The sequence below is a fragment of the Acidobacteriota bacterium genome (genome assembly GCA_016196035.1).
Lineage (GTDB): Bacteria > Acidobacteriota > Blastocatellia > RBC074 > RBC074 > JACPYM01.
Map to the genome: position 1 here is coordinate 115343 of JACPYM010000031.1, position 51332 is coordinate 166674.

40 protein-coding genes (1 of these 40 cut by a window edge) are annotated in these 51332 nt (G+C 58.6%); 31 read left to right on the plus strand and 9 right to left on the minus strand.

Annotation, left to right across the window (positions count from 1 at the left end; genetic code table 11):
* From HY011_11005 to HY011_11060, 12 genes are all read left to right on the plus strand, one after another.
* Nucleotides 1-814 carry the 3' portion of an SDR family oxidoreductase gene (locus HY011_11005; protein ID MBI3423455.1) on the plus strand. Its footprint begins 44 nt before the window's first position, so 814 of the gene's 858 nt are visible here — the last part of the coding sequence; the start codon falls outside the window, past its left edge; it ends in the stop codon at nucleotides 812-814.
* A gap of 67 nt (nucleotides 815-881) precedes the next feature.
* Complete coding sequence (locus HY011_11010; protein ID MBI3423456.1) at nucleotides 882-1481, plus strand: hypothetical protein; 600 nt, start codon at nucleotides 882-884, stop codon at nucleotides 1479-1481.
* Nucleotides 1482-1673: 192 nt separating this feature from the next.
* Nucleotides 1674-2240: a GNAT family N-acetyltransferase gene (locus tag HY011_11015; GenBank protein MBI3423457.1), complete on the plus strand. Its 567-nt coding sequence runs from the start codon at nucleotides 1674-1676 to the stop codon at nucleotides 2238-2240.
* A 96-nt stretch (nucleotides 2241-2336) separates the two neighbouring features.
* On the plus strand, nucleotides 2337-5537 hold the full coding sequence (locus tag HY011_11020; GenBank protein MBI3423458.1) for a cytochrome P450: 3201 nt from the start codon (nucleotides 2337-2339) through the stop codon (nucleotides 5535-5537).
* A gap of 12 nt (nucleotides 5538-5549) precedes the next feature.
* Nucleotides 5550-5822 carry a DUF3303 family protein gene (locus HY011_11025; GenBank protein MBI3423459.1) on the plus strand — a complete coding sequence of 91 codons (273 nt, stop codon included), beginning with the start codon at nucleotides 5550-5552 and terminating at the stop codon, nucleotides 5820-5822.
* Between the two features lie 24 nt (nucleotides 5823-5846).
* Nucleotides 5847-6092: a hypothetical protein gene (locus HY011_11030; protein MBI3423460.1), complete on the plus strand. Its 246-nt coding sequence runs from the start codon at nucleotides 5847-5849 to the stop codon at nucleotides 6090-6092.
* Between the two features lie 2 nt (nucleotides 6093-6094).
* Nucleotides 6095-6592, plus strand: a complete 498-nt coding sequence (locus tag HY011_11035; GenBank protein MBI3423461.1) for a tyrosine protein phosphatase — start codon at nucleotides 6095-6097, stop codon at nucleotides 6590-6592.
* A gap of 21 nt (nucleotides 6593-6613) precedes the next feature.
* Complete coding sequence (locus tag HY011_11040) at nucleotides 6614-8089, plus strand: wax ester/triacylglycerol synthase family O-acyltransferase (protein MBI3423462.1); 1476 nt, start codon at nucleotides 6614-6616, stop codon at nucleotides 8087-8089.
* A 150-nt stretch (nucleotides 8090-8239) separates the two neighbouring features.
* Nucleotides 8240-9007: a hypothetical protein gene (locus tag HY011_11045; GenBank protein ID MBI3423463.1), complete on the plus strand. Its 768-nt coding sequence runs from the start codon at nucleotides 8240-8242 to the stop codon at nucleotides 9005-9007.
* A 175-nt stretch (nucleotides 9008-9182) separates the two neighbouring features.
* Nucleotides 9183-9848, plus strand: coding sequence for an ABC transporter ATP-binding protein (locus tag HY011_11050; protein MBI3423464.1), 666 nt, complete (start codon nucleotides 9183-9185; stop codon nucleotides 9846-9848).
* A gap of 11 nt (nucleotides 9849-9859) precedes the next feature.
* Nucleotides 9860-11224, plus strand: a complete 1365-nt coding sequence (locus tag HY011_11055; protein MBI3423465.1) for a sigma-54-dependent Fis family transcriptional regulator — start codon at nucleotides 9860-9862, stop codon at nucleotides 11222-11224.
* 68 nt (nucleotides 11225-11292) lie between these two features.
* Nucleotides 11293-12723 carry a PAS domain-containing sensor histidine kinase gene (locus HY011_11060; GenBank protein MBI3423466.1) on the plus strand — a complete coding sequence of 477 codons (1431 nt, stop codon included), beginning with the start codon at nucleotides 11293-11295 and terminating at the stop codon, nucleotides 12721-12723.
* 204 nt (nucleotides 12724-12927) lie between these two features.
* Here the strand turns inward: HY011_11060 and HY011_11065 are convergent, their stop codons facing one another.
* From HY011_11065 to HY011_11075, 3 genes are all read right to left on the minus strand, one after another.
* Nucleotides 12928-14787, minus strand: coding sequence for a protein kinase (locus tag HY011_11065; GenBank protein MBI3423467.1), 1860 nt, complete (start codon nucleotides 14785-14787; stop codon nucleotides 12928-12930).
* On the minus strand, nucleotides 14741-15598 hold the full coding sequence (locus HY011_11070) for a serine/threonine protein kinase (GenBank protein ID MBI3423468.1): 858 nt from the start codon (nucleotides 15596-15598) through the stop codon (nucleotides 14741-14743). Before HY011_11070 ends, HY011_11065 begins: the two co-directional genes overlap by 47 nt.
* A 249-nt stretch (nucleotides 15599-15847) precedes the next feature.
* Complete coding sequence (locus tag HY011_11075; protein MBI3423469.1) at nucleotides 15848-16429, minus strand: sigma-70 family RNA polymerase sigma factor; 582 nt, start codon at nucleotides 16427-16429, stop codon at nucleotides 15848-15850.
* A gap of 461 nt (nucleotides 16430-16890) precedes the next feature.
* Here HY011_11075 and HY011_11080 point away from each other — a divergent pair, with 461 nt between their 5' ends.
* The 14 genes from HY011_11080 (at nucleotide 16891) to HY011_11145 (ending at nucleotide 35793) form a co-directional block, all read left to right on the plus strand.
* Nucleotides 16891-17262, plus strand: a complete 372-nt coding sequence (locus tag HY011_11080; GenBank protein ID MBI3423470.1) for a hypothetical protein — start codon at nucleotides 16891-16893, stop codon at nucleotides 17260-17262.
* Nucleotides 17259-18461, plus strand: coding sequence for a hypothetical protein (locus HY011_11085; GenBank protein MBI3423471.1), 1203 nt, complete (start codon nucleotides 17259-17261; stop codon nucleotides 18459-18461). Before HY011_11080 ends, HY011_11085 begins: the two co-directional genes overlap by 4 nt.
* Nucleotides 18462-18590: 129 nt before the next feature.
* The gene (locus tag HY011_11090) at nucleotides 18591-21569 is read left to right on the plus strand and encodes a putative Ig domain-containing protein (GenBank protein MBI3423472.1); all 2979 of its coding nucleotides are present in this window, start codon (nucleotides 18591-18593) and stop codon (nucleotides 21567-21569) included.
* 94 nt (nucleotides 21570-21663) lie between these two features.
* Complete coding sequence (locus HY011_11095) at nucleotides 21664-23232, plus strand: hypothetical protein (GenBank protein MBI3423473.1); 1569 nt, start codon at nucleotides 21664-21666, stop codon at nucleotides 23230-23232.
* Nucleotides 23233-24058: 826 nt separating this feature from the next.
* Nucleotides 24059-26299, plus strand: coding sequence for an acylase (locus HY011_11100; protein MBI3423474.1), 2241 nt, complete (start codon nucleotides 24059-24061; stop codon nucleotides 26297-26299).
* Between the two features lie 552 nt (nucleotides 26300-26851).
* Nucleotides 26852-27559 carry a hypothetical protein gene (locus tag HY011_11105; GenBank protein ID MBI3423475.1) on the plus strand — a complete coding sequence of 236 codons (708 nt, stop codon included), beginning with the start codon at nucleotides 26852-26854 and terminating at the stop codon, nucleotides 27557-27559.
* Nucleotides 27560-27583: 24 nt separating this feature from the next.
* A complete protein-coding gene (locus HY011_11110) occupies nucleotides 27584-28633 on the plus strand; it encodes a Gfo/Idh/MocA family oxidoreductase (GenBank protein MBI3423476.1) in 1050 nt (349 codons plus the stop codon).
* Nucleotides 28634-28736: 103 nt separating this feature from the next.
* A complete protein-coding gene (locus HY011_11115; protein ID MBI3423477.1) occupies nucleotides 28737-30215 on the plus strand; it encodes a sugar ABC transporter ATP-binding protein in 1479 nt (492 codons plus the stop codon).
* Between the two features lie 131 nt (nucleotides 30216-30346).
* A complete protein-coding gene (locus HY011_11120) occupies nucleotides 30347-31312 on the plus strand; it encodes an ABC transporter permease (GenBank protein MBI3423478.1) in 966 nt (321 codons plus the stop codon).
* A complete protein-coding gene (locus HY011_11125) occupies nucleotides 31284-33383 on the plus strand; it encodes a substrate-binding domain-containing protein (GenBank protein MBI3423479.1) in 2100 nt (699 codons plus the stop codon). The genes HY011_11120 and HY011_11125 overlap by 29 nt, the downstream gene beginning before the upstream one ends.
* A 124-nt stretch (nucleotides 33384-33507) precedes the next feature.
* A complete protein-coding gene (locus HY011_11130) occupies nucleotides 33508-34254 on the plus strand; it encodes an SDR family oxidoreductase (GenBank protein MBI3423480.1) in 747 nt (248 codons plus the stop codon).
* Nucleotides 34255-34387: 133 nt separating this feature from the next.
* Complete coding sequence (locus HY011_11135) at nucleotides 34388-34552, plus strand: hypothetical protein (GenBank protein ID MBI3423481.1); 165 nt, start codon at nucleotides 34388-34390, stop codon at nucleotides 34550-34552.
* Entirely contained in the window at nucleotides 34549-34863 is a 315-nt protein-coding gene (rhaM, locus tag HY011_11140; protein ID MBI3423482.1) for an L-rhamnose mutarotase, read from the plus strand. Before HY011_11135 ends, rhaM begins: the two co-directional genes overlap by 4 nt.
* Before the next feature lie 150 nt (nucleotides 34864-35013).
* Nucleotides 35014-35793 (plus strand): glucose 1-dehydrogenase, encoded by a 780-nt coding sequence (locus HY011_11145; protein ID MBI3423483.1) that lies wholly within the window; start codon nucleotides 35014-35016, stop codon nucleotides 35791-35793.
* Nucleotides 35794-35815: 22 nt separating this feature from the next.
* Here the strand turns inward: HY011_11145 and HY011_11150 are convergent, their stop codons facing one another.
* Nucleotides 35816-36961, minus strand: a complete 1146-nt coding sequence (locus HY011_11150) for a prepilin peptidase (GenBank protein MBI3423484.1) — start codon at nucleotides 36959-36961, stop codon at nucleotides 35816-35818.
* Between the two features lie 509 nt (nucleotides 36962-37470).
* Here HY011_11150 and HY011_11155 point away from each other — a divergent pair.
* Nucleotides 37471-38589: a glycosyltransferase family 4 protein gene (locus HY011_11155; GenBank protein MBI3423485.1), complete on the plus strand. Its 1119-nt coding sequence runs from the start codon at nucleotides 37471-37473 to the stop codon at nucleotides 38587-38589.
* A gap of 257 nt (nucleotides 38590-38846) precedes the next feature.
* On the opposite strand, the gene HY011_11160 is transcribed toward HY011_11155, so the two are convergent.
* Nucleotides 38847-40040, minus strand: a complete 1194-nt coding sequence (locus HY011_11160) for a TIGR03087 family PEP-CTERM/XrtA system glycosyltransferase (protein MBI3423486.1) — start codon at nucleotides 40038-40040, stop codon at nucleotides 38847-38849.
* Between the two features lie 145 nt (nucleotides 40041-40185).
* Nucleotides 40186-42120, minus strand: coding sequence for an asparagine synthase (glutamine-hydrolyzing) (gene asnB / locus HY011_11165; GenBank protein MBI3423487.1), 1935 nt, complete (start codon nucleotides 42118-42120; stop codon nucleotides 40186-40188).
* A gap of 302 nt (nucleotides 42121-42422) precedes the next feature.
* Between asnB and HY011_11170 the strand changes: the two genes are divergently transcribed.
* The 4 genes from HY011_11170 to uvrA all read left to right on the plus strand — a co-directional run bounded on the left by HY011_11170 (nucleotide 42423) and on the right by uvrA (nucleotide 48650).
* The gene (locus tag HY011_11170) at nucleotides 42423-42881 is read left to right on the plus strand and encodes an L-2-amino-thiazoline-4-carboxylic acid hydrolase (protein MBI3423488.1); all 459 of its coding nucleotides are present in this window, start codon (nucleotides 42423-42425) and stop codon (nucleotides 42879-42881) included.
* The gene (locus HY011_11175) at nucleotides 42878-43759 is read left to right on the plus strand and encodes a c-type cytochrome (protein ID MBI3423489.1); all 882 of its coding nucleotides are present in this window, start codon (nucleotides 42878-42880) and stop codon (nucleotides 43757-43759) included. Before HY011_11170 ends, HY011_11175 begins: the two co-directional genes overlap by 4 nt.
* Nucleotides 43756-45333, plus strand: a complete 1578-nt coding sequence (locus tag HY011_11180) for a PQQ-dependent dehydrogenase, methanol/ethanol family (protein MBI3423490.1) — start codon at nucleotides 43756-43758, stop codon at nucleotides 45331-45333. The genes HY011_11175 and HY011_11180 overlap by 4 nt, the downstream gene beginning before the upstream one ends.
* Nucleotides 45334-45776: 443 nt before the next feature.
* Nucleotides 45777-48650, plus strand: coding sequence for an excinuclease ABC subunit UvrA (gene uvrA / locus HY011_11185; GenBank protein MBI3423491.1), 2874 nt, complete (start codon nucleotides 45777-45779; stop codon nucleotides 48648-48650).
* Nucleotides 48651-48752: 102 nt separating this feature from the next.
* On the opposite strand, the gene HY011_11190 is transcribed toward uvrA, so the two are convergent.
* The 3 genes from HY011_11190 to HY011_11200 form a co-directional block, all read right to left on the minus strand.
* The gene (locus HY011_11190) at nucleotides 48753-49688 is read right to left on the minus strand and encodes a hypothetical protein (protein ID MBI3423492.1); all 936 of its coding nucleotides are present in this window, start codon (nucleotides 49686-49688) and stop codon (nucleotides 48753-48755) included.
* A gap of 37 nt (nucleotides 49689-49725) precedes the next feature.
* The gene (locus HY011_11195; protein MBI3423493.1) at nucleotides 49726-50370 is read right to left on the minus strand and encodes a hypothetical protein; all 645 of its coding nucleotides are present in this window, start codon (nucleotides 50368-50370) and stop codon (nucleotides 49726-49728) included.
* 83 nt (nucleotides 50371-50453) lie between these two features.
* Nucleotides 50454-51143 (minus strand): hypothetical protein, encoded by a 690-nt coding sequence (locus HY011_11200; protein MBI3423494.1) that lies wholly within the window; start codon nucleotides 51141-51143, stop codon nucleotides 50454-50456.
* Nucleotides 51144-51332: the final 189 nt, after the last annotated feature.

Consider the following 51332-nt stretch of genomic DNA (forward strand, 5'->3'; position numbering starts at 1 on the left):
AACCAGCGGCATCGGGCGCGCAACCGCGTTGGAATTCGCCCGCGCGGGCGCCAACGTCGTGATTGCCGGACGGCGCGTTGAACGCTTGCGAGCATTGGTCGCCGAGATTGAAACCAAAGGCGGGACTGTGTTGGCCGTGCCCACCGACGTGGCCGAAGAAACGCAAGTCGCAGCCTTGATCGCGCAAACGCTGGAACGGTTTGGGCGCGTTGACACGTTGGTCAATAACGCGGGCGTGGCGCTCGCCGCGAAATTCGATGAACAAGCAATGGCGGACTTTCGCCGCGTGATGGAAATCAATTTCTGGGGCGCGGTCTATGCCTGCCGAGCCGCCGTACCGCCGATGAAGCGGCAGCAAAGCGGCGTCATCATCAATGTTTCATCGGCTTTCGGCAAACGCGGGATGCCGTTTGAGACGGCCTATTGCGCCAGCAAATTCGCGCTCGCGGGTTTTTCGGAAGCCTTGCGCGCGGAAGTGCTGAGCGATGGCATTGATGTGAGTACGATCTTTCCGGGCGCGGTCGAGACTGAGATTTTTGAGCAGGCGGCGAATCAGGCGGGTTTGGAACTGCCCGCCTTCATTCCGAAATTTCCCGCACGCGAATTGGCGAAGATCATTGTACGCGATGCGCGCTTCCCGCAGCCCGAAATCGTCATGGCGGCAGATGCCATCGGTATTGATCTAATGAATAAATTCGCGCCGGGCCTGCTGGATTTGGCGTTGGGCTGGGCGGTGCCGTTTGTCGAAGGCGCACGCCGTGCTCAAGGCAAGACGACCAAACCAACGAGCGGCAATCTTTACACCAAGCATTAAAACAACGAATTTGGCAAACAACGAATCCGGCCAGTGAGGCACTGACCACAAGAAAGGGAGAGTAGTTATGGCAAGCAAAGCAAAAGCAACCAAGCACACTGAAGCGACCAACAACACGCACGACATTCCGCAAGCCACCGAGTGGGCTTCGCAAGTCGTCGAGCACATGGTGGACGCACAAAAGAAATGGATTGAGTTGACCCAGCAACAAAACGCGCTGGTCGTCAAAGCCATTGAAGAAGGCATGAATTTTTATCGCACCGCCCCCACGCCCGCGCTGGGCGATTGGGCGCGCCAGGGCGTCGAGGGCTTTGTCGAAGCGCAAAAACGCTGGTCGGAAATCGCTTCGCAACAAAGCCGCCAGATGTTCGAAGCCTTGCGCGACGGCATCAGCTTTGATCCGGCAGCGGCGCTCGAAACGGCTACTGAAACGATGAGCACGGGCCTCAACACCGTCATTCAAGCGCAAACGCAATGGCTGGATTTCGCCGCGCAATCCAATGCGCAGGCCATTCGCGCGATGAAAGACGGCCTCAATCTCGACGACAATTCACCCGCCGCCGCGTTGGCTGATTTCGCGCAACAGGCCGTGACCAATTACGTCGAAGTGCAAAAACGCTGGCTGGAATTGGCGACGCAACTGCCGTTTATGCGTTCGAGCAAATAAGCACCTGGGTACGCACGCTTCCCAGCGTGCGGCGTGGCGTAAGGCTGCTTGATGCTGAAAGGAATCCTTTCGGCATTCTTCCGCCTGATGCCACGTTTGCACGCTGGGAAGCGTGCGTACCCAGGGATAGCACAATCCGTCCGTCTGTTTTATCCTCTGGCCCTAATCCTTTCACGTTTACAGGAGACACTGATGGCAAATGGAGCGGCTTCCAAGCGTGCCTTTCCGCGCACGCTCAACCTGAACGGGACGCCCGTGACCTTGCGGCTGATGGAGCGCGCCGATCTCGAACGCTCGCTGCAATTTTCGCGCAACCTGCCCGAAGACGATTTGATGTTCCTGACTGTGGACATCACCGATCCGGCGGAAATGGAGCATTACATGCGCGCTGTCGAAAAAGGCCAGGCCGTGACGGTGCTGGCCGAGGTCGAAGGCCGCTTTGTCGGCTACGGCAGTTTGCAATGCAGCCTGCCACATTGGACGCGGCACCTCGGCGAGATTCGCTTGCTGGTCGGACGCGAAATGCGCGGCAAGGGCTTGGGCCGCGTGCTGGCGAGCGAAGTCTTTCAGGTCGCACAGGAGAAAGGCTTGCAAAAACTGATCGCGCGCATGGCCGTCGAGCAACAAGGCGCGCGGCAGGTTTTTGAAAAGCTCGGCTTTCAGGCCGAAGCCCTGCTGACCGATTTCGTAATGGATCGCGCCGGGCACACGCACGATCTGATCGTAATGACGCACGATGTGACGGGTCTGAACGAATAACCGCATGTCTTTTTCCCACGAAGCCACACGAAGCGGCACGAAGGTGAATGATGACTTCGTGCCGCTTCGTGTGGCTTCGTGGGTAGAGCCAATCGTATGACTGAATTCGCACGCATTCCCGAACCCCCCGAAACATTTTTGCTCGGCCATCTGTTGACCCTGAGCGCCGAGACGCCCGTGCAGGACATGTGGCAGTTGGCGCGCGAATTGGGGCCGATCTATCGCATGGAAATGCGTGGGCGCGTCGTCATCGTCTTGTCCGGTTACGAACTGGTCAACGAAGTCTGCGATGAGAAACGCTTCGACAAAAGCATTCGCGGCGGCTTGCGGTTGGTGCGGCGCTTTGGCGGCGATGGTTTATTTACGTCGAAGACCGAAGAGCCGAACTGGAATAAGGCGCACAACATTCTGCTGCCCAACTTCAACCAGAAGGCGATGCTGAGCTATCACCCGATGATGCTCGACATCGCCGAGCAGTTGATGCTGAAGTGGGCGCGCCTCAATGACGAAGACGAAATTGATGTCGCGCACGACATGACCAGCCTGACCGTGGACACCATCGGCCTGAGCGGCTTCGACTACCGCTTCAATTCGTTCTATCACGACAAAGAACATCCCTTCGTCGGCGCGATGGCCGACGCGCTGGGCGTCACGATGGATGAACTGCGCGACGCCCCGATGGAAGGGTTGATCCGCCAGAGCCGCGACCGCCGCTTGCAAGAAGACATCCGCACGATGAACGACACGGTGGATCGCATCATCAAAGACCGCCGGGCCGGCGGCGAAGATTTCAGCGCCAAAGCCGACATGCTCGGTTGCATGCTTTCGGGCGTAGACAAGAAAACCGGCGAACGGCTCGACGACGTGAACATCCGTTATCAGGTCATCACCTTTTTGATTGCCGGACACGAGACGACCAGCGGGCTGTTGTCGTTTGCGTTGTACGCGCTGCTCAACAATCCCGACGTGCTCGCCAAAGCCTGCGCCGAAGTGGATCGCGTGCTCGGCCCTGAGCCGGCGCTCAAGCCGACCTATCAACAGGTCAATCAACTCGGTTACATCACACAGATACTGAAAGAGACGCTGCGCCTCTGGCCGACTGCGCCGGTGTTTGGGCTGTACCCTTACGAAGACACCGTCATCGGCGGCAAATACAAAATCAAACATCAACACACGATCACCGTGCTATTGCCCGCGCTGCACCGCGATAAAAGCGTTTGGGGTGAAGATGCCGAACGTTTCAACCCCGACAACTTCAGCCCGGAGAATGAAGCCAAGCGCCCGGCCAACGCCTGGAAGCCTTTCGGCAACGGCAAGCGCGCCTGCATCGGGCGGCAATTCGCTTTGCAAGAAGCGACGTTGGTGCTAGGCATGCTCTTGCATCGTTTCGATCTCGTTGACCACACGCGCTATCAACTCAAGATCAGAGAATCGCTGACGCTCAAGCCGGATGGCTTCAAAATCAAACTGCGCCCGCGTGTGCCAGTGGCCGGTGGCCAGTGGTCAGTGGTCAGTAGCCAGGCGAGCGCGCAACCGGCAGCCGACAGCCGACAACTGACAACCAGCCACAAGACACCGCTGCTGGTGCTGTATGGTTCGAACATGGGCACGGCAGAAGAGATCGCGCGGCGCATCGCGGGTGATGCCGAAGAGAATGGCTTTGTCGTCAAGGTTGCGCCGCTCGATGATTACGCTGGGCGGTTGCCGAAAGAAGGCTTGCTCGCCATCGTCACGTCTTCTTATAACGGCTTGCCACCGGACAATGCGGTCAAGTTTGTCGAATGGTTGCGCAACGCCGAATTGGCGAGCGATGCGTTGAGCGGCGTGACCTACGCTGTGTTTGGTTGCGGCAATCGCGATTGGGCTGCGACGTTCCAGGCGGTGCCGCGTTTTGTGGATGAACAACTCGCGGCGCACGGCGCGCGGCGTTTGTTTCCGCTGGGCGAAGGCGATGCGCGCGATGATTTCGACGGGCAATTCCAAAAGTGGTATCAGCCATTGCGCGCCGCCGTCGCCGATGCGCTGGGCATTCGCAATGAGGCTGAAGCGAAGCCGCAATTTCGCTTGGAGCTTGTTGCTGGGCAGGCGTTGAGTCCGTTTGTGGATTCATTTAGCGCGCAGCCGATGACCGTGCGCGTGAACCGCGAATTGCAGCGCGCCGCAGCGCCGCAGCCGTCTGAACGTTCGACGCGCCATCTCGAATTGGAATTGCCAGCAAGCGTAACTTATCGCGCGGGCGACCATCTGGGCGTGATTCCGCACAATAGTGACGCGCTGGTCGCACGTGTGGCCGCACGTTTCGGCTTTGCTGCCGACACGTTCATCCGCTTGCGGCGCAACACCAGCCGCAAAACGTTTCTGCCGGTTGACCAATCAATTTCGATTCAATGCCTGCTGGCCGATTACGTCGAATTGCAGGACGTGGCGACACGCACGCAGTTGCAAACGCTGCTCGCTTTCACTGAATGCCCGCCCGAACGCATTCAACTGCTCGGCCTGATCGAAGAGGAAGAGCGGTACAAAGAAGAGGTCTTGGCGAAGCGCAAGTCGCTGATTGATTTGCTGGAAGAGTTCCCGGCCTGCGCGTTGCCGTTTGAGGCGTATCTGGAAATGCTCTCGCCGTTGCGCCCGCGTTATTACTCAATCTCTTCGTCACCGCTCGTTGACGCCAATGCGTGCAGCATCACGGTCGCCGTTGTCGAAGGCCCGGCGCGTTCAGGCCGTGGCACGTTTGCGGGCGTCTGCACAAACTATCTGCGAGCGCAGACTGAAGGCGGCGTGCTGTATGCGTTCGTCAAAGATACCAAGTCGGCCTTTCGCCTGCCCGCTGACCCGGCAACGCCGATTGTGATGATCGGGCCAGGCACGGGCCTCGCGCCGTTTCGCGGCTTCCTGCAAGAGCGCGCGGCGTTAAAGGCCGCCGGGCAAACGGTCGGCCCCGCGCTGCTGTTTTTCGGTTGCCGCCATCCGCAGCAGGATTTTCTTTACGAGGACGAATTGCACGCGTTTGAAGCGCAAGGCGTCGTGCAACTCATCACGGCCTTTTCGCGCGAAGCGGGCAAGCCGAAATGTTATGTGCAGGATCAACTTTACGCGCGGCGTGCAGAGGTTTGGGCGCTGCTCGAAGCGGGCGCAGTAGTTTATGTTTGCGGCGACGCCAGCCGCATGGCGCCGGATGTGCGGCGCACCTTCGCCGCGATTTATGCTGAAAAGACGGGGAAGACTGACGCAGAGCAGTGGTTGGATACGCTGAGCGCCGGGAACCGCTATCTGGTGGATGTGTGGGCGGCGAATTGAGGACGGTTGCAAATGCTTTACATGGTCGTCGAGAAATTCAAGCCGGGCGCGGCGGCGGCGATTTATCAACGCGCATGCGAACGTGGCCGGATGCTGCCCGCCGGGTTAGAGTACGTCGCAAGTTGGGTTGATCTGGAATACGCGACTTGCTTTCAACTGATGCGCACAGACGAACCGGCGTTATTTGCCGAATGGACACAGGCTTGGCAGGACTTGGTGGAATTTGAGATTGTGGCGGTGCGCGATTCAGCCGAAGCTGCGGCGGTGATTGAGGCGCAAGCGTGATGTTCTGTTAGTCGTTGAAAAGCCATGAAGCAACCACCCTTAAAGCAATTGCATGCAGATCATTCGTTGATTGAGAGCAAACTGGCACCGTTTCGTATGCTCACAACGACAGAGTTGTTGGCGTCGCTCAAACCAGGACAACCGGGCGCATTGAAAACGCGGCCAGATGGGACGATGCTTGACGGGCATCATCGGATTCTCGTCTTGCGGGAACGTGGCGTTGAAGTTGATGTTTTACCACGTGAGATTATTCTGCCGGAGCGGAGCTAGAAATGAGAAACGCGATTTATTGGGTCAAAGAAAACTGGCCTGGGCGCATCGCCATCGTTGCGCGTCCACGCGGCGGCGATTGGCTCGAAGACGAAATCGCGGCGTGGGCTGATGCTGGATTGGATGTGATTGTCTCGTTACTTGAAGAAGACGAGGCGGCAGAGCTGGGCTTGAGCCATGAAGGCGAACTTTGCCGTGCGGCAGGCCTAGTCTTTATCTCTTTTCCTGTCGTTGACCGCAGCATCCCAGCTTCGCAAAAAGCTGCGCTGGCACTTGCCGAAAAGCTTGGCAAGCTATTGAAGCAGGGCAAGAACATTGGCATTCATTGCCGTCAGAGCGTCGGACGCGCTTCGTTGCTGGCTGCCAGCATCTTGATTGGCTTGGGCGTAGAACCGCACGACGCTTTGCAGCGGATTGGCAATGCGCGCGGTTGTGAAGTGCCAGAGACGCCTCAACAATTGGAATGGTTGTTGGCTCTTACGCTGCAAGCCGCCGCATAACTGTTTTTATCGAGAATCATTATGACCACTCCGAATCTAAACAACCGCCTCACCTCAATGGACGCCAGCTTCCTTTACTTTGAAAAGAAGGAAGCGACGATGCACATTGGCAGCGTTAGTGTTTTCGACGGCGAGATTCCCTTTGACGATTTTGTAGCAATGATGGATGCGAAGATGCATCTGGTGCCGCGCTATCAGCAGATCGTCGTCAATGATCCGTTCAACCTGGGCCATCCGACGTGGGAGCACGATCCAAATTTCAACCTGCGCAATCACATCTTCAAAGTCCAGGTAGATGCGCCGGGCACCGAGGCGCAGTTGATCGAGTTGGCCGGGCGGCTCTTCACGCCGCTGATGGATCGGCGCAAACCGCTGTGGGACATCTATTGGGTGTATGGTTTGGAAGGCGGCAAAACCGCGATGGTCGCGCGCGTGCATCATTGCATGGTGGACGGCATGTCCGGCGTAGACCTGCTCAAAATCATCCTCGACTTTTCGCCGAACCCCGCGCCGCCGCCGCCGAAACCGGCTGCGCCACCGCGCGCGCCGCAACCTGACCCGACGCGGCGGCTATTCGATTCGCTGTTGGGCGGGATGCAGGAAGGCATGAATCGTTGGATGGAGTTTCAGAACGGCTTGCTCAATCTGACCCAGGCGCTGACCAGCGAAGCGACGCGCGATTCGATGCGCAAGGTCAGCAGCGAATGGCCGCGTTTGGCCGCGCCGGTGTCGCCATTGCCGTTCAACGGGCCAGGTTCGGGCGAACGCAAGCTGGTCTGGAATACGTTCTCGTTTGCCGAAGCGCGCGCCATTCGTGGGGCGTTGGGCGGTACGGTCAATGATGTTGTGCTGACCGCGTTGTCCGGCGCAGTCGCGCGCTACGCCGCAAGCCACGGGCAGCAAGTCGCCGGACGTAACGTGCGCGTGATGGTGCCAGTCAGTTTGCGGCAGGCCGATCAACGCGGCGCGCTGGGCAACCTGGTCTCGATTTTGCCAGTAGAAATCCCGCTGGATTTGCACGATGCGCGCGCCCGGTTCCAATACATTAATCAGAAAACCGGCGCGATGAAAGCAGGTCGGATGGCGGAAGGGCTGAATCTGTTTTCGGCCTTAATGGGCGTCTTGCCGCCGCCGTTGCAGGCGTTGATGGGCGCGCTCGCGCCGCCCAATGTGCCGCTGCCGCCCTTCAACATCATCTCGACCAACGTGCCGGGGCCGCAGGTGCCGATGTACGCGATGGGCAAAAAGATGATCGCCTATTACCCTTACGTGCCGGTGGGTTGGGCGCTGGGGTGCGGCTGCGCAATTATGAGTTATGACCAGTCGCTGTTCTTTGGGCTGACAGCGGATACGCAAGCCATGCCCGATGTCGAACAGTTGCGCGAATTCCTGTACGAATCGTTCTATGAATTGCGGCGCGTGGCGGGTGTCGAGCCGATCAACCCGCAAGTGATGAAGGCCGCCGCCAGTGCGGGCAAGGGGCGGGGAAAGAAGTAATGTACAGCAGGCTGCCAGCCTGCTGCGGACTGGCCACGGACAAATGAGCGGGGAACGCACGCACGGCCTTAACCAAATCCGCTTGGATCAATTGCGAAGGTGGCAGCAGGCTGGCAGCCTGCTGTACTTTGAACCAAGGAGCAACCATCAATGTATGCCTCATCAGAAACTCATGCATTTCATCAGGATCGCAAAGGCGTCAATGTGCCCTTGTGGCGCGAAGCTTTCGCGGGGCTGGATTGGTTAGCCTTACATACGTCGCCGGTTTATTTCGGCTTTGGTGTGCCGCGCGGTGATAAATCTGGTGTCGTGCTCGTGCCTGGCTTTCTGGGCACCGATCATTACCTTTGGGAAATGAATCTGTGGCTGCGGCGCATCGGTTACACGCCGTTTATGTCGGGCATTGGCTGGAACGCGGAATGTCTGAATGTGCTGACTGAGCGTTTAAGCCAGACGATTGATAAAGCCTATGCGGAGACGGGGCGCAAGGTGCATTTGATCGGGCACAGCCTGGGCGGTGTGTTGGCGCGCTCGATTGCGATTCGCAAAGCGGAAGAAGTCACATCCATCACTACACTGGGTTCGCCGATTCGCGGTGTGCGTTCGCATCCGCTGGTGTTGGGGCGCGCCGACGACGTGCGCAATCTGCTGTTGCGCAAACGGCGCGAAGAATGGCCCGATTGTTACACGGGCTACTGTACCTGCGCGGCGGTGATGGCGATGATGGTGCCGGAATCCGAAGGGCCGCCTGCGTTGCGCCGGACGGCGATTTACACCAAGACTGACGGCGTGGTGGATTGGCAGGTGTGCGTCAACGACGATGCGGCGACCAATTTTGAAGTGAAAGGGACGCATGTGGGATTGGCGTTTAATCCCGATGTTTACAAGCTGATTGCCCAGCGCTTGGCGACAAAATAAGCCGTTTGATCCCGCATGTGGGATAACGCCGTCCCACATGCGGACAGCCACCGCCTTGCTTGCTTGACTTCCTTCCTGTACAACTCCCGCCAATTCGCCATTTGAGCTGAAATTCCATCTGGCACGCAGCTTGACGAAGCTGGCTGAAATCCTGTCCTACATTCACGGAGGAAGAATGATCCGTCTGGAAAATATCGAAAAGTTTTATCCGCAGGGAGTGCAGAAGTATTTCGTCCTGCGCCGCGTCTCGCTCGAAATCAAAGAGGGCGAGTTCGTTTCGATCATGGGGCCGAGCGGCGCGGGCAAGTCTACGTTGCTGCACATTCTGGGTATGCACGACAATGCCTGGCAGGGCGAATTCTGGTTTGGCGAGCAGCCGATTCATAAGCTCAGTCCGAAACAGCGCGCCGAGATTCGCAACAAACTCATTGGCTTCGTCTTTCAAAGTTACCACCTGCTTGATCACCTGACTGTTTACGAAAACCTGGAAATTCCGCTGTCTTACCGCGATGTCAAAAAGAGCGAACGCGAGAGCATCGTGGGCGACGTGCTCGACAAATTCCAGATCGTCGGCAAAAAGGATTTGTATCCGACCCAGCTTTCGGGCGGCCAACAGCAATTGGTCGGTGTCGCGCGCGCCGTCATCGCCAGCCCCAAAGTTATCCTGGCCGACGAACCGACCGGCAATCTGCACACGAGCCAGGGCAAAGAAATTATGGAGTTGTTCAAACGCCTCAACAACGAAGGCACGACCATCGTGCAGGTGACACACTCGGAAGTGAATGCGACCTATGGCAATCGCGTGATCAATTTGCAGGACGGCTGGATGGTGAACCAATAGGGAACGGGCTTATGAAAGTATCTCCTCGCATCTTAATCGCCGACGATCAGATTGACGTGCTGGAAGCCCTGCGCCTGTTGCTCAAAAGCGAGGGCTTTCTGATCGAAACCGCCACGTCGCCGCCGCAGCAGATTTTGACCGCGCTTGAAGCGCGTGAGTTCGATGTGTTGCTGATGGATTTGAATTACACGCGCGACACCACGTCGGGGCAGGAAGGCCTAGACTTGCTTACCCGCATACAAACGCTCGACGCCGCCTTGCCCGTGATTGTGATGACCGCGTGGGGCAGCGTGGATTTGGCGGTCGAAGCGATGCGGCGCGGCGCGCGCGATTTCGTCCAGAAACCTTGGGAGAACGCGCGGCTGCTTTCGATTCTCTGGACGCAGGTCGAACTCGGCAAGGCCTTGCGCCAGGGCCAAAAGCTCGAAGCCGAAAACCAGTTGCTGCGCGGCGAGGCGCGCGCCGATATGATCGCCGAAGCGCCGAGCATGCAACCCATTCTGCAAGTCATCGCGCGCGTCGGCCCATCGGATGCCAACGTGCTCATCACCGGCGAAAACGGCACCGGCAAAGGCGTCGTCGCGCGCGTGCTGCACAACATTTCGGCGCGTTCCAACAAACCGCTCGTGACCGTCAACATCGGCGGTCTGTCGGATGGCGTGTTTGAAAGCGAATTGTTCGGCCACATCAAGGGCGCGTTCACCGACGCCAAAGCCGACCGTGTGGGCCGCTTTGAATTGGCCGATGGCGGCACGCTCTTTCTGGATGAAATCGCCAACATCACGATGCCCCAGCAGGCCAAGCTGCTGCGCGTAATCGAGGCGGGCGAGTTCGAGCGTGTAGGTTCTTCCAAAACGCGCAAGGTCAACGTGCGTATCATCTCGGCCACCAACGCCGATTTGCACGCCGAAGTCAGTGCCGGGCGCTTCCGCCAGGATTTGCTCTTTCGCTTGAACACCGTCGAATTGCGCCTGCCGCCCTTGCGCGACCGGCGCGAAGACCTCGCGCTGCTCGCCAATCATTTCCTGCGCATCCATTCGGCGCGCTATCGCAAGCTGGTGACCAATTTCGACACTGCCGCATTAAAGGCCCTCGAATCGCATCCCTGGCCGGGCAACGTGCGCGAACTCGACCACGCCATCGAACGCGCCGTGCTGATGGCGCAGGGGACGCTGGTCAAAGCGGGCGACCTCGGTCTTTACAGCGCCGGACAGGAAGGCAGTTCACGGTTGGAAGAGATGAGCCTGGATGAAGTCGAACGCTTCCTCATCAAAAAGACGCTCGAACGTTTTGACGGCAATGTCAGCAAGGCTGCTGAAGCGTTAGGGCTGAGCCGCAGCGCGTTATATCGCCGCTTGGAAAAATACGGCTTGTAACGAAGGCGGATTGCAGATTGCGGATGGCGGACTTACATTCGCACTGTACCTGCTTTCGGTAACGCGCTATGGCGATCACCAACCCGCCGCAACCCGGCAAGCAATCCAATCAGTTCACCTTTCTGCAACTCAGCGCACCGCCCGTGCCGCGTCCGCGCGTGATTCCACGCCATCTCTATTTCAATTTTGAACGCCGTGTGCTCTGGCTGTCCTTTCTGACCGGATTGCCGGGCGCAGGCGTCGCGCTTTATATGCTCTGGGCGGGCGATTTCACGCCGAAGGTGCAATGGACGCTGACCGTCTTCATCCTGAGTTTCTGGCTGGGCTGCGCCTTTGCGTTGCGCGAACGGGTGGTGATGCCGTTGCAGACGCTCTCGAATCTGCTGGCCGCTTTGCGTGAGGGCGACTATTCGATTCGCGGACGCGCGGCGCAATTTGACGATGCGCTGGGCGATGTGGTGCGCGAGGTCAACGCGCTGAGCACGACCTTGCAAACGCAGCGGCGCGGGGCGATGGAAGCCAGCGCGTTGTTGCGCACCGTGATGGGCGAGATCGAAGTCGCCGTCTTCGCCTTTGACAGCGAGCATCGCTTGCGGCTGGTCAATCGCGCGGGCGAACGCCTGTTGGGCCGGCCCGCTGAACAATTGCTTGAACGCAAGGCCGACGAGTTGGGCTTGGACGATTGTCTGGACGGCGAACTCGCGCGCACGTTGCAACGCAGCTTTCCCGGCGCGGCTTCCAGTCGTTGGGGCATGCGCCGCAGCACCTTTCGCGAGGACGGCAAGCCGCATCAGTTGCTAGTCATCGCTGACATCAGCCGCGCCCTGCGGCAAGAAGAGCAATCCGCCTGGCAACGGCTGGTGCGCGTGCTCGGCCACGAATTGAACAATTCGCTCGCGCCGATCAAATCCATCGCGGGCAGCCTGGAAAGCCTGCTGGCCCGCAACCCGCGCCGCGACGTCTGGCCCGAAGACATGGAAGAAGACCTGCAACGCGGGCTTTCGATCATCACCTCGCGCGCCGAAGCGTTGACGCGCTTTATGAGCGCCTATGCACAACTGGCCAAACTGCCGCCGCCCCATCTGAAGCCACTTGAAATCAGCCCCTGGGTTCACCAGGTCGCCGCGCTCGAAACGCGCTTGCCCGTCGCCGTGCTGCCCGGCCCCGAAATCACCATCCAGGCCGACCGCGATCAACTGGAACAACTGCTGATCAACCTATTGCGCAACGCGGTGGACGCGGCGCGCGAGACAGGCGGCGGTGTGCTGGTGCGCTGGAATCGCAGCGGCAACGCGCTGGAATTGATTGTCGAAGATGAAGGGCCAGGCTTGTCGAATACGGCGAACTTGTTCGTGCCCTTCTTTACCACCAAGCCGCAAGGTTCCGGCATCGGCCTCGCGCTCAGCCGCCAGATTGCCGAAAATCATGGTGGAACGTTGACGCTGGAAAATCGGGCAAAGGGGCAGGGCTGTGAGGCGCGGTTGCGGTTGCCATTCTAGATCGGTTTTCACATCAGTGTATGGGAAAAGCCGCGCAGCGAGACGGTACCGCGCGCGTCAGCAAGCGGCGCGTCAAGTTTACGCCATTGGCCGAACCGCCCAGGCTCCGCTTGCTGACGCGCGCGGTACCGTCCCAGCACAACGCGCTCCCGTATACGCAATTGCAAACCGATCTAAGGCTCTCTCCCCACATGACGCAGAGCGCTATTGTGCCAAGCCGACTTTCCGCAGCAGGTTAATAAAACGCGGGGCGGCGCGCAGGCCGGCACCGTAAAGCGGTTCAATTCCCAGATACTGCATCTGTATGTCATGCGCGGCGTAGGCGCGCTCCAGCGCGGACAGCGCCTGCGCTTGCTCGCCCAATCCGCCATAAAGCACGGCCAACTCGGCGGGTGAAACATACGCTTGGCCCGTCTCTAACTGCCTGAGAATTGCTTCCGCTTCGCGCCGCCGCCCAGCCTGCGTCAGTGCATAGCCCAGATAGCATTGCAGGCTGGTGCTATCTCCGCCCGTCCTAATCGCCTCTTTGAACTCGGCGATAGCTTCCGCCGCTTGTCCCTTTGCCGCATACGCATAGCCTAGCCCCGTGTGAGCAAAGGTGTAGTTCCGATCCAATTCGAGTGTCCGCTTCAACTGCTCAATGGCCAGGTCATACTGGCGCGCATGATAGAGCCGATAGCCAATCCCCGCATTGAAACCGAGACCAATGGGATCAAGCTCTCGGGCCTGTTTGCTCTCAGCAATGGCCTGTTCATGCCGCCCCTGGGTACTGAGATAAGCGGAGTAACCGCTGTGTGCTACTGCCAAATTCGGATTCAGCACGATAGCGCGTCTGTATTCAGGCGCGGCTCCCGCCCAGTCCCAGGCATCGCGTTTGATCCCGGCCAGTGCGTAGTGTGCCTCGGCGAGGCGCTCATCAAGTTCCAGCGCATGCTTCGCCGCCGCCTCGGCTTTGGGGGTCGTCTCTTTCGGGTCTACCGAGCTATTCGCGCCCAGTAAATTATAAGCAGCGGAGATCTCCGCATAGGCCAAGGCATAGTTCGGATCAATCGCTATCGCTTGGGTGTAATACTCGATAGCTTTTTTCAAATCTTCAGCCGTCCTTTTATAGCGGTGGAAGCGCCCCTTGAGCAGTGACTCATACGCCTGCGGGTTCGCTTTCGTGCTTTTGACGAGTTGTTGCTGCTCGGTGTTCGTCAGGCGCAGCCGCAAGCGCTCAACGATCTGCTGTGAAATCTCGGCCTGCACTTGCAGCAGGTCAGCCGGTTTACGATTGAATTGCTCGCCCCATAACTGCGTCTTTTCGCGCGCCTCCACCAACTCAGCGCTGACCTGCAACTCGTCGCCACGCCGCGCCACTCTGCCGGTGACGATGGCTTGCACGCCTAGCGCACGGGCCACTTCTTCCAAGTCAATTTCTTTGCCTTTGTATTTGAAGGCGGAACCACGGGCGATGACTTTCATGCCGGGCAGTTGCGCGAGCGCATTGATGAGAGATTCGCTCAGGCCGTCCGAAAGGTATTCCATATTCGCGTCGCCGCTGGTGTTGGCAAAAGGCAAAACCGCGATGGAATTGATTGACCCTTTACCTTCAGACGCACGATAGCGATAAGCGGCGGCAGCCAGCGCAATCAGCACAAGCAACGCGACGGCCACGGCGGGTTGCTGGCGTTTAACGATGCCCCGTTTGACGATGCCCATGGCGCGCTTGTTTTCTGGCGTCGTCGTGCGCTTCAATTCCGCCGCAGACTCAACCTGTTTTTGCAGGCGCTTTAAGTCCAAGGCCAGTTCGTTCATCGTTTGGTAGCGGGTTGCGCAGTCCTTGCTTAATGCTTTGCGCACGATGCGGTTCAATTCGGTGGGTAGCTCCGGCGCATCCTCAGCCACGGGTAGCGGCTCTTTCAGCAAGATCGCCGCGATGATGTCGCGCGTGGTCGCGCCCCGGAATGCCAGACTGCCGGTGGCCATTTCAAAGAGCACACAGCCGAGGCTCCAGATGTCGCTGCGCGCATCCATCTCAAGTCCGCTGGCCTGCTCGGGCGACATATATGACGCCGTCCCCATTGCCTGGCCGGGATCTGTCGATTGCGGAATGCGGATTGCGGATTGCGGAATACGGATTTTTAGCTAACGTGTCAGCCTCTTCATTCCGCAATCCACAATCCGCATTCCGCATTCCTGTCAGTTTGGCCAGTCCGAAATCGAGCACTTTTACGTAACCATCGGGGCGCAGCATGACGTTCTCGGGCTTGATGTCACGAGGGACAACCCCGGCCTGATGTGCCGCCGCCAGCGCACTGGCGATTTGAATAGTCAGATCAAGCGCTTCGAGGATAGGCAGACGTGTGGCGTGCAGATGCTCTCGGAGCGAGACGCCGTCAACCAACTCCGTAATGATGAAGTGGCGCGCGTCGTGTTGGCCGATCTCGTGAATCGTAATGATGTTGTGATGATTGAGCGCCGAAATGGCCCGCGCTTCCTGCTCGAAGCGGCGCAAGCGATCAGCATCTTGCGCGAACTCAGCGGGCAAAACCTTGAGCGCTACGTCACGGCCCAGGCGCGTGTCGTGCGCGCGCCAGACCTCGCCCATGCCGCCTTTGCCCAGCAAGGATTGAATTTGGTAAGGCCCGAATTGTTGTCCGCTGAGTGTGGGCGCCGCCGGTTGCGCGCTGAGCCAGTCCGCCGCCAGATGCGCCGCCGAAACCGCCCAGACCGCGCCCGGCTCCTCATGCGCCGCCAGTAACTTGGCGATTTCGCGTTGCAACCCGGCTTGGCCCTGACAAGCGTTAGTCAGAAACGCTGCGCGCGCATGCGGCGTGCGTTCTAAGGCGGCGTGAAAGAGTTCGTCAATCTGTTGCCATTGTTCCAGGTGCATGAACGTTCCTGCGTGTGTGCCGCAACCAATAAGAGTGAGAAGAGAGATTACGGAGCAAACGGAAATAGCGGAACACACGGAAACTTGCTTGGTCTTGGGTTCAGTACAAGAAAAACTAAATTTTCTGGTATTTACCTCTTCGCCGCGTTCGCGGCAAAAACAATTTTCAATACACGAGATAACTTAGTTTCTCGTGTATTCAGTTCCGTCTGTTCTGTTATTTCCGTCTGTTCCGTAATCTCTTCTTTCTTAGCTTGGGTTGCTGTCCGCTGCTGAGATTTCACATTGCAGCCAAGCTTTTGCCAGCGTCCAATCGCGCATCACCGTGCCGGGCGAAACCTCCAACACCTGCGCCGTTTCCTCGATGCTCAGCCCGCCGAAGAAGCGCAATTCCACGATCCGGCATTTGCGCACATCGAATTGCGCCAAGCCCTTTAACGCATCATCTAGCGCAATCACCTCCGCCGTGCGTTCGGACGAAACCAGCAACGCCTCTTCAAACGAAACCTGTTGGATGGCGCCGCCGCGCTTCAGGTTTTGCCGCCCGCGCGCGTGATCCACCAGGATGCGGCGCATGGCTTGGGCGGCCAGCGCAAAAAATTGCGCGCGGCTTTCCAATTGTCCCCCGCGCTGCGCGGCCAGTTTCAAATAGGCTTCGTGAACCAGCGCCGACGTATGCAACGAGTGCCCGACGTGCTCGCGTGCCATGTAGCGATGGGCCAGCCGCCGCAATTCGTCATAGACCAAAGGCATCAAGGTATCCAGCGCGGCTTTATCGCCGCTGCCCCAGTCCACCAGTTGTTGGGTGTTTTCTGCCTCAGGTTCAGCCATTGCAATTGCTAGCCCAAAAATAACGGGTAGTGGCGATCTAGTGGGACGTGTCATTCGCCCGCACGTCAGCAAGGGCTCGACTGGCGCAGAGCAGCCCTTGCTGATGCGCGGGCCACTGACACGGCACCTAACATCCCTCCCGATTTACTCACCACAAAATAAAGTTGCCGTGCCGTTAGAGGTCTTGCCCGCAGATTCCGCGTTTACTCATGACAGAAATGATTTCGCAAATGAAAAGCCGTAGGTTTGCCCGACCAACGTTCCTAACACTATTCGTGTGCGGGCATTATGGCACATGTGCGAATTGAACCCGCACCACCGGCGGCCAAAAACAAAACGATTGCACTTCTAACGAACAAACAACCGCTTCAGCAAAGGCCCGCGTGTGCCGTTGTCAGGAGAGGTTTATCTGGCGCTCAGCGTAGCGTTGACGACCCGTTTACTACCTAAGGAGATTTCCAATGAACCGCAGCTCGAAAATTCATTTGGCTTCAATGTTGCCGCTGCTCGCAGTGTTAGCGCTGCTGTTGAGCGCCAGCGTAGCACAAGCACAAACGACGACCTTTACCTATCAGGGCCGTTTCACCGACAACCAGAATGGCGGCAATACAACCAATGGCAGTTATGATTTTCAATTCAAACTCTTCGACAGCCAGAATGGCGGGAGCCAGCTTGGCGGCACGATTGATCGCGGCGGCGTGACCGTGACCAATAGCACTTTCACGGTGCAACTCGATTTCGGCGCGGGCGTCTTTCCCGGCGCGAATCGCTTTCTTGAAATTAGTGTGCGGCAAGCGGGCGGTTCTCGACGCTCAATCCGCGCCAGCCGGTGACTTCGACGCCTTACGCGATCCGCAGTTTGAGCGCCGCCACTGCCGAGACAGCGAACAATGCCAACAATGCCAACAATGCGACGAACGCAACGAATGCGACCAATGCCACCAACGCCACAACGGCGAACAATGCGCTGCAACTAGGTGGGCAATCGGCCAGCCAGTTTGTGTTGACGGGCGATTCACGCCTGTCGGATGCACGGACGCCGACCGCTGGCAGCGGCAATTACATCCAGAACACGACCAATCCGCAGAACGCCAACTTCAACATCGGTGGCAACGGCCTGATTGCCGGTAAGCTCGCCATCGGCACGACCCTGCCCCCCAACGCCAGACTTTCGCTGGGCCAGGATTTACTGGCGCAAAAATTGGCCCTCTTCGACGGGCCGGGCAGTTTTTATGGCTTTGGCGTAGAGTCCCAACGCATCGTCTTTCATACCGCCAATACCGAAAAGATGACCATTCGGGCTGATGGCAACGTTGGCATCGGGACCGCCGCGCCGGGAGCGACGTTGGAATTGAATGGCAATATGCTGTTCTCGCAAGGAGCCAACCGCACCATCGGCGTGGCCACCAACACCACCAATAATTTCGGCCATACCTTGACGGTCACGGGCGGCGATGCCCAACAAAGCGGCGCTTTTGCCGTAGGTGGTGGCAACCTCCTGTTAACTGGCGGAAGAGGATATGGAATTGACGCCTTTAACGCGGGCGGCAGCGTGTTTCTCATCCCCGGTCTGGGCACCGGGACAGCCGCCGCCGCTGGCAACGTCATTCTAGGCCATAACGGCACGACCGCCAGAGGCACCGTCGGCATCGGGACGGCGACGCCAGGCTCCTTGCTGACCTTGAAATCAGGCTCAACCACAGCCCCCGCGCTGGAGCTCAATCAAGGCGGCATCAAGGTGGCGGGCGCGGGCATCAACACCGCTACGCCGGTCTTCGTGCATCGGGTGACGGCTGCGAGTCGTTTTTGCCCGAACCTGGGTTGCAGTTTTATTGATCACCCGCTTTCGAGTGGCGATCCCAATGCCATTCTGATCGTGACCCAGAACATCAATCCGGGTGGCGGAGCGCAAAACCCGACGTTCGTCCCCTGGTTCATCTTCTATAACAACGTGCATTGGTGCATCGCCACGGCGGATGGCAGTGCGTTGCCGGTGGGCGCAGCTTTCAACGTCATGATTGTGAAGCCATAAGGCCAATAGCGTCGCAATCGAGCGCGTGCCGTGGTTGAACCTGCGCACCGGTTTTGAACGACCGGTCAACAAGTCAGCCGCGCCACCACGCAATGGGCGAACCTTATTCACAATCCCAGGAGACAAGCTATGAAGACACCAATCAGACGTTCTCAATTAGCTTTGCTCTTTACGCTCTTGACGCTCGTTGGCGTCTCCATTTCCGCCCAGCGGATTTGGGAGATGACGCCGCTCAGCCTCAAAGCAAAGATGCAGAGTTTTCAGCGCGCGGCGGCACCGCCGGACGCGACTCGCCAGACAGGGCAACCTGACAGTCCGGCCAACAGCAACCGCAACGACCGGACGGCGTCAGAAACAGACGCGGCGCAAGATAGATTCAACATTCCCCTAAACGTCCTCCCTGGCGGCGGCGGCATTAGCACCGATAGCCGCTTTAACACGACTGGCGCCATCGGGCAGGCAGTGCTCGGTAGTGCGAGCGACGGGGGCCGTTTCAATGCGATTGGCGGTTTTTGGGCCACGGGCGGCTTGCAATGTGCGCTCACGCTCAGCCCGGCCAGCTTGGCTTCCGCCACACAAGGCATCAGCTATAACCAGGCCTTGCGGGTGAGTGGGGGGACCGAAACATCCACGTTCACCCTCAGTGGGGGGGCGCTGCCTGGCGGCGTGAATCTCTCATCCATCGTGCTGGATTTCGACACCGTAGGGATTTTGTCCGGCACGCCGACCACGACCGGCTCCTTCAACTTCACGATCAAAGCGACGGATGCGAACAACTGCATGGTCGAACGGGCGTACACGCTCCAGGTCAATCCGCCGACGTGCGGTACGATCACCGTCAGTCCAAGCACGCTGCCGCCGGGCACGGTGGGCAGCGGCTATAACCAAAGCTTCTCCGCCGCCGGGGGGAGCACCTCTTACACCTTCACTGCGTCGGGCAGTCTGCCGAACGGTTTATCATTGTCATCCGGCGGTACGCTATCGGGCACGCCAACCGCGAGCGGCAGCTTCAATTTCACCGTGACCGCCACGGATGTACTCAACTGCGTGGGCAGCCGTGCTTACACGCTGACGATCAATTGTGCGGCGATCACGCTCAACCCGGCCAGCTTGCCCACCGCCACGCAAGGCACGGCGTACAACCAGTCCGTGACGGCCAGCGGAGGCACTGCGCCGTACAGTTTCAGCCTGAACGGCGGCGCGCTGCCTGGGGGCGTGACGCTTTCATCAACAGGCAATTTGGCGGGCACGCCAACCTCCACCGGGACATTCAACTTCACGGTCAGAGCGAGTGACGCGAACGGTTGCGCGGGCGAACGCGGCTACACCATCCAGGTCAATCCGCCCGCTTGCGGCACGATCACAATCAGTCCAAACACGTTGCCGCCGGGCACGGTGGGCAGCAGTTACAACCAAAGCTTCTCCGCCTCCGGAGGCAGCACGTCTTACACATTCGGTGTGTCGGGCAGTCTGCCGAACGGTTTGTCTTTGTCATCCGGGGGCACGCTGGCAGGCACGCCAAGCGCGAGCGGAACGTTCAATTTCACGGTGACGGCGACTGATGTGGCGAACTGTACAGGCAGTCTGGCTTACACGCTGGTGATCAATCCGCCGACGCAGAACGCCCGCGTTGTCCGCGTCGTCGCGTCGAGCGGCGCGCCGGGCAGTCCGGTCAGCGTGCCGATTGAACTCGTCGCGCAAGGGGACGAGAACGCGCTGAGTTTCAGCCTGACCTTCGATCCGGCAGTGCTCAGCAATCCGCAGGCGGCGCTCGGCAGCGATGCGGGCGCGGCTTCGATGATTGCCAACACCAATCAGGTCGCGGCTGGTCGGCTGGGTTTGATTCTGACCTTGCCCGCCGGGCAAAGCTTCAGCGCCGCCGTGCGCCGCATCTTCGTCGTGACCTTCACCATCGCGGCGAATGTGAGCACGGATTCCACCAGCATCGGTTTTGGCGATCAGCCGGTGCCGCGTGAAATCTCCAATGTCGCGGCCAGCGCCTTGTCCGCCACTTACACCGGCGCAGCGGTCAGCATCACGCGCGGCATCGAAGCCGATGTTACGCCACGTCCGACGGGCAACGGCGATGTGACGACCACCGACCTCGTGTTGATGGGCCGCTTCATCGCGCAGTTGGATGCCCCGGCGCTGGGCAGCGAATTCCAGCGCGCCGATTGCGCGCCGCGCAGCACGCTCGGCAACGGCGTGCTCGGACTCGCTGACTTGGTGCAAACCGGACGCTATGTCGCCCGGCTCGACGATTTGGTTCCGGCGGGTGGCCCGACAGCGCCGATCAATTTGGTGGCTGGCGGGAGCTTGCTGAATGCTCGGCGTAATAGTGACCGGTCAACGGAGCGATGGGTGCGTTTGCTAGGTCGTGGGGAAGAGCCGGGTCTGCTGGCGCTCACGCTCAACGCGAGTGGTGACGAGAATGCACTCAGCTTCGGCTTGCGATTCAACCCCTCGCAATGGCGCTTTGTGGCGGCGACGGCCAGCGCCGCCGCCACCCACGCCATGCTCACGGTCAACGACAACGAAGCGTCGCAGGGCCGCGTAGGTTTCGTGCTGGTTTTGCCGCCGGGGCAAACCTTTGCACCAGGCGCGCAGGACTTGGTGTCGTTGCGCTTCAAACCGGTGGCCAAAGCAGGCAAGCAAACGACAACGCCCGTGGTGGGTTTTGCCGATGCGCTGGTCGCCTGTGAAGTCGTCGCGGCGGATGCCAGTCCGCTGGCGGCACGCTTCACCGGCACGCCGAATGAGTCGGAGGCTTTGGGGCTGACCGAACTCAGCCATGTGCCGACGGCCAATGGAGGTGCTGATCAATTGGCGCGTGAACAAGTCGTCGCGGCCTTTGGCCAAGACCTGGCGGCAGTCACAGCCAACGCTACGGCTGAACGCGCGCCCACGGAATTGGTCGGCACGCGGGTCGAAATCACGGACAGCCGTGGTGTCACACACAACGCGCCACTCCTCTTCGTCTCACCGGAACAGGTGACTTACCAAATTCCGGCGAAGGTGGCAGCAGGCGAAGCGACGGTGACAGTCCTCCGCGCGGGCCATCCCGTGGCGCAGGGCGTCATCAGCATCACGTCTGACGCGCAACGCTAAGCCGCGTTGAATTGGCAAACCGAAGGCTTGGCGCGGTGAAGGTGCCAAGCCTTCGTCATTCGCACACGAAATTATTTGGTACAGGAGAAAAGCTTTGAATAACCATCACGATCAAGCAACGCAAAACATGCAGGTCAAACAAACCTGGCGCACAGCCTGCTGGCTGGGCTTGCTAGGTTGTATAACGTTAAGCCTAAGTCTTTCCGGCGCGCTCTGGCCCACGGCGCACGCCATTCAAAACGCCCGTGTCGTGCGTGTTGCCAACGCCAGCGCCGCGCCCGGTTCAACTGCCACGGTCGCCGTCGAATTGGTGGCGCAAGGCAATGAAAACGCGCTGAGCTTCAGTCTGAGTTTCAACCCCGCTGTGCTGACCAATCCGGTCGTGACCGCGGGCAACGGCGCGCCCAACCTTTCGCTGGTGCCGAACCCCAATCAAGTGGCGAGCGGCCGCTTGGGCTTGATCATCTCTTTGCCCGCCGGGCAGTCCTTTGCCGCAGGCACACGGCAATTGGCGAATGTGGCCTTCGCGATTCCGGCGAATGCGCCGACTGGGGCGACCACCGTTGATTTCGGCAGCCAGCCGATTGGGCGCGAGATTTCTGACCCCAATGCGAATGAACTAACCGCCACCTATACATCCGGCACGGTGACGGTGCAATCCGGCCAGTCCAATCCGGTGCCGACGCTGGCAAGTGTGAGTCCGAACTCGACGACGGCGGGCAACGCGGCGTTCACCCTGGCCGTGACGGGCACGAACTTCGTCAACGGCGCTACCGTGCGTTGGAATGGGGCGGATCGCCCGACGACGTTTGGCAGTGCGACGCAACTGACGGCGGCGATTCCAGCCACTGATGTCGCTGCGGCAGGCACGGCGCAAGTGACCGTCTTCAACCCCGCGCCGGGTGGCGGCGTTTCATCTGCGGTGCCGTTTACGATCAACGGCTTGACCGTTAGTGTCTCGGCGGCCAGCTTCGCGCGCGACATCGTCGCCGCCGAGATGATCGTCGCGATGTTTGGCGTTGATCTGGCGACCGACATCAAAGTGGGCGAAACGGTGCCGTTGCCGACTACGTTGGCGGGCACGACGGTCACGATTCGTGACAGCGCAGGCGTCCAACGCACCGCGCCGCTGTTCTTTGTCTCGCCGGGGCAAATCAACTATCTGGTTCCAGCAGGGCTGGCGGCTGGCACGGCTACGCTGACGGTCACCACCAGCAACAACAAGGTTTCGACCGGCACCCTCAATGTCCAAGCCGTCGCGCCGGGCCTCTTCGCCGCCAACGCCAATGGCGCGGGCGTCCCCGCCGCCGTGCTCTTCCGGCAAAAGGCCAACGGCCAACAGAGCCTCGAAGAACTCATTCAAGCCCAAGCCGGGACGCTCGTGCCCAAGCCCATTGACTTAGGCCCCGATGGCGACATCGTGCTGGTGATCGCTTTCGGCACGGGCATTCGCGGGCGCAGCAATGCCGCGAGCGCGGTAACCTGCACTCTTGGCGGCACGCCGATAGACGTGCCCTTTGCTTCGGCCCAAGGCGGACTGGTCGGGTTGGATCAACTCAACCTCGGCCCCTTGCCACGCAGCCTGGCCGGGCGCGGCAACGTGAATTTGGTCATCACGGTGGATGGCAAGGCCGCCAATACGATGCAGCTCAACATTAAATAACGTGCTGAACATTCTTTAGATCAGCGTTGGCATGGAGCGTATTGTTCATTAGACATTAACGGAAATAGGAATGAACCACGGGGGACACGGGGGGAGAGGGGAAAACACAAACTGCGCCCGCAGACTGAAACCCAAATCCACGGTTAAGCAGTTGAAAACACAGTTTCGACCAAGAGCAGCGGGGTTTTTGTCAGCCTGGCTATTCACCCCAGAGAGTGCAATTGCGCCGCCGTACAGCAGACTGCCAGTCTGCTGTAGACGCGGCCAGTGGGCTACTCGCCGAGACTACAGCAGACTGGCAGTCTGCTGTACGGTTTTAGCCGTGGATTCAGGCTGAAACTACGCCTCCACAGGAATTTTGCTTGGCCTCCCCGTGTGCCCCGTGTGCTCCGTGGTTCGTTCGTTGCTTAATCCGATAAGGTCTTTTTTGATTGGTAGCTGCTCAGCCCTGGTGCGGCCCGCGAGACGCGCACCGCACCGCCGGAAAACATTTTCTTGAAATCTATCTGAAGGGGCCAGGCAATGAACGGCCCTTTTCGTGCTTTTGCGGCGCCGCGCTAGGCCGCGCCGCGCTAGGCCGCGCCCCCAACATCCTCGCGCCGATCTTTACCACCAAGCCGCGAGCGGCCTCGCCCTCAGCCGCGAGATGGCCGAGAATCACGGCGGCGCACTCAGCGCTCGAACTCGCCAAGCAGCACCGAAGATTGTGCGGCGCGGTTGCGCCCAAACGGTGCAACGTTCTTGACCGTTCTCACCTGAAACGGTAAAACCGCTTCGCTTGAGCGCAATCCAAATCAAACGCTTTATCAACTTCCTGAGACCGCTTATGTTCATCGAACTTTTCAAAGAAGCGCGGCGCGCGGCCCTGGCTTCTGTCCAGCGTGGGTTCGCCGTGAAAAAGATCGTCTTCATTTTTGTTGCGATCTGCGCCTTTCCCGTTTCACTCCAAGCCGCCGACAGCGAGCGCGCGGCGTGGGAGCGGCAAGCCAAAAACGTCACCATCATGCGCGACGATTGGGGCATTGCGCATATCACGGGCAAGACGGATGCGGATGCGGTGTTTGGCATGCTTTATGCGCAGGCCGAAGACGATTTCAATCGCGTCGAAACGAATTACCTCAACGCGCTGGGGCGTTTGGCCGAAGCCGAAGGCGAAGCGGCGATTTACAGCGATTTGCGCATGAAACTTTTCATCACGCCCGAAGACTTGAAAGCCAAATACCAGGCGAGTCCGCTGTGGCTGAAAAAGTTGATGAACGCCTTTGCCGACGGCTTGAACTATTACCTTTACAAACACCCCGCCGTGAAACCCAAAGTCATCACGCGCTTTGAACCGTGGATGGCGCTCAGCTTTACCGAAGGCAGCATTGGCGGCGACATTGAGAGCATTAACCTGCGCCAGCTTGCCGACTTTTACGGTAAAGCCGCAGACGTTCGCACAGCCATTTTAGAAAAGCCCGATGCGGGCGAACCCGGCGGCTCGAACGGCTTTGCCATCGCGCCGAAAAATACGGCGGGCGGGCACGCGCTGTTGCTCATCAATCCGCACACCTCGTTTTTCTTCCGCGACGAAGTGCAGGTCACCAGCGGCGAAGGGCTGAACGCTTACGGCGCGGTCACGTGGGGGCAGTTTTTTGTTTATCAGGGATTCAACGAACGCTGCGGCTGGATGCACACTTCGAGCGGCGTAGACAACATTGACGAATATAGCGAAACCATCACCAAAAAAGGCAACGGTTATTTTTACCGTTACGCCAACGCCGAACGCCCGGTGGCGGTGAAGAAAATCAGCGTGCCGTATAAAACCGCCACTGGCATGGCCAACAAGGAATTCACCGTTTATCGCACGCATCACGGCCCCATCGTGCGCGAAGCCGATGGCAAATGGATCAGCGTGCGGTTGATGGAAGAACCCCTCAAAGCCCTGACGCAATCTTACAGCCGCACCAAAGCGCGCGATTACAAAGCGTTCCGCCAGACGCTGGAGCTGCATACGAACTCATCGAACAACACGATCTACGCCGACGCCGACGGCAACATCGCGTACTTCCACGCCAATTTCATCCCGCGCCGGGCTGCGCAGTTTGATTGGACGAAGCCCGTGGACGGCAGCGATCCGGCGACGGAATGGAAGGGCGTGCTTTCGCTGGATGAATCGCCGAAGTTATTTAACCCCGCCAACGGCTGGTTGTTTAACACCAACGACTCACCGTGGGCAGCGGCAGGCGCGAACAGTCCGAAACAAGGCGACTATCCCGCTTATGTCGAAACCTTCCCCGAAAACGCGCGCGGGTTGCACGCCGTCCGCGTGCTCGAAAACAAAAAAGACTTCACGCTTGATTCGCTCATTGCGGCAGCCTATGACAGCTATCTGACCGCGTTTGCCGAGATGATTCCGGCTTTGCTCAAGGCGTGGGACAACGCACCGGCGGGCGACCCGCTCAAGGCGAAACTGGCTGAACAAATCGCTTTATTGCGCGCTTGGGATTTGCGTTGGTCAGTTGATTCAACGGCTACGTCATTGGCGGTCTATTGGGGCGAAGACGTGTTGCGGCGCTTGAGCGACGGCGCGAATTTCCGTTCGGGCGCGTTGTCTGAACAGCAACTCGTTGCGCGTGCGCCGGGCGAACCATTGTTGCTGTCGCTCGTGGCAGCTTCAGACCGGTTGACGACAGATTTCGGTAGTTGGAAAACGCCGTGGGGTGAGATCAATCGCTTCCAACGCCTGACGGGCGACATCGTGCAAAAGTTCAATGACGCCGCGCCCAGCACACCTGTGATGTTCACCGCCGCGCGCTGGGGCTCACTGGCTTCGTTTGCTGCGCGGACGTATCCGGGTACGAAACGGATGTACGGCACCAGCGGCAACAGCTTCGTCGCCGTCGTCGAATTCGGCAAGCAGGTACGCGCCAAAGCCGTCACCGCCGGCGGCCTCAGCGACAACCCCGCGTCCAGGCATTTCAACGATCAGGCGAAGCGTTATAGCACGGGCGACTTGCGAGAGGTTTATTTTTACCGCGAGCAATTGAACGGGCATATCGAGCGGCAATACCATCCAGGGAAGTGAGCAAACGTCGCATTTTGCCGAGTTGAGAGCAATGAGCGAATGCCGCATTTTGCCGCGTTAGCGGCAATTGAATTTAGCCGTGGGTTTTCAACCCACGGTCAGCGTTGGATGAATTGCACGTTGCGTCAGCGACGATTGAAATGCGCGAACATTCAGGCGTCGCTGACGCGACGCGGGGTTACGTTTACGCCTTCCGTGGGTTGAAAACCTTGTCATTACCCACATCTTTCGTGTTTGGCGATTGTTGTCTTTTGCCCTGAAAGGGCTGTGGAGATTAGCCGGTGGTGAAACCACCGGAACCGAGCGCAGACAGTTCGCACCCCGGCAGGGGTGCCGGACGGAACCTCGAAGGACGGAATTTTTCATCACTGTGCTTCGGTCTCGCGCCCCTGCCGGGGCGCAAAGGCAATAACGGCGACATTTCCGGTGGTCTCACCACCGGCTAATCTCCGCTGCGCCTCCGGCGCAAAGAGAAAAGATTTGGGTAATGACAAGGGTTGAAACCCCACGGCTAAATTCAGCCGCCGCTCTGCGGCGAAGAAGAGGGGGCTTATGCCAGAGATTGACGAGAATACGGAAATCCTCGAAGACTATGAATCGTTGCCTGATCTGAACTCGGCTTATGTCACCCGTAATCGCCCAGCATTTGATGGAATTCTTCGTGAGCTTTCAAATGAACTTGCGGATGAGTACCGCGCGAAAATAGAAGAGAAAATTTGTAGATGGGCAACGGCAACCGTTGTACGCGCCTTTTACGACCGTCCTCCAGCTCGCGCCTACATTCAAGCAAAGATGTTGTACCGCGATGGTTTTTACGAAGCGGCAATCATGGTGTCACGCTCTATCGCTGAGATGATTTGTTATGACCGTTTGGATGGAATCACCCATCCATTTGGTACGATCCAACAGGTTGAACGAAAGAATTTCAGAGAACTAATAAGCTGGCTGGCTGCCAACGACCATCGGATTACGACAGCAGTTTTGGATGACTTAAATTCGCTTTATGACTTGGGAAACAACTATGTCCATCCAAAAGCAGGGCAAAACGCCAAGGATGATTCATTGAAGGCAGTGTATCTGATTGGTAAATCCGTTTTTGAAGTATATGGGGTCAAGTCGCCGAACGATATGGTTGGACGAGCAATCAAAACGCCTTACGCTGAATACCCTGATATTTGTGGAGGGACTAACTTCTGGCTTACAGGTTTCCTGACTCCAGAAGTAGCAATTGAACACATTCAGCGTCACAATCCCTCTTAATACGCAATACAACACAAGGAGCTTATGAGCGATTTCAACACTGGCATCGTCGGTCTCGGCTGGGTCGCCGGGGCGCATATCGAAACTTTCAAACACGTCAAAGGCGCAAAGGTCACGGCCGTATGTTCGCGCCGTCAACTGGACGAAAAGCAGTTGGAGCAGCAATATGGCACGCCGCTGAAGGTCTATCACGATTATGCGGCGATGCTGGCTGATCCTGACATTCACGTGATTGATATTTGCACGGAGCATCCGTTGCATCCCGAACAAGCCATCGCGGCGGCACAGGCGGGCAAGCACCTGATTATCGAAAAGCCGCTGGCGCTCAAATACGAAGACACGGTGCGGATGCGCGAGGCCATCAAGAACGCAGGCAACAAAGCGGGCGTGCAAGCAATGGTTTGTTTTGAAGTTCGTTTCAGCCAGCACGCGACGGCGATCAATGCGTTGTTGGACGAAGGCTTGCTGGGCGAATTGCATTACGGCGAGACCGATTATTATCACGGCATTGGCCCCTGGTACGGCCAGTTCCCCTGGAACGTCAAAAAGGACAAAGGCGGCAGCAGCCTGCTCACCGCCGGATGCCACGCGCTCGATATGCTGTTGATGGCGCTGGGCGGCAAGGTCGAAGAAGTCACTTCGTACAGCAATCGCAGCCGCAGCGAAATCTTTGCGCCGTATGAGTACGACACAACGCAAGTGACGATTCTCAAATTCAAAGATGGCAAGATTGGCAAAGTCGCTTCGGTGACCGATTGTTTGCAGCCCTATTACTTCCACATCCATCTCGTCGGCAGTGAGGGCAGCCTGCTCGACAATCGCTTCCATAGTCAGAAACTCAAGACCGATAAAAACAAGTGGAGCCAACTCGCCGTCGCGCCGGTGGATTCCGGCGACGTGAACGATCACCCGTATCAGCCGCAGTTTCAGGCTTTCGTGGATGCGTTAAACGCAGGCACGCCGATGCCGTTGACCGATTTCGAGACGGCCTTCCAATCGCACCGCGTCGTTTTTGCGGCGGACATGTCGGCGGTGCTGAGGCGTCCGGTGAAGCTGAGCGAGTTGGCAATATGAAAAGACTCGCCCACGAAGTCACACGAAGAAGACACGAAGCCTGTGCCGAGCTTCGTGTCTTCTTCGTGTGACTTCGTGGGCGGACGGTTTGTGCTTGGTTGAAATGCTCAACGCAATCTCCATTTCAAAATCCTACGCGGGCGTCCAGGCGCTCAAAGCTGCTTCCTTCGAATTGCGCGCGGGCGAGGTGCACGCGCTCGTGGGCGAAAACGGCGCGGGTAAATCCACGCTGATCAAGATCATCACGGGCGCAGTGCAGGCCGATAGCGGCGTGCTCGAACTCAACGGCCAGCCCCTCACGCAACACGACACGGCGCAAGCCAAACGCGCAGGCATCGCGGCGATCTACCAACAACCGGCGCTCTTTGCCGAACTGTCGGTCGCCGAGAATATCGCCTATGGTTACGAGCCAACCGGGCTGTGGCGGCGCGTGGATTGGCGCGCACGCACGGAACGCGCGGCGGCCTTGCTGCAACGTGTCGGCGCGCGGATTGATCCGGAGCGGCGCGCGGGCGACCTGACGATGCCCGAACAACAACTGGTTGAAATTGCGCGGGCCTTGGGACAGGACGCGCGCATCCTGATTATGGATGAGCCGACCGCGAGCCTGGGCGAAGCGGATGCGCAAAACCTCTTTCGCGTCGTGCGCGAGTTGCGCGCGTCGGGCGTCGGCATTGTTTACATCTCGCACCGTCTTGAAGAGCTTGCGCAAATCGCCGACCGCGTCACGGTGTTGCGCGATGGGCAAACGATTGAGACGCGCGCTATGCAAGGCGTCACGCGCGATGACCTGATTCGCCTGATGATCGGACGCGAGCTATCCGCTGTCTTTCCCAAGCGCGCCGTCAAACAAGGCGAAATCCTGCTCGAATTGCGCGGCCTGGGTTGCGCGGCTGCTGGTGTGCGCGATGTGAGTTTAAGCATTCGCGCGGGCGAGATCATCGGGTTGGCCGGATTGGTTGGCGCGGGCCGCACCGAACTGGCGCGCGTGCTGTTTGGCCTGACGCCCGCCGATGCCGGTGAAATCTGGGTGCAGGGCGAGCGCGTCACGATTGACAGCACGACGCGGGCGATTGCGCTGGGGCTTGCCTACGTGCCCGAAGACCGGCGGCGGCACGGCGTGGTGTTGCCGCTGGCGATCAGCGCGAATACGACGCTGGCGAGCCTGCCGCAATTCGCGCGCGCGGGCTGGCTGGATTTCAACGCCGAAGTCGCGCAGGCCGCCCGGATGGTCGAACAACTGGCGGTCAAAACGCCTTCGATCTTTGCGCCCGCCGGGAATCTGTCGGGCGGCAATCAGCAAAAAGTCGCGCTGGCGAAATGGCTGACGACCAAACCGCGCATCATCATTTTGGATGAGCCAACGCAGGGCATTGATGTTGGGGCGAAAGCCGAAATCCATCGGCTGATGTGCGACTTGGCTGAGCAGGGGCTGGCGGTGTTGATGATCTCTTCGGAATTGCCCGAAGTGCTGGGCATGAGCGACCGCATCGCCGTGCTGCACGCGGGCCGGCTTGCGGGCGTGCTGACGCGGGAAGAAGCGACACAAGAGAAAGTGCTGGCACTGGCGCTGGGGCATTAACCTGGGTACGCACCGCTTCCAGCGTGCAGACTTGGCATAAGACGGATTGATACTGAAAGGAAATCTTCCGGCTTGATTTCGTCTTACACCGCGACTGCACGCTGGAAGCGGTGCGTACCCAGGGTTGAGCAATGAGCAAATTCATCAACAAACATCAGCGTGAATTTTCAGTCGCGGTGGCCTATCTGGCGCTGTTGCTGTTGGTCGCGTTCGTTGCGCCGAACTTTTTCAGCGCGGCCAATCTGCGCGATCTGGCGTTGGGCAATGCCGCCGTGCTGATCGTTGCGGTCGGCATGACGCTGGTGATTCTGGCCGGACAGATTGACATCTCGGTCGGTTCGCAATTCGCCGTGTGCAGCATCGCGGCGGGCCTGCTGGCAAAAGCCGGTTGGCCGATGCCGTTGGTCGTGGTGGCGTTGGTGTTGCTGGGCGGATTGCTGGGCGCAACCAACGGCGCATTGGTCGCCTGGGCACGTATTCCGGCGATTGTGGTCACGCTGGCGACGATGGTGGCGTGGCGCGACGGCTTGCGCTGGCTGACCGAAGGCGCGTGGGTGCAGGGCTTGCCCGCCAGCTTTCAGTGGTTCGGCTTGGGGCAGACGGCGGGGCAGTGGTTGATCGTAAGCGGCGCGTTGGCCGTGTGGGCATTGGGCGCGTGGTGTTTGGGGCAGGTGGCAGCGGGGCGCGCGGTATACGCGGTCGGTTGCGATGAAGAGGCGGCGCGGCTGGCCGGCATTCAACCGCCGCGCGTGACCTTTGGCGTGTTCGCCTTGTTGGGCGCGTTGACGGGTTTGGCGGCGCTGCTCAATGCAATCCGCTTTTCCGACATTCAAAGCAACGCGGGCGTGGGCTTGGAGATGAAAGCCATCGCCGCCGTCGTGGTGGGCGGCACGGCGATCACGGGCGGGCGCGGAACGCTGGCGGGCACGTTGGTGGGCGTAGCCTTGCTGGGCACGATTGGGACGGCGCTGACCTTTGCGGGCGTCAATCCGTTTTGGGAGAAAGCGATTCAGGGCGCGATTATTCTGGCGGCGGTGTTTGCCGACGCCGCACTAGCAAAGTGGGGACATGCAAGAACCGAAGCCGTTACAGGTTGAACAACCATTGTGGGCGCGCCTATTCCCCAACAACGAGTGGGCGTTGCTGTTGCTGCTGTTGATCGAGGTCGCCATCTTCAGCGTGACGGGCGGCAACTTCCTGACGCGCGCGAATGGCTTTGAGCTGGTGCGGCTGAGCGTAGAGATTGGCCTGCTGGCGCTGGCCCTGACGCCAATCATCATCACGGGCGGGATTGATCTGTCGGTCGGTTCGTTGCTGGGCCTGGCAGCCGTCGTGTTCGGTGCGTTGACACGCAAGTATGGCTGGCCGCTTCCAGCGGCGGCGGGCGTGGCGTTGTTGATTGGCGCGAGTGGCGGCGGATTGAATGCCTGGTTGATTACGCGCTTCGGCTTGCCGCCGTTGATCGTGACGCTGGGTTCATTCTCGCTCTTTCGCGGTTTGGCCGAAGGGCTGACGGGCGCGGTTGAGAACTACACCGATTTTCCGGCCTCGTTTTTGTTCTTGGGTCAGGGCTATCTGGGCGGCGTGATTCCGGCGCAAATGATCGTGCTGGTCGTGGTGGCGCTGGGGTATTGGGCCTTGCAGCATCGCACGATCATCGGACGGGCGTTGCAGGCGATTGGCTATTCGCCCGAAGGCGCGCGGTATGCGGGCATCCCGGTCGAACGGCGCTTGCGGTTGATTTACGTGCTGTCTGGCTTGATGGCGAGCGTGGCGGCATTGATTTATGTCGCGCATCTGGGGCAGGCGAAATCGGATGCGGGGACGGGTTACGAATTGATGGCGATCACGGCGGTGGTGCTGGGCGGGACTTCGATCTATGGCGGGCGCGGGACGATATGGGGCACGTTGTTCGGTTTGGCGGCGCTGGTCGTGTTGCAGAATGGCTTGCGGTTGAGCGCGCTGCCGGCGGAGTTGGCGGGCATTCTGACAGGCGTGCTGCTGATCGGCGTGATTGTGTTGGATCGGCTTTCCGGGCTGCGGGTAGCCGCAACGGCGAAAGCCGGGAATCTGAAATCTGAAATTGAAAAATTTGAAATCGAAGAATTTGAAATGAAGAACTCACAAGTGGCGGTTATTTGCGCGGCGATTCTGGGCGCGGCGCTCATCATTGCGGGCAGCAATGCTTTATTGGTCAGTTCGCTGGTAAACCGCAATCAGTATTCGGCGGTGGCAAAAGTCGAATTGACCAAACCGGCAGTCAAAAAAATCGTGGTTGGCATGATGCCCAAAGAAAAAGGCGATCCCTATTTCATCAGTTGCCGCAAAGGGGCCGAAGAGGCCGCGCAGGAACTGGGCGTCGAATTGCTCTGGGATGGGCCAACCCAACTCGACGCGGCCAAGCAAAACGAAGTCGTCGAAGCCTGGATCACCAAAGGCGTAGACGTCATTGCCGTCAGCGTCGAAAACCAGGCGGGCATCTCGACCGTGTTGCGCAAGGCGCGCGCACGTGGCATTAAGGTTTTGACCTGGGACGCCGATGCGCAAAAGGACGCGCGCGACTTTCTGATCAATCAGGCGACGCCGCAAGGTATCGGCGACACGCTGACCGACGAAGCGGCGCGCATCCTGAACGGCAAAGGCGAATTCGCCATCATCACCGCTTCGTTGAGCGCGGCCAATCAGAACGAGTGGATCAAATACATCAAAGCGCGCATGGCCGAAAAGCATCCCGGCCTGAAGCTGGTCGCGATCCAGCCCAGCGATGGCGACCGCGATCGTGCGTTCACCGAAACGCAGAATGTGTTGAAGGTCTATCCCAACGTCAAACTGGTGATGGCGATTGCCGCGCCCGCCGTCCCCGGCGCTGCCGAAGCCGTCAAACAGTCGGGCCGCGCGGATGTGAAGGTGACGGGGTTGTCGCTGCCGAATATGTGCAAGCCCTACGTGCACGACGGCGTGATCGAAAGCATCGTGCTGTGGGACACGGGCAATCTAGGCTACCTGACGGTGAGCGCGGCGCGGGCGTTGAGTGCGGGCGAGTTGAAAGCTGGGGTGCTTTCTTTGACGGCGGGTAAGCTGGGCAAGATTGAGGTGAAAGGGGATGAAGTGATGCTGGGTGCGCCGTTTATTTTCAATAAGAGCAACATAGATAAATTCGATTTTTAACCACGAAGGCACACGAAGAAGACACGAAGCAATCGGCATCTCTTCGTGCTGCTTCGTGCTGCTTCGTGGGAAAGCAGTTCAGCATAGTTATCACAAGTAGCAATACGAAAAACCAAAAGGAAAAATGGGAAATCAATTCAAAGATCAAGTCGCAATCATCACCGGCGGAGCCAGTGGCATCGGTTTCGCCGTCGCCCAAAAGTTCATCAGCGAAGGCGCGCGGGTCGTTATCGTGGATCAACAGAAAGCGCCGCTCACCAAAGCGGCCAAGCAACTGGGGCCGAATGCTTCATCCGTCGTACTCGATGTGACCGACGACACTGCCGTCGCCAAGGCGATCAACAAGGTTGCCAAGCAACACGGGCGCATTGACATCCTGGTCAACAGCGCGGGCGTGACGGGCAAGACCAACGTCAAGACGCACGAGGTCGAATACGACAACTTCAAATTCGTGTTTGACGTGAATGTGAATGGCAGCTTCCTGATGGCGCGCGCGGTGTTGCCGCACATGCTCAAACGCAATTACGGGCGCATCGTGCACATCGCTTCGGTGGCGGGCAAAGAGGGGAATGCAGGGATGCTGGCCTATTCGGCTTCCAAGGCCGCCGTGATTGGGATGACCAAGGTGCAGGGCAAGGAATACGCCGAGACGGGTATTACGGTGAATGCCTTTGCGCCTGCCGTCATTCGCACGGCGATGGTAGATGCGTTGCCCGCAGCGCAAGTGGCATATATGACCGACAAGATTCCGATGAAACGTTGCGGCACCCTTGAAGAGGTCGCGCACATGATCGCGTTCATCGCTTCGCCGGGCGCGAGTTTTACGACGGGTTTTACATTCGATATGACGGGCGGGCGCGCGACGTACTAACGACGCGGGGCGATTGCCACAGAGGCACGGAGGCACAGAGCAAGATGAGAGGTGGCTGAGCCTGCGGCATCTCCTGTTTGTTTTACCTCTGTGACTCCGTGCCTCTGTGGCAAGACTGTTCTGAGGAGTGATTATGGGATGGTTTCGCAGACAAATTGATGAGTTGAAACTGCTGCTGTTTATGATGGTGGGCGTCAGTCCGCCGCGCGATTTGCAGGAGCGCATGGGCTTGATCAAGAGCGACGAGCAGAAAGTGGAAGAGGGCAAAGAGGAGCGCCGGGAAAAGGAGGCGGGATGATTCGCAAAGCATTTCTGATGCGGCTGAAACCCGGCCAGCAGGCCGAATATGAACAGCGCCACAACCCCATTTGGCCGGAGTTGCAGGCGGTGTTGCAGGCGCACGGCGTGCACAACTATTCGATCTTTCTGGATGCGGCGACCGACAAGCTGTTCGCCTACGCCGAGATCGAAGCGGAGGAGCGCTGGCAACAAATTGCGCGCACCGAAGTTTGCCGGCGCTGGTGGGCGCACATGCAACCGTTGATGCAGACCAATGCCGATAACAGTCCGGTGGCCATTGACCTGACCGAAGTGTTTCATTTGGATTGAAGAGTCTTTACCTGGGTACGCACCGCTTCCAGCGTGCGGACGTGGCGTCAGACCGAGTAATGCCGACAGGGTTTTCCTCCGGCATCAGTTTGTCCGCCGCCACGTCCGCACGCTGGAAGCGGTGCGTACCCAGGCATTCCGAGGAAAACGATGGGCGAACGATTGAAAAACAAAGTGGCGATTGTGACAGGTGGCAGCGCCGGCATAGGCCGCGCGACATGTGAAGTGTTTGCCGAAGAGGGGGCGAAAGTCGTCATCGCCGACATCGCTGATGAACAGGGCTTGGCGCTGGCTGAAGCGATCAAAGCCAACGGCGGGCAAGCGCTGTTTGTCCACACCGACATTGCCAGCGAAGGCAACGTGCGGCGGTTGGTGGACGAGACGGTCAAGGTTTTTGGCACAGTGGACGTATTGGTCAACAACGCGGCGACCTTTGTGTTGAAAGGAGTGGAGGCTTCGGTGGCGGATTGGTGGCGGAGCCTGAGCGTCAACGTCATCGGCACTGCGCTCGTGACCAAGTATTGCGTCGAGGTGATGAAGCGCAACAACGGCGGCCAGGGGAAAGGCGCGATTATCAATCTGGCTTCGATTTCCAGCTTTATCGCGCAGCCGAATTTTGTGACCTACAGCGCCACCAAAGCCGCGCTCTTGCAGATGACCAAAAACCTGGCGCTCGATTTGGGGCCGTTCAACATCCGCGTCAACGCGGTTTGCCCCGGCACGATTGTCACGCAAGCCACCGATCACCACCGTGCGCTGACCGGCATCACACAGGAAGAATTCGAGGCCGCCGAAGCGCCGCATTACATGCTCAAACGCATCGGCCAGCCGCGCGAAGTGGCCTATCCGATTCTCTTCCTGGCTTCAGAGGAAGCGTCGTTTATTACAGCGGCGCATTTGATGGTAGATGGTGGATACGTGGCGCAATAGATAAAGGAATGGGGCCACGTCATCAAAGACCGAGCATCACGAGAATCGCCACCGCGCCCAGACACACGCCAAAGGGCATCGCCGTATTGAACCCGTCTTTGCTATAGCGCGCCACGATCAGGCCCGCGATGGCGCCGAGGATTGAGCCGTAGAGCAACACGCCGAACGCCGGATACCAGCCCAGAAAGCCGCCAATCACCGCCATCATCTTGACATCGCCCAGGCCCATGCCTTCGGCGCGGCGCAGCACAAAATAAAGCGCCCGCAAGACCCACAGAATGCTGGCCGCCACGACGGCGCCGAAGCAGGCATTTTGTAAGGCGTGATAAGCGCGTTCATAAATCAATGGGTTGACCGTGGCATAGCGGTAAACCAGTCCGGCCCAAACTGCCGCCAGCAAAAAACCGAACAGCAACAGCGCGACGACTACGCGCTGGCGCTGGCGTTCACGTCCGGCGCTGGCGGCTATTTCGTCAGAGCTTGCTTCAGCTTGCTCAGCCAGTTGATCGGATTCACTTACGTCATCCGGTTCTTCCTCGAAATAGCGGTCGAACAACAACGCATCCAGCCAGTCCAAGAACAGGAAGGAAGGCGCGGCGAGTGCCAAGATCAACCCGCCATAAAGCGCGGCTTCGTTCGTGGCAAAGTTGTTGGCCGCCAACTGCGGCGGCGTGAAGGCCTCAATCTGTGTTAGTCCCGCGACGTGCCCACCGCTGCGCAATGCCTGGACTAAAAAGACGCTGACAAACGCCGGGTAGGTGATGACATCCGGCAAGAGGTGATGTTGGGCATCAATGAAAACCAGCGCCAGCATCGCGGCTCCGAACGCCATTTGCGCCAGCGCCCACCACTCCGCGCCCGTGCGCCAAACGATGGCGGCAAACAGCAGCGCCGTCAGCAACTCTACCGCCGGATAACGCCACGCGATGGCCGTTTGGCACTGGTGGCAACGCCCGCGCAAGAGCGCGAAACTCAGCAACGGGATGTTGTCATAAGGCCGCAGCTTCGTTTGGCAATGCGGGCAATGCGAAGCGGGTAGTGTGATGGATTGGCCCAACGGTATGCGATGGATGACGACGTTGAGAAAGCTGCCTAGCGCCAGACCGCAGAGGGCTGCCAAAGCGATGTAATAACCAAGCGGTAGATTGAGTTCGGAAAGAGAAAACATGCGTGTTGTTGAGGATGCTGAAACTGTTGCGATGCGTGCGTGAATGCGGGCGCATTAGACGGATTGCCGCCGCGTTTTGTCAAACACTTTGTCCGAAACGCCCGGACATAAGCCCGCCAAGCGGCTTCCGTTCTGAATATGAATTGATTTTCTGCGCCCTGCCAGGATGCCAAACGCGCCAAGCCGGGAAGTGTTCCTGTTTTATCCTAGCGCGGAGGTGGCGCGTTTTACGGCTTGACGGTGAACTCGGTTCCCCCCAGTGCCTTTGCGAAGTCCTCAAAACGTCTGCCAAAGACACTATCCTGACTCCTGATTCCTGACTCCTGATCCCTGATAGCTTGAAAATCAGCCGGCATTTTTAGGTTATCAGGGATCAGGAGTCAGGAATCAGGAGTCAGTCAAGCCACTCAGATGCTCTTGTTAGCGACTATGCAAAAGCCCCGCAGTTCCCACTGGTTTTGTCCGATGACAGTGGCGCGGTGCGGGGGGCTTGGATTAAAGTTGCGGCGATGCCATTGAGAATCTTGCAAGTTTGTTCCGCCGACGGTTTTGGCGGAGGTGAACGCCACGTCGCCGATTTGACACGCGCGTTGCTCGAACGCGAGCACGAGGTGCATCTGGCCGTGCGTCCGGCTGCGCCATTGCGCGAAGCGCTGACCACGCCGCGCGTGCAATGGCACGAACTCGGTTTGCGCAACTCGCTGGACGTGATGAGCGCCTGGCAATTGGCCGAGGTCATCCGGCGCGAACGCATTGACGTATTGCACGCGCACGTCGGGCGCGATTACACCTTCTGTGGGATTGCGGCGCGCATGGTACGGCGCGATCAGCCGGTGCGGTTTTTTCTGACGCGCCATCATTTCAATCCGCTCAAAGCCAATCCGGTATACGCCTGGACGATTGGCGAGGCGCGCAAACTCATTGCCGTCTCGCAAAGCGTCGAGCAACGCCTGCACGAAGCTTTTCCGCAACTGGCCGCGCGCACGGTGGTGATTCCCAACTGGGTGGATTTGCGGCGCGTCGGCAAACTCAGCATCGAAGTCGCACGCGGCCTGTTGGGCGTCAAACGCAATTGGTGCATCGGTATCGTCGGGCAATTGACGCCGCTCAAACGGCAAGACCTGTTCATCCACGCCGCCGCGCAACTGATTCGCGAACGCAACTGGACGGATGTCGAATTCGTGATCGCCGGCGCGCCCGGTCAAAGCGCGACCGATGAAGCTTATGCCGCCGAACTGCGCGCGCAGGCCGAACAGTTAGGCATCAGCGAGCAGGTGCGGTTTCTAGGCCACATCAACGAACTGCCCATGCGGTTGCGCGCCTTTGATGTGGTGGTCGTGCCCTCAGATAACGAAGCCTTTTCGCTGGCGCTGGTCGAAGCGATGGCTGCGGAATGTGCCGTCATCGCCACCCGCGTCGGCGGCATGAAAGAGATTGTGGAAGACGAAGTCACTGGCCTGCTGATCGAACCGGATGATGAATGGGCGCTGAGCACAGCCATTTCACGCCTGCTGGTGGATCGGTCAATGCGCTTGAAAATGGGGGCGGCGGCGCGGGCCTGCGTGATTGAACGTTATGAGCGCGGCAGCGTGATTGACCGGATCGAAGAACTTTATCTAACGGCGTAAAACATGAAACAGGATGGACGGGATGGGCAGGATTTACAGGAGAGAGATTGAGATAGGACTTACGCTGAAGCATTGCCACAGAGGCACGGAGACACAGAGGAAAGGCTTGCAAGACCGGAAACCTAGCTCTCTGGCTCTGTGTCTCCGTGCCTCTGTGGCAAAGTTTCCGGCTTTTGCGTAAGTCCTATGAGAATGCTTTCTTCCCTTTGGTTTCATCCTGTGAATCCTGCCCATCCCGTCCAGCCTGTTTTGATCTTTCATTGGCGCGTTACGCAACGTTCAACCAAACTCTCCATGCGTTCCAGCGAAGCTGTCCAGTTGTGATGCGACAGCATACGCGCGCGCCCCGCCGCCGCCAGCCGCGCGCGTTCGTCCGCATTGTTCATCAGCCGCAATGCTGCCTGGGCATATTCTTCCGGCGCATTCCCGACCAATAAATGCTGCTCCGGCTCGGCGTCCACGCCTTTGACGGCCACGGCGCTGGTGATGACGGGCACGCCCAGCGCCAGCGCTTCGAGAATTTTGTTTTGCGTGCCGCGCGCGATGCTGAGCGGCGCGATCATGGCCGCCGAACGCAACACATACGGGCGCACATCCGGCACCGAGCCCGTCACCTCTATGCCCGGTAACTCGCCAAGCTTGCGAATGGCGGGCGCGGGTTCAGCGCCGACAATGAGCAAGCGGGCGTTGGGTCGTTGCGCGCGAATGTGCGGCCAAGTCTGCGCGCAAAACCGCAACATGCATTCCTGGTTGGGGTAATAATCCATCCGCCCGATGAAGCTCAGCACATCGGGATCGTAGGCGGTGCCATCAGGCTGAAAGTATTCGGCATCCACGCCGTTCGGGAACCAGGCGCAATCGCTGGCCGTCCCGAAACGTTCCAGCGTCTCCAATTCGGCGCGCGTCGTGACCGTACATAAATCGAATTGCGCGGCCAACTGTTTTTCGGCGTGTTGCAGCTTCACACCTTCCAGCCAATAGCCCAGCGCCAGGGGGAACGGTTTGTAGCGCGCATACTCCAGCCATTTCTGCGAATCCATATCGCCGAAGTCCAGCAGCTTGGGAATGTGGCGCACGTGGGTGACATAGGGTGCGACCGAGGAACAGTGCACAAAAATCAGATCGAAGTGTTGGCTGGCCAGCAATTCATCAATCGTCCGTTTGAGCGCGGGCGCATAAAAATATCCCATCGAAGACGGACCGGGCGTGAACAGCCGTCCGACCATGCGCGCCGTTTGTTGCGGCGCATGCACGCGCGCCATCGCGTAGCGGGCGCAATAAGGCGCAATGCCCGCGCCCTCGTGCGCTTCGCCGTCAGAGCGCGCCAGCGAACAGACAGTGACGCCATGCCCGCGTTCGCTGAGATGGCGAATCATATTGAACGGGCGAATTTTCCCGCCGCGTTTGGGCGGAAAAGGGAAGCGATGGCAGATGTAGAGGATGTTTAGCATAGGGGGAATTGAGGTAGTACGAGGAGCGGCAGCGCCCTGGGTACGCACCGCTTCCAGCGTGCAGGCTTGGCAATTGACGCAATCAAATTGACTGTGTCTTTGAATCAGTCCTGCACGCTGGAAGCGGTGCGCACCCAGATTGGCGTCAAGCTTGGTGCCGCAGTTGTGCTTTCAATTCATCAGCCAAATCCGGCGCCGCGCGTCCATCCAGATAAAGTTGCGCCCACAACTCAAAATTCAACAGCGCCAGCAGGGCATCAGTGTAATCCTCACGCCGCGTGCGATGGGCCGTGATCAATTCGGTGACAGCGGATGGTTCAAACAAGCCGCGCCGTTGCAAGTTTGCCGGACTGAGCACCGCGCACAGCATGTGCGACAGTTCGCCTTTCAACCACGCGCCCACCGGCATGCCAAAACCGCGTTTGGGTCGGTCGAGAATGTCTGGCGGCAGCAGGCCGCTGAGCGCGCGTTTCAACAGATGCTTCAATTGTCCATCACGTACTTTGACGGCTTCGGGCATGGCGGCGGCCAACTCCACCAGGTCTTGATCCAGCAATGGCACGCGGCATTCGAGCGAGACGGCCATGCTCATCTTGTCAGTCAGCAACAACAAATCGTCCGGCAATTGCGTCTGCCAATCCACCGTCACCATGCGGTTGAGCGCGTCGGCGCTGTGCGCCTTGGCGAAGGCCGCCAGCAACGGGTCTTCGGCGTGTGCGGGCTGCTGAATCAATAAACGCTGCGCCAGTGTCGACGGCAGCAATTGCAGGTACGCGCGATAGCGCTCTTCAAACGAAAGGTCGGCGCTGGCGATGAAGGCCTTCGCCAAGCGCAATTGGTTGAGCAGGCCCGAATGTCTATCGCTGGGCAAATGGCGGCTGACGGCGCGCGCGCCCTGTTTTAGCCAGCCCGGCAAGCGCGTAAATTGCGCGGCGTAATGATTGCCCAAGTAGCGGCGATACCCGCCAAACAATTCATCGCCGCCGACGCCCGACAGAATCACGGTGACCTCGCGCCGCGCGAATTCCGAAACCAGATAGGTCGTCATAAACGCGCTGTCGGCCAGCGGTTCGTCCAGATGCCAGAGCAGCTTGGGCAGCAGGCCGACGACATCGGGTTTGACAATGATTTCGTGATGCTCAGTGCCGAATAGTTCGGCTACGCGGCGCGCATGGGGCAATTCGTTGTAAAGCGCTTCGGCGGCCCCGCCTTCAAACCCAATCGAATAGGTCTTGACCGGCTGGTTCGTCGCTTGCGCCATCAAGCCGACGACGGCGCTCGAATCAATTCCGCCTGACAGGAAGGCGCCGATAGGCACATCGCTGACCATCTGACGCTCGACGGCGGTTTGAATGGCGGCGCGTGTGCGCTCGGCCCATTCGTCTTCGCTGGTCGCACGTTCCAATGTTTCGGGCATTTGCCAGTATTGACGCGTCTCGACGCGCCCGCCTTCGACAGACAACAACGCAGCGACGGGCAGTTTGCGGATGCCCGCAAACAACGTGTGCGGCGCGGCGACATAACCCAATTGCAAATACGATTGCAGCGCGGTCTGATCAACTTCTGGGGTGAAACCGGGCAGCGTGAGTATGGCTTTGGCTTCGCTGGCAAAGACCAGGCGGCGTCCGTCTTCGTGTACGTACAACGGCTTGATGCCCAGGCGGTCGCGCCCAAGCAACAAACGCCGCCGCCGCGCATCCCACAAGGCAAAGCCGAACATGCCGTTGAGCCGCAAGATGAATTCATCGCCCCATTGTTCGTAGGCGTGTAGCAGTGTCTCGCTGTCAGAGTCAGTGCGGAAGCGATGGCCGTGGGGTTCCAATATGCGGCGCAATTCGCGGTAGTTGTAAATCTCGCCGTTGCAGACCAGCCAGAGCGATTCGTCTGCGTTGGTCAGCGGCTGATGTCCGCCCGCCAGATCAATGATCGAAAGCCGCCGCATGCCGATGGCGCACGGCCCGTCAACGTGAAAGCCGCTGTCATCGGGGCCGCGATGGTGCGTGACCGCGCCCATTGTTGTGAGCAACGCGCTGTTTACGGGCTGACCATTCAGATCAATGATGCCAAAGATGCCGCACATAGGGCGTGAAGGTAGCGTGAGACTTGGCATGTGGCAAGGTTTTTGGCGCGGACGCACCGCGTTTTAACGAGGCCGTTGACGGTCAAACGGTCTTCGGGTTTACTGACGCCGCGAACCAATCAGCGATGAAGCACAAAAGCATGGAGTGCAGGCTTCAACCTGCGTCCGAGATTTTGCACACAGGCTGAAGCCTGCACCCCATGCTTTTGTGCGCGAGAGTTGTAGCCAAACCCAAAGGAGTTTTCGCAATGAGTGAAGCAGTCCCACAAGCTAAGCCGCCCGATCATCTAAACGACATCGGCGTGCTCAAACGCCGCGAGATCGAAGCGCGCATCGTCGCGCCTTTGCTGCAAGCCTTGGGCGAACGCTTCGGACGTGCGGAAGTCCTGGCGCTTGCGCGCGAGGTCATTGTCAACGTCGCGCGCGCGCAGGGCGGGGAACTGGCGCAAACAATGGCGGGCAACGGCCTGACACAATTGGCTGGTTCGCTCGCCGCCTGGCAAAAAGATGATGCGATGCAGATGCAGGTGTTGGCGCAGAACGAGGAAGAGTTTGCGTTTAACGTTACGCGTTGCCGTTACGCTGAAATGTATCGCGCGCTGGGTTTGGAAGAGTTGGGCGCGTTGCTCTCGTGCAATCGCGATGCGGCGTTGATCGAGGGCTTTAATCCGCAGGTTGAATTGACGCGCACGCAAACGTTGCTGCAAGGCGCGCCGCATTGCGATTTCCGCTATCGGGTGAAAGCAGGTGAAGAACGATGACGCGACGCGCGGGCAAATTGCTGTTGAGCCTTTGGCTGCTGAGCCTGCCTGGGTACGCAGCGCTTCCAGCGTGCGGGCTTGAAACCGGAGCGATTAGTGCCGGAGGGTCGTCCTTCGGCAGCAGTCTGTCACATGCCACGCCCGCACGCTGGGAAGCGTGCGTACCCAGGGACGGCGCGCGGCTTTATCAAATCCACTGCGCCGCCTGCCACGGCCCGCACGGCGAAGGGGCACAAGGGCCGACGCTGGCGACGGCAACGCTGGCGCGCGCCTCGACCGAAGAGTTGTTACTGAAAATCATCAAAGACGGCCTGCCCGGCACTGAGATGCCCGGCTCGCGGTTGGACAGCGCTGAACTCAAGCAACTGGCCGACTTTGTGCTGGCGCTCGGCAAGCTGCCGCTCGAAACGGTCACGGGCAATGCCGAACGCGGCGCGCAGCTTTATTCTGGCAAAGGCGACTGCGCGCAATGCCACGCGCTCAATGGCCGTGGCAGCGCCTTCGGCCCTGATTTGACGGGCATCGGCCTGAAGCGTGGCGCGGCGCATCTGCGGCAATCGTTGCTCGATCCGGCTGCCGACGTGCCCAAGAGCTTTGCGCAATACCGGCCCGGCACAAGCTTGCCAGAAAACTATGTGCAGGTGCGGCTCCTCACGCGCGCGGGCCGTCGCCTCAGCGGTGTGCGCGTCAACGAAGACACGTTCTCGATTCAGGTACGCACTCTGGATGGTCGCGTGCATTCGTTTTTCAAAGAGGAGTTGAAAGCGTTGCACAAAGATTGGGGCAAATCCTTGATGCCCAGCTATCGGGGCGCGTTTTCGGAAAGCGAACTGGAAGATGTCGTGGCTTTTCTGGTTTCTTTGAAAGGCGAACGATGAGAAGTCTGTTGTTGTTGTTATTGCTGACCCCAGCCGCCTTCGGCCAGGTTTCTTACGACCGCCTTCGCCAAGCCAGCACGGAGCCGGGCAATTGGCTGACCTATTCGGGCAACTATCAGGGCTGGCGCTATTCAGCGTTGCGACAAATCAATACGACCAACATTGCGCGCTTGAAACCGGCCTGGGTCTATCAGATTCGTGAACCGGGCAAAGTCGAAATGACGCCCCTGGCGGTGGACGGTGTGCTGTACATCACCGAAAAAGCGCACGTCGTGACGGCGCTCGATGGCCGCACGGGTCGCCCGTTGTGGACGTATCGCCGTCCGCCGCCGCCCAATGCGCGCGGCTGTTGCGGCACGCCGAATCGCGGCTTGGCCGTGTTGGATGACACGCTATTTTTGTGCACGTTTGACGCGCATCTGGTCGCGCTGGACATGCACACAGGCAAGCCGCGCTGGGAGGTGGTCGTCGCCGATGACAAACTCGGTTACACGATGACCGGCGCGCCGCTCGTAGTGAAAGACAAAGTCATCGTCGGCATCGCGGGTGGCGAATACGGCATTCGCGGTTTCCTGGACGCCTACGACGCCAAGACCGGCGCGCGTGTCTGGCGGTTTTGGACGGTGCCAGGGCCGGGCGAACCTGGGCACGAAACCTGGGCGGGCGAGAGTTGGCGCACCGGCGGTGCGCCGACCTGGGTGACGGGTTCGTATGATCCGGATTTGAATTTGTTGTACTGGGGCACGGGCAACCCCGCGCCCGATTGGAACGGCGACGAGCGCGCGGGTGACAATTTGTATTCCGAGTGTTTGCTGGCGCTCGACGCCGACACCGGCAAACTGAAGTGGCATTTTCAATTCACGCCGCACGATGTGTATGACTGGGATGCGAATCAGGTGCCGGTGCTGATTGACAGTGTGGTCAAAGGCCAGCGGCGCAAACTGGTCGTGACGGCCAATCGCAACGGCTTCTATTACGTGCTGGATCGCGTGACCGGCGCATTCCTGAGCGGTACGCCTTACATCAAACAAACCTGGGCGGATGGCCTGGATGCACGCGGGTGCCCGCGCCGCCGCGCTGACGCGGAGCCTACGCCAGCGGGCACGCTGGTCTATCCGGGTTTGGGTGGCGGGACGAATTGGTATAGCCCTTCGTACAGCCCGCTGACCAAACTGTTTTACGTGCTGGCGCGCGAAAACCATCCGCAAGTGTTTTACAAAGTCGCGACGCCCTATCACCCCGGCGAATTGTTTGAAGGCGGCGGCGCGCGCGATCTGGCAGGCAACGAACCGTATGGCGCAGTGAAGGCGCTGGACGCGGTGAGCGGCAAACAGCGCTGGGAATTCAAACTGCACGCGCCTGCGCTGACAGGCTTGCTGGCGACAGCGGGCGGGCTGGTGTTTGGCGGCAGCGTCGAAGGCTATTTTTACGCGTTAGACGCGGTGACCGGGCGACCGTTGTGGCGCTTCCAAACCGGCGCACAAATCGTGGCCAATCCCGTCAGTTTTTTGGTGCGGGGGAAACAGTATGTAGCGATTACGGCGGGACTCTCGTTTTTTGTGTTTGCGTTGTAAAGGCTGTATGTCAGTCACCTGCGCGTGCTCGCCCCCCGGTGCCTCCCGAGGCTTTCTTTTAGATCGGTTTTCATTTCAGTTTACGGGAAAAGAGCCGCGCCGCGAGACGGTACCGCGCGCGTGAGCAAGCGGAGCCTGCGCGATGCGGCCAATGACGTCAGCTTGACGCGCCGCTTGCTCACGCGCGCGGTACCGTCCCGGCACAAGCTGCTCCCGTAAAGGCGATTGCAAACCGCTCTAGTGGCTTTCTTTTGCTTGAAAGCTATGGCCCCACTCGAAACCGGTTGTTGCCACGTGCGAGAAACCCCTGCCAGCCGGTTCCCGTTTTCCATTCAGCCGTTCGCGGTCCTTTCATGTCCGGGCGCTTCGTTTGCGCCACTACCCTGGCTTCACTACAATTCCGGATTCGTCAATCAGACTAAATCTTATCTGTAATGAACCACATGGCAATCCAGCAAATCACCGTGCGCGGCGCGCGCCAACACAATCTCAAAAACATCTCGCTCACCATCCCCCGCAACCAACTGACCGTCGTCACCGGCCTGAGCGGCTCCGGCAAATCCTCGCTCGCCTTTGACACGATTTACGCCGAGGGGCAGCGCCGCTACGTCGAATCGTTGTCGGCGTATGCGCGGCAATTTCTCGAACAACTGGAAAAGCCCGATGTGGATGCGGTGGAAGGGCTGTCACCCGCGATTTCCATCGAACAGAAAACCACCAGCCGCAGCCCGCGTTCGACCGTCGGCACCGTCACCGAAGTTTACGATTACCTGCGCCTGCTATTTTCTTCGACCGGGCAGCCGCATTGCCATCAGTGCGGACGGCCCGTCTCGAAACAGACGACTGAGCAGATCATCCAGAGCGTCAAGGAATTGCCCACAGGCCAGCGCGTGATGATCCTGGCGCCCATCGTGCGCGGGCGTAAAGGCGAGTTCAAAAAGGAATTGGAAAAGCTGCTCAAAGCCGGTTTCACCCGCGCGCGCATTGACGGCGAGATGCGCACGCTGGATGACGATGACGAGCTCAAGCTGGACAAGCGCCGCAACCACACCATCGAGGTCATCGTGGATCGTCTGCTCATCAAAGCCGGCATCAGTCAGCGGCTGGAAGAATCCGTCCGCACGGCGACGCGGTTGACCGATGGCATCGTGGTGATCTCAATCGTGGACGGCGAAGAACGGCTCTATTCCGAAAAGATGGCCTGTGTCTATTGCAACATTTCGCTGCCGCAACTGGAACCACGTTCGTTCTCGTTCAACTCCTCGTTTGGCGCTTGCAAGGAATGCAATGGCCTGGGCACGACGCTCGAAATTGATCCGCGCAAGTTGGTGCTGGATGAGGCGCAGCCGCTCAATCAAATTCGTTTCGTCGGTGATGAAGACAAAGCCACCGACGCCTATTTGCGCGAAGCCCTTTTCGCCGTTGCGCGCCATTTCGATTTGCCCGAAGACACGCCCTTCGCCAAGTTGCCCAAGAAAGCCAAAGACGCCTTCTTCTTCGGTCTGGGCGGCAAAGAGAAAGGGGAGAAGCCTGAGAAGATCGAGTTCCGCTACGGCGAATACAAGTATCAAGCCGAGTGGAAGGGCGCGACTGCGTTTCTGCTCGACGCCATGAAAAAGCTGGCAGGCGATGCCGCGGCTTACGGTGAAAATTCGCGTACTGCGTTGGAAGCATTGATCTCGCCAATTACTTGCAAAACATGCAACGGGGCGCGACTGCAACCGGCTTCGCTGGCGGTCAAGCTGAATGGCCAATCCATCGCCGATTACGCGGCGCTGACGATTGAACACGCGCAAGCTGCCTTTGCCGATCTGAAACTCAATGCCCGCGAAGACCTCATCGGCGGGCGCATCTTGAAAGAAGTCCGTGAACGATTGGGGTTTCTGAACGCGGTCGGCTTGGGCTATTTGTCACTCGACCGCCCGTCGGCCTCATTGTCAGGCGGCGAGGGCCAACGCATTCGCCTAGCGACGCAAATCGGCTCGCAACTGCGCGGCGTGCTTTACGTGCTGGATGAGCCTTCGATTGGTTTGCATCCGCGCGACAATGAACGGCTGTTGCAAACGCTGGAACGCCTGCGCGACATCGGCAACACAGTGCTGGTGGTCGAACACGACGAAGAAACCATCCGCCGCGCCGATTACGTGCTGGATTTAGGCCCTGGCGCAGGCACACACGGCGGCTTGCTGGTCGCCGCTGGCACGCCGGATGAAATTGCCAAAGCCCCTGATTCGATCACCGGCCAATACATGTCCGGCGCGTTGCAAATCGCCGTACCGAAACAACGCCGCGCCCCGAATGGCAAAGCGTTGATCGTGCGCGGCGCGACCGAACACAATCTGAAAAATCTGGATGTCAGCTTCCCGCTCGGTTTGCTGACCGTCGTCACCGGCGTCTCCGGTTCCGGCAAATCCACGCTGGTCGAAGACATCCTGTACCGTGCGCTCGCCCGCAAAATCTATCGCAGCCTGGCTGAACCGGGCGCACACACCGCCATCGAAGGCCTCGAACACATAGACAAGATTATCGAGATTGATCAATCGCCGATTGGCCGCACGCCCCGCTCCAATCCAGCGACCTACACCGGCCTGTTCTCGCCGATTCGCGATCTGTTCTCAATGCTGCCCGAAAGCCGCGAACGCGGGTACAAGCCAGGCCGCTTTTCTTTCAACGTCAAAGGCGGACGCTGCGAAACCTGCCAGGGCGACGGGATGAAGTGCATCGAGATGAACTTCCTGCCCGACGTGTACGTGATGTGCGAAGTCTGCCGCGGCCAACGCTACAACCGCGAGACACTCGAAGTGCGCTTCCAAGGCAAGAGCATCGCCGAACTACTCGACACCACGGTCGAAGATGCGCTCGTACCGTTTGAAAATCACCCGCAGATCAAACAGAAGCTGCAAACGTTGTTTGAAGTCGGCCTCGGTTACGTCAAGCTCGGTCAATCGTCCACCACGCTGTCCGGCGGCGAGGCGCAACGCATCAAGCTGGCGAAGGAATTATCAAAACGCGCGACGGGCCGCACGGTCTACATTCTGGACGAGCCGACGACGGGGCTGCATTTTGAAGACGTGCGCAAGCTGCTCGACGTGCTGCAACGCCTGGTGGACTTGGGCAACACCGTCATCATCATCGAACACAACCTGGACGTGATGAAATCCGCCGACTGGCTGATTGACCTGGGGCCGGAAGGCGGCGCGGAGGGCGGGCGCATCGTGGCGGAAGGCACGCCGGAGTTGGTGGCGAAGCATAAGAAGTCGTATACGGGACAAGCGTTGCGGCCGCTGTTGAATGTAAATGGTAATGGCAAGCCATGAGCGATTGGCGTAACTTCGCTTGCAGCCAGGCTGGCCGCAACTGGTTTCTCTAGCGGTGCTGGATTCGACATAACCCAGCACCGCTAGAAGTGAAGCTGCCAGCTACCTAACCTCTTCAAGCTTGCCAGATTTCCAAGCGAAGGTATGTTCCTTGTCCTCCTCCTTCCATTTTGACTTAAAGATCGCTGTTCTTCCTGCTCCAGTGCTTATCATCTGAATTTGATGCCCAGTCACTTCAGCTATCTGGTTGAGGGTTGCTCCATCGAAGGAAAAAACCTGCAACTGAGCGCCGAGGCTGGCACCTTGGCTAGAAGTAACGATGATCTCAGGAAGGCCGTCTCCGTTTACATCAACAATGCCGAACGGGGCCGTGAAACGGTCATAGATGTTGGTGTAGACATAGCTCCCCGGCAACTTGGTCGAAGCAAGCTTTGCCAGTTTGCCATCTTCGGCAGCGAAAACCCCTAATTCGAGCAGCTCACTGCGCCCGCCAACTGAGTAAACCAATACGGTCAAGACGCGCCCGGTTTTGTCTAAAACCGCCACGCTTTTCGCCGCGCGGGTTTGCGTCTCGCCTACCGGAAAGGTGGCGATGGCGCTGCCTTTGGGCAGATAGGAGGCAAGTTGCTGTAACTCAATTTCGGAACTGCCGCTGAGTTGCCTGACTGGCTCGCTCGACGGGCTGGTCAGCTTGGGGTCATTTGGAAACGGCGGGGGCGGCAAGGGTCTCGGAGGCGGTGGCGGTGGCGGGATGGTTTGTTGCTGTCCAGCGGTCAGCGAGTCTCCCGCTGACTGCGCAACAGAGATGTCAGACAGTTGAACGGAAGCTCGACCGCTTGTTAAAGAGATGCTGTGTAGCAACGCGAATGCTGCGACCAAAGTGAGCCAACCAGAAGTTACTACCAGGAACAATTCAGATTTGTTCATAAGACCTGCTGGCGTGGTTTGAAAAGCAAGCGTGAAATCAGCAGACGGCAGAGCCGTAAACTCTATTGCCGAAAAATCAGGAAGTAGGAATAGATCAATGGGCAATGCCATTTTTCTTTCCTACTTCCTTTTTATCGCCTGACTTCGCTTAGTCAGAGCGTCTTTTCAGCGTAATATCCAGCTTATTGCTAGAGGTGATCAGCTTGAAGTCACGGTATGGCGCTGGCCCTTCCAGGCTAAACCCTCCAGCTACGCCGAAAACGGCAGGCAGCTTGGTTAGTATCCGTGGTGCAACCTCGGCGTCAAAAAATACCCAACGTCCCCCAGCTTTAATGCGTACTTTTTGCCCGGGGCGCAAGGTCTTGAGGCTTGACGGAATTGACGGTGAACCGACGATCCCGCGAAGAGCGACTAATTGATCCCCTTTACGCTCGTCAGGTGCGATGAGGTAGATGGAGCCTCGAATATCACCGGACCCAACCGGCTCGCCCTGATCAGCAGACCAAGGGATTACCACGTTTTCAGTGGTGATATTTTCCAACAGGATTTCATAGACAACCTCGTCACCCAATTGGTAGCTGGTCTTGTTCAAGCTTACCAAAGTGACTTTCAAGGGAATCACTTTCTTCTCATGGGAATGTCCGATGGTGAGTCCGCCGCCGCCAGCGCTGCCCGATTTTTTCTCTGATTTGAGCTTGACCTGTGTCAAATCAAGCACTTCTTCCGCTTGCTGCCGCCACGTTATTGGCCATAGCAATAACAGGCATAACCAGCTAACAAATTGTGTCTGCATGAATGCCCCCTGTTACGGACATGTTTGATAAGGGGCGAAGTTGATCTATTATTCTGTTTCTTCTTTTCAATGTTGCTGTCTCTCTATTGTCGTCTTTTTAGATCCAAGGTCAGCCTATTCGTGGAGACTGCCGGTTCATAGGGTAGGGCAAGAGCAGGATTCGAAAGGTTAAAATATGCCTGTACCTCAAACATGTGCGGTAACTTCGCTAGTACCCGTTTGGTTACGTCTGAGTCCGTGAACCACAAAATACCTGGAGTTCGAATTCTGACTGACTGTCCTGGTCGGAGTTTCTTCAGGCTATTAGGAAGAAGTTGTGAGCCATAAAGTGCTTGACCGGCGACAAGCTGATCGCCCGAAATCTCGTCTTTTATAACTAGGGAGAGAAAAGCATCTAGTACTCCATCAAGCTGTAAGTGATGGATGCTGAGAGCGCATCCGGGATGTAGGGCGGGATTAAATCCCGCCCTACATCCCTCATTTTCAGCTTGATGGAGTACTAGATAGCCAGGGGGGTATTTCTCTTCATTGGGTTTGACCTTACTCCAATCAGGCGACCAAGGGATTACCAGAATGTCCTTAGTGACATTTTTGAGCGCCACGTCGTAAATGATCCCGTCTCCAAGCTGACGATTATGCCCATCTAAGCTTAGCAAGGTAATATTGAGCGGGGCAAAATTCCGGGGCTGAGTCTGATGATTGCCAACGGCCACTCCTTTGCTTCCGCCTTTTACTTGCCCCCTGTGTTTATTAGGGAATTTAACTTTCGTCAAATCGAGAAAGTCATCGTTTTGACCCAAAGTTATAGATGTCGATAGCAAAAACGTAGTTGATTAGCGGCCTCTCTTGCCAAAATCAACTATTGAATTTAGATTGCCTGCCGCAATGAATCCCAATCTCACTCCTTCACGATTGAGTTATGAGCAACTGCTCGAACTGGTTCAGCAATTGATTGCTGAGAA

Bases quoted from the DNA above. Each gene is read 5' to 3' on its own strand.
- HY011_11190 (MBI3423492.1), bottom strand. From the start codon at position 49,688: ATGGCATTGCCCATTGATCTATTCCTACTTCCTGATTTTTCGGCAATA.
- HY011_11100 (MBI3423474.1), top strand. From the start codon at position 24,059: ATGTTCATCGAACTTTTCAAAGAAGCGCGGCGCGCGGCCCTGGCTTCT.
- HY011_11195 (MBI3423493.1), bottom strand. From the start codon at position 50,370: ATGCAGACACAATTTGTTAGCTGGTTATGCCTGTTATTGCTATGGCCA.
- HY011_11090 (MBI3423472.1), top strand. From the start codon at position 18,591: ATGAAGACACCAATCAGACGTTCTCAATTAGCTTTGCTCTTTACGCTC.
- HY011_11030 (MBI3423460.1), top strand. From the start codon at position 5,847: ATGAAGCAACCACCCTTAAAGCAATTGCATGCAGATCATTCGTTGATT.
- HY011_11180 (MBI3423490.1), top strand. From the start codon at position 43,756: ATGAGAAGTCTGTTGTTGTTGTTATTGCTGACCCCAGCCGCCTTCGGC.
- HY011_11040 (MBI3423462.1), top strand. From the start codon at position 6,614: ATGACCACTCCGAATCTAAACAACCGCCTCACCTCAATGGACGCCAGC.
- HY011_11070 (MBI3423468.1), bottom strand. From the start codon at position 15,598: ATGCACCTGGAACAATGGCAACAGATTGACGAACTCTTTCACGCCGCC.
- rhaM (MBI3423482.1), top strand. From the start codon at position 34,549: ATGATTCGCAAAGCATTTCTGATGCGGCTGAAACCCGGCCAGCAGGCC.
- HY011_11160 (MBI3423486.1), bottom strand. From the start codon at position 40,040: ATGCTAAACATCCTCTACATCTGCCATCGCTTCCCTTTTCCGCCCAAA.
- asnB (MBI3423487.1), bottom strand. From the start codon at position 42,120: ATGTGCGGCATCTTTGGCATCATTGATCTGAATGGTCAGCCCGTAAAC.
- uvrA (MBI3423491.1), top strand. From the start codon at position 45,777: ATGGCAATCCAGCAAATCACCGTGCGCGGCGCGCGCCAACACAATCTC.
- HY011_11150 (MBI3423484.1), bottom strand. From the start codon at position 36,961: ATGTTTTCTCTTTCCGAACTCAATCTACCGCTTGGTTATTACATCGCT.
- HY011_11050 (MBI3423464.1), top strand. From the start codon at position 9,183: ATGATCCGTCTGGAAAATATCGAAAAGTTTTATCCGCAGGGAGTGCAG.
- HY011_11045 (MBI3423463.1), top strand. From the start codon at position 8,240: ATGTATGCCTCATCAGAAACTCATGCATTTCATCAGGATCGCAAAGGC.
- HY011_11130 (MBI3423480.1), top strand. From the start codon at position 33,508: ATGGGAAATCAATTCAAAGATCAAGTCGCAATCATCACCGGCGGAGCC.
- HY011_11080 (MBI3423470.1), top strand. From the start codon at position 16,891: ATGAACCGCAGCTCGAAAATTCATTTGGCTTCAATGTTGCCGCTGCTC.
- HY011_11115 (MBI3423477.1), top strand. From the start codon at position 28,737: ATGCTCAACGCAATCTCCATTTCAAAATCCTACGCGGGCGTCCAGGCG.
- HY011_11145 (MBI3423483.1), top strand. From the start codon at position 35,014: ATGGGCGAACGATTGAAAAACAAAGTGGCGATTGTGACAGGTGGCAGC.
- HY011_11175 (MBI3423489.1), top strand. From the start codon at position 42,878: ATGACGCGACGCGCGGGCAAATTGCTGTTGAGCCTTTGGCTGCTGAGC.
- HY011_11025 (MBI3423459.1), top strand. From the start codon at position 5,550: ATGCTTTACATGGTCGTCGAGAAATTCAAGCCGGGCGCGGCGGCGGCG.
- HY011_11155 (MBI3423485.1), top strand. From the start codon at position 37,471: ATGCCATTGAGAATCTTGCAAGTTTGTTCCGCCGACGGTTTTGGCGGA.
- HY011_11125 (MBI3423479.1), top strand. From the start codon at position 31,284: ATGCAAGAACCGAAGCCGTTACAGGTTGAACAACCATTGTGGGCGCGC.
- HY011_11010 (MBI3423456.1), top strand. From the start codon at position 882: ATGGCAAGCAAAGCAAAAGCAACCAAGCACACTGAAGCGACCAACAAC.
- HY011_11120 (MBI3423478.1), top strand. From the start codon at position 30,347: ATGAGCAAATTCATCAACAAACATCAGCGTGAATTTTCAGTCGCGGTG.
- HY011_11055 (MBI3423465.1), top strand. From the start codon at position 9,860: ATGAAAGTATCTCCTCGCATCTTAATCGCCGACGATCAGATTGACGTG.
- HY011_11075 (MBI3423469.1), bottom strand. From the start codon at position 16,429: ATGGCTGAACCTGAGGCAGAAAACACCCAACAACTGGTGGACTGGGGC.
- HY011_11135 (MBI3423481.1), top strand. From the start codon at position 34,388: ATGGGATGGTTTCGCAGACAAATTGATGAGTTGAAACTGCTGCTGTTT.
- HY011_11020 (MBI3423458.1), top strand. From the start codon at position 2,337: ATGACTGAATTCGCACGCATTCCCGAACCCCCCGAAACATTTTTGCTC.
- HY011_11060 (MBI3423466.1), top strand. From the start codon at position 11,293: ATGGCGATCACCAACCCGCCGCAACCCGGCAAGCAATCCAATCAGTTC.
- HY011_11015 (MBI3423457.1), top strand. From the start codon at position 1,674: ATGGCAAATGGAGCGGCTTCCAAGCGTGCCTTTCCGCGCACGCTCAAC.
- HY011_11065 (MBI3423467.1), bottom strand. From the start codon at position 14,787: ATGGGGACGGCGTCATATATGTCGCCCGAGCAGGCCAGCGGACTTGAG.
- HY011_11035 (MBI3423461.1), top strand. From the start codon at position 6,095: ATGAGAAACGCGATTTATTGGGTCAAAGAAAACTGGCCTGGGCGCATC.
- HY011_11110 (MBI3423476.1), top strand. From the start codon at position 27,584: ATGAGCGATTTCAACACTGGCATCGTCGGTCTCGGCTGGGTCGCCGGG.
- HY011_11105 (MBI3423475.1), top strand. From the start codon at position 26,852: ATGCCAGAGATTGACGAGAATACGGAAATCCTCGAAGACTATGAATCG.